Annotated in this window: 58 protein-coding genes (2 of these 58 running past the window's edge); 28 read left to right on the top strand and 30 right to left on the bottom strand. The window is 55.9% G+C overall.

Going from position 1 to position 57,142, the window contains the following annotated elements; all coding sequences use genetic code 11:
• On the top strand, positions 1–33 hold the end of the coding sequence (locus tag G516_RS0108065) for a CBS domain-containing protein (protein WP_051219067.1). Its footprint begins 387 nt before the window's first position; only the last 33 of its 420 coding nucleotides appear in the window; the start codon falls outside the window, past its left edge; it ends in the stop codon at positions 31–33.
• A 5-nt stretch (positions 34–38) separates the two neighbouring features.
• Here G516_RS0108065 and G516_RS0108060 read toward each other — a convergent pair whose 3' ends face one another.
• Positions 39–548, bottom strand: a complete 510-nt coding sequence (locus G516_RS0108060; protein ID WP_028293221.1) for a GAF domain-containing protein — start codon at positions 546–548, stop codon at positions 39–41.
• Positions 549–703: 155 nt separating this feature from the next.
• Between G516_RS0108060 and G516_RS0108055 the strand changes: the two genes are divergently transcribed.
• Positions 704–1,039 (top strand): TraR/DksA family transcriptional regulator, encoded by a 336-nt coding sequence (locus G516_RS0108055; RefSeq protein ID WP_028293220.1) that lies wholly within the window; start codon positions 704–706, stop codon positions 1,037–1,039.
• A 29-nt stretch (positions 1,040–1,068) separates the two neighbouring features.
• Here the strand turns inward: G516_RS0108055 and G516_RS0108050 are convergent, their stop codons facing one another.
• From G516_RS0108050 to G516_RS21585, 7 genes are all read right to left on the bottom strand, one after another.
• On the bottom strand, positions 1,069–1,515 hold the full coding sequence (locus G516_RS0108050) for an OsmC family protein (protein ID WP_036535282.1): 447 nt from the start codon (positions 1,513–1,515) through the stop codon (positions 1,069–1,071).
• A 26-nt stretch (positions 1,516–1,541) separates the two neighbouring features.
• On the bottom strand, positions 1,542–1,922 hold the full coding sequence (locus G516_RS0108045; RefSeq protein WP_028293218.1) for a rhodanese-like domain-containing protein: 381 nt from the start codon (positions 1,920–1,922) through the stop codon (positions 1,542–1,544).
• 154 nt (positions 1,923–2,076) lie between these two features.
• Positions 2,077–3,225 carry a M48 family metallopeptidase gene (locus G516_RS21590; RefSeq protein WP_051219065.1) on the bottom strand — a complete coding sequence of 383 codons (1,149 nt, stop codon included), beginning with the start codon at positions 3,223–3,225 and terminating at the stop codon, positions 2,077–2,079.
• Positions 3,225–4,313 carry a YjgN family protein gene (locus tag G516_RS0108035; RefSeq protein ID WP_028293217.1) on the bottom strand — a complete coding sequence of 363 codons (1,089 nt, stop codon included), beginning with the start codon at positions 4,311–4,313 and terminating at the stop codon, positions 3,225–3,227. The genes G516_RS21590 and G516_RS0108035 overlap by 1 nt, the downstream gene beginning before the upstream one ends.
• Before the next feature lie 175 nt (positions 4,314–4,488).
• Entirely contained in the window at positions 4,489–4,599 is a 111-nt protein-coding gene (gene cydX / locus G516_RS24325) for a cytochrome bd-I oxidase subunit CydX (protein WP_028293216.1), read from the bottom strand.
• A 63-nt stretch (positions 4,600–4,662) separates the two neighbouring features.
• Entirely contained in the window at positions 4,663–5,802 is a 1,140-nt protein-coding gene (gene cydB / locus G516_RS0108025) for a cytochrome d ubiquinol oxidase subunit II (protein ID WP_028293215.1), read from the bottom strand.
• 15 nt (positions 5,803–5,817) lie between these two features.
• Complete coding sequence (locus G516_RS21585; protein ID WP_051219064.1) at positions 5,818–7,443, bottom strand: cytochrome ubiquinol oxidase subunit I; 1,626 nt, start codon at positions 7,441–7,443, stop codon at positions 5,818–5,820.
• 468 nt (positions 7,444–7,911) lie between these two features.
• Between G516_RS21585 and G516_RS0108015 the strand changes: the two genes are divergently transcribed.
• From G516_RS0108015 to G516_RS0107995, 5 genes are all read left to right on the top strand, one after another.
• Entirely contained in the window at positions 7,912–9,315 is a 1,404-nt protein-coding gene (locus G516_RS0108015; protein WP_028293214.1) for a sigma-54 interaction domain-containing protein, read from the top strand.
• A gap of 342 nt (positions 9,316–9,657) precedes the next feature.
• Positions 9,658–10,491: a TRAP transporter TatT component family protein gene (locus G516_RS0108010; RefSeq protein WP_036535278.1), complete on the top strand. Its 834-nt coding sequence runs from the start codon at positions 9,658–9,660 to the stop codon at positions 10,489–10,491.
• Positions 10,492–10,521: 30 nt separating this feature from the next.
• Entirely contained in the window at positions 10,522–11,517 is a 996-nt protein-coding gene (locus G516_RS0108005; RefSeq protein WP_028293212.1) for a TRAP transporter substrate-binding protein, read from the top strand.
• A 68-nt stretch (positions 11,518–11,585) separates the two neighbouring features.
• Positions 11,586–12,116 (top strand): TRAP transporter small permease, encoded by a 531-nt coding sequence (locus G516_RS0108000; RefSeq protein WP_028293211.1) that lies wholly within the window; start codon positions 11,586–11,588, stop codon positions 12,114–12,116.
• Positions 12,113–13,402: a TRAP transporter large permease gene (locus G516_RS0107995; protein ID WP_028293210.1), complete on the top strand. Its 1,290-nt coding sequence runs from the start codon at positions 12,113–12,115 to the stop codon at positions 13,400–13,402. The genes G516_RS0108000 and G516_RS0107995 overlap by 4 nt, the downstream gene beginning before the upstream one ends.
• 83 nt (positions 13,403–13,485) lie before the next feature.
• Here the strand turns inward: G516_RS0107995 and G516_RS25145 are convergent, their stop codons facing one another.
• Positions 13,486–13,608 carry a hypothetical protein gene (locus tag G516_RS25145; protein ID WP_281168011.1) on the bottom strand — a complete coding sequence of 41 codons (123 nt, stop codon included), beginning with the start codon at positions 13,606–13,608 and terminating at the stop codon, positions 13,486–13,488.
• 765 nt (positions 13,609–14,373) lie between these two features.
• On the opposite strand from G516_RS25145, the gene katG reads away from it, so the two are divergent.
• Positions 14,374–16,569, top strand: coding sequence for a catalase/peroxidase HPI (katG, locus tag G516_RS0107985; RefSeq protein ID WP_028293209.1), 2,196 nt, complete (start codon positions 14,374–14,376; stop codon positions 16,567–16,569).
• Positions 16,570–16,740: 171 nt separating this feature from the next.
• Here katG and G516_RS23810 read toward each other — a convergent pair whose 3' ends face one another.
• Both G516_RS23810 and G516_RS0107975 read right to left on the bottom strand, forming a co-directional pair.
• A complete protein-coding gene (locus G516_RS23810) occupies positions 16,741–17,871 on the bottom strand; it encodes a lipase family protein (protein WP_051219061.1) in 1,131 nt (376 codons plus the stop codon).
• Between the two features lie 15 nt (positions 17,872–17,886).
• The gene (locus tag G516_RS0107975) at positions 17,887–18,297 is read right to left on the bottom strand and encodes a DUF6795 domain-containing protein (RefSeq protein ID WP_028293208.1); all 411 of its coding nucleotides are present in this window, start codon (positions 18,295–18,297) and stop codon (positions 17,887–17,889) included.
• A gap of 529 nt (positions 18,298–18,826) precedes the next feature.
• On the opposite strand from G516_RS0107975, the gene G516_RS0107970 reads away from it, so the two are divergent.
• From G516_RS0107970 to G516_RS0107955, 4 genes are all read left to right on the top strand, one after another.
• The gene (locus G516_RS0107970; protein ID WP_245582633.1) at positions 18,827–19,627 is read left to right on the top strand and encodes a TSUP family transporter; all 801 of its coding nucleotides are present in this window, start codon (positions 18,827–18,829) and stop codon (positions 19,625–19,627) included.
• Between the two features lie 277 nt (positions 19,628–19,904).
• Positions 19,905–21,137, top strand: a complete 1,233-nt coding sequence (locus G516_RS0107965; RefSeq protein ID WP_028293206.1) for a hypothetical protein — start codon at positions 19,905–19,907, stop codon at positions 21,135–21,137.
• Positions 21,138–21,434: 297 nt separating this feature from the next.
• Positions 21,435–23,450, top strand: a complete 2,016-nt coding sequence (locus G516_RS0107960; protein ID WP_169449510.1) for a TonB-dependent receptor — start codon at positions 21,435–21,437, stop codon at positions 23,448–23,450.
• Between the two features lie 150 nt (positions 23,451–23,600).
• Positions 23,601–23,969, top strand: coding sequence for a cupin domain-containing protein (locus tag G516_RS0107955; RefSeq protein ID WP_028293204.1), 369 nt, complete (start codon positions 23,601–23,603; stop codon positions 23,967–23,969).
• 136 nt (positions 23,970–24,105) lie between these two features.
• On the opposite strand, the gene G516_RS0107950 is transcribed toward G516_RS0107955, so the two are convergent.
• The 10 genes from G516_RS0107950 to G516_RS0107905 form a co-directional block, all read right to left on the bottom strand.
• Positions 24,106–24,441 (bottom strand): zinc ribbon domain-containing protein YjdM, encoded by a 336-nt coding sequence (locus G516_RS0107950; RefSeq protein WP_028293203.1) that lies wholly within the window; start codon positions 24,439–24,441, stop codon positions 24,106–24,108.
• A gap of 245 nt (positions 24,442–24,686) precedes the next feature.
• Positions 24,687–25,991: a histidinol dehydrogenase gene (hisD, locus tag G516_RS0107945; RefSeq protein WP_028293202.1), complete on the bottom strand. Its 1,305-nt coding sequence runs from the start codon at positions 25,989–25,991 to the stop codon at positions 24,687–24,689.
• A 12-nt stretch (positions 25,992–26,003) separates the two neighbouring features.
• Positions 26,004–26,651, bottom strand: a complete 648-nt coding sequence (gene hisG / locus G516_RS0107940; protein ID WP_028293201.1) for an ATP phosphoribosyltransferase — start codon at positions 26,649–26,651, stop codon at positions 26,004–26,006.
• A gap of 27 nt (positions 26,652–26,678) precedes the next feature.
• On the bottom strand, positions 26,679–27,941 hold the full coding sequence (murA, locus tag G516_RS0107935) for a UDP-N-acetylglucosamine 1-carboxyvinyltransferase (RefSeq protein ID WP_028293200.1): 1,263 nt from the start codon (positions 27,939–27,941) through the stop codon (positions 26,679–26,681).
• Positions 27,942–27,954: 13 nt separating this feature from the next.
• Complete coding sequence (locus tag G516_RS0107930) at positions 27,955–28,203, bottom strand: BolA family protein (RefSeq protein WP_028293199.1); 249 nt, start codon at positions 28,201–28,203, stop codon at positions 27,955–27,957.
• 125 nt (positions 28,204–28,328) lie between these two features.
• Entirely contained in the window at positions 28,329–28,637 is a 309-nt protein-coding gene (locus tag G516_RS21575) for an STAS domain-containing protein (protein WP_036535274.1), read from the bottom strand.
• Positions 28,638–28,639: 2 nt separating this feature from the next.
• Positions 28,640–29,317, bottom strand: coding sequence for an MlaC/ttg2D family ABC transporter substrate-binding protein (locus tag G516_RS0107920; protein WP_028293198.1), 678 nt, complete (start codon positions 29,315–29,317; stop codon positions 28,640–28,642).
• Between the two features lie 232 nt (positions 29,318–29,549).
• Positions 29,550–30,011 carry an outer membrane lipid asymmetry maintenance protein MlaD gene (gene mlaD / locus G516_RS0107915; protein WP_028293197.1) on the bottom strand — a complete coding sequence of 154 codons (462 nt, stop codon included), beginning with the start codon at positions 30,009–30,011 and terminating at the stop codon, positions 29,550–29,552.
• A gap of 2 nt (positions 30,012–30,013) precedes the next feature.
• The gene (gene mlaE, locus G516_RS0107910; protein WP_028293196.1) at positions 30,014–30,796 is read right to left on the bottom strand and encodes a lipid asymmetry maintenance ABC transporter permease subunit MlaE; all 783 of its coding nucleotides are present in this window, start codon (positions 30,794–30,796) and stop codon (positions 30,014–30,016) included.
• A complete protein-coding gene (locus G516_RS0107905; RefSeq protein ID WP_028293195.1) occupies positions 30,796–31,611 on the bottom strand; it encodes an ATP-binding cassette domain-containing protein in 816 nt (271 codons plus the stop codon). Before G516_RS0107905 ends, mlaE begins: the two co-directional genes overlap by 1 nt.
• 194 nt (positions 31,612–31,805) lie before the next feature.
• Between G516_RS0107905 and G516_RS0107900 the strand changes: the two genes are divergently transcribed.
• The 12 genes from G516_RS0107900 (at position 31,806) to yjgA (ending at position 41,353) form a co-directional block, all read left to right on the top strand.
• The gene (locus tag G516_RS0107900) at positions 31,806–32,771 is read left to right on the top strand and encodes a calcium/sodium antiporter (RefSeq protein WP_028293194.1); all 966 of its coding nucleotides are present in this window, start codon (positions 31,806–31,808) and stop codon (positions 32,769–32,771) included.
• 2 nt (positions 32,772–32,773) lie between these two features.
• Positions 32,774–33,745: a KpsF/GutQ family sugar-phosphate isomerase gene (locus G516_RS0107895; protein ID WP_036535267.1), complete on the top strand. Its 972-nt coding sequence runs from the start codon at positions 32,774–32,776 to the stop codon at positions 33,743–33,745.
• Positions 33,745–34,299, top strand: coding sequence for an LPS export ABC transporter periplasmic protein LptC (gene lptC, locus G516_RS0107890; protein ID WP_028293192.1), 555 nt, complete (start codon positions 33,745–33,747; stop codon positions 34,297–34,299). The genes G516_RS0107895 and lptC overlap by 1 nt, the downstream gene beginning before the upstream one ends.
• Positions 34,286–34,885, top strand: coding sequence for a lipopolysaccharide transport periplasmic protein LptA (gene lptA / locus G516_RS21570; RefSeq protein WP_051219060.1), 600 nt, complete (start codon positions 34,286–34,288; stop codon positions 34,883–34,885). Before lptC ends, lptA begins: the two co-directional genes overlap by 14 nt.
• A complete protein-coding gene (gene lptB / locus G516_RS0107880) occupies positions 34,882–35,607 on the top strand; it encodes an LPS export ABC transporter ATP-binding protein (RefSeq protein ID WP_028293191.1) in 726 nt (241 codons plus the stop codon). Before lptA ends, lptB begins: the two co-directional genes overlap by 4 nt.
• Positions 35,608–35,734: 127 nt before the next feature.
• Positions 35,735–37,222 (top strand): RNA polymerase factor sigma-54, encoded by a 1,488-nt coding sequence (locus tag G516_RS0107875; RefSeq protein ID WP_036535262.1) that lies wholly within the window; start codon positions 35,735–35,737, stop codon positions 37,220–37,222.
• Positions 37,223–37,275: 53 nt separating this feature from the next.
• Complete coding sequence (hpf, locus tag G516_RS0107870; protein WP_028293189.1) at positions 37,276–37,575, top strand: ribosome hibernation-promoting factor, HPF/YfiA family; 300 nt, start codon at positions 37,276–37,278, stop codon at positions 37,573–37,575.
• A gap of 3 nt (positions 37,576–37,578) precedes the next feature.
• Positions 37,579–38,031, top strand: coding sequence for a PTS IIA-like nitrogen regulatory protein PtsN (ptsN, locus tag G516_RS0107865; RefSeq protein ID WP_028293188.1), 453 nt, complete (start codon positions 37,579–37,581; stop codon positions 38,029–38,031).
• Between the two features lie 50 nt (positions 38,032–38,081).
• Positions 38,082–38,948 (top strand): RNase adapter RapZ, encoded by an 867-nt coding sequence (rapZ, locus tag G516_RS0107860; protein ID WP_028293187.1) that lies wholly within the window; start codon positions 38,082–38,084, stop codon positions 38,946–38,948.
• Between the two features lie 24 nt (positions 38,949–38,972).
• Positions 38,973–39,242 (top strand): HPr family phosphocarrier protein, encoded by a 270-nt coding sequence (locus G516_RS0107855; protein ID WP_028293186.1) that lies wholly within the window; start codon positions 38,973–38,975, stop codon positions 39,240–39,242.
• A gap of 155 nt (positions 39,243–39,397) precedes the next feature.
• On the top strand, positions 39,398–40,753 hold the full coding sequence (mgtE, locus tag G516_RS0107850; protein WP_028293185.1) for a magnesium transporter: 1,356 nt from the start codon (positions 39,398–39,400) through the stop codon (positions 40,751–40,753).
• A gap of 75 nt (positions 40,754–40,828) precedes the next feature.
• Positions 40,829–41,353, top strand: coding sequence for a ribosome biogenesis factor YjgA (yjgA, locus tag G516_RS0107845; protein WP_028293184.1), 525 nt, complete (start codon positions 40,829–40,831; stop codon positions 41,351–41,353).
• Between the two features lie 685 nt (positions 41,354–42,038).
• Here the strand turns inward: yjgA and G516_RS0107840 are convergent.
• Together G516_RS0107840 and G516_RS0107835 are read right to left on the bottom strand one after the other, a co-directional pair.
• A complete protein-coding gene (locus tag G516_RS0107840) occupies positions 42,039–42,884 on the bottom strand; it encodes a class III extradiol dioxygenase family protein (RefSeq protein WP_028293183.1) in 846 nt (281 codons plus the stop codon).
• Positions 42,877–43,278, bottom strand: coding sequence for a protocatechuate 3,4-dioxygenase (locus G516_RS0107835; RefSeq protein ID WP_028293182.1), 402 nt, complete (start codon positions 43,276–43,278; stop codon positions 42,877–42,879). The genes G516_RS0107840 and G516_RS0107835 overlap by 8 nt, the downstream gene beginning before the upstream one ends.
• A 169-nt stretch (positions 43,279–43,447) precedes the next feature.
• On the opposite strand from G516_RS0107835, the gene G516_RS0107830 reads away from it, so the two are divergent.
• The gene (locus G516_RS0107830) at positions 43,448–44,344 is read left to right on the top strand and encodes a helix-turn-helix domain-containing protein (protein WP_028293181.1); all 897 of its coding nucleotides are present in this window, start codon (positions 43,448–43,450) and stop codon (positions 44,342–44,344) included.
• A 122-nt stretch (positions 44,345–44,466) separates the two neighbouring features.
• Here the strand turns inward: G516_RS0107830 and G516_RS0107825 are convergent, their stop codons facing one another.
• The 7 genes from G516_RS0107825 to G516_RS0107795 all read right to left on the bottom strand — a co-directional run bounded on the left by G516_RS0107825 (position 44,467) and on the right by G516_RS0107795 (position 53,974).
• Complete coding sequence (locus tag G516_RS0107825; RefSeq protein WP_028293180.1) at positions 44,467–45,267, bottom strand: carbon-nitrogen hydrolase family protein; 801 nt, start codon at positions 45,265–45,267, stop codon at positions 44,467–44,469.
• Positions 45,264–49,358 (bottom strand): YhdP family protein, encoded by a 4,095-nt coding sequence (locus G516_RS0107820; protein WP_028293179.1) that lies wholly within the window; start codon positions 49,356–49,358, stop codon positions 45,264–45,266. Before G516_RS0107820 ends, G516_RS0107825 begins: the two co-directional genes overlap by 4 nt.
• A 9-nt stretch (positions 49,359–49,367) precedes the next feature.
• Positions 49,368–50,819 carry a ribonuclease G gene (gene rng, locus G516_RS0107815; protein WP_028293178.1) on the bottom strand — a complete coding sequence of 484 codons (1,452 nt, stop codon included), beginning with the start codon at positions 50,817–50,819 and terminating at the stop codon, positions 49,368–49,370.
• Positions 50,820–50,946: 127 nt separating this feature from the next.
• A complete protein-coding gene (locus G516_RS0107810) occupies positions 50,947–51,516 on the bottom strand; it encodes a Maf family protein (RefSeq protein WP_028293177.1) in 570 nt (189 codons plus the stop codon).
• A complete protein-coding gene (mreD, locus tag G516_RS0107805; RefSeq protein WP_028293176.1) occupies positions 51,513–51,989 on the bottom strand; it encodes a rod shape-determining protein MreD in 477 nt (158 codons plus the stop codon). Before mreD ends, G516_RS0107810 begins: the two co-directional genes overlap by 4 nt.
• On the bottom strand, positions 51,989–52,834 hold the full coding sequence (gene mreC, locus G516_RS21565; protein WP_036535254.1) for a rod shape-determining protein MreC: 846 nt from the start codon (positions 52,832–52,834) through the stop codon (positions 51,989–51,991). Before mreC ends, mreD begins: the two co-directional genes overlap by 1 nt.
• Positions 52,835–52,936: 102 nt before the next feature.
• Positions 52,937–53,974, bottom strand: coding sequence for a rod shape-determining protein (locus G516_RS0107795; RefSeq protein WP_028293175.1), 1,038 nt, complete (start codon positions 53,972–53,974; stop codon positions 52,937–52,939).
• Positions 53,975–54,104: 130 nt separating this feature from the next.
• On the opposite strand from G516_RS0107795, the gene gatC reads away from it, so the two are divergent.
• The 3 genes from gatC to gatB all read left to right on the top strand — a co-directional run.
• Entirely contained in the window at positions 54,105–54,392 is a 288-nt protein-coding gene (gene gatC / locus G516_RS0107790) for an Asp-tRNA(Asn)/Glu-tRNA(Gln) amidotransferase subunit GatC (protein WP_028293174.1), read from the top strand.
• Between the two features lie 182 nt (positions 54,393–54,574).
• Positions 54,575–56,029, top strand: coding sequence for an Asp-tRNA(Asn)/Glu-tRNA(Gln) amidotransferase subunit GatA (gatA, locus tag G516_RS0107785; RefSeq protein ID WP_028293173.1), 1,455 nt, complete (start codon positions 54,575–54,577; stop codon positions 56,027–56,029).
• Positions 56,030–56,040: 11 nt separating this feature from the next.
• Positions 56,041–57,142, top strand: partial view of an Asp-tRNA(Asn)/Glu-tRNA(Gln) amidotransferase subunit GatB gene (gatB, locus tag G516_RS0107780; RefSeq protein WP_028293172.1) — the 5' portion only. The gene runs 362 nt beyond the window's last position; only the first 1,102 of its 1,464 coding nucleotides appear in the window; it begins with the start codon at positions 56,041–56,043; the stop codon falls past the right edge of the window.

Here is a 57,142-nt window from a genome sequence, read left to right as displayed (position 1 = left end):
TTCGTCAAACTGGCCGCTGAACTGCTGGGCTAGATCACTCAGATCGGAATATCTTCACGAAAACGGGCCAGCACCTGCTCCACCAGGTGGCCCCACAACGAGCAATACACCACCATGGTGTCGTCGAAATAATCGATCTGATGGGAGTTCAGAAACAACACCCCCATCAGTTGCTCGTTTTCAAACAAGGGCATGGTGAAACTGGCCCGATACCCCTGCCCCAACAACTGTTCCGTGTGTTCACTGGAGTCAACCGAGCGGAAGTTTCGCATGTCGTTCACCACCCGAATGCCGCGCTCATCCACCAGTTCCTGCAACGACGGCACAGCCGCCAACGGTGCGCTGTAGCCCGCCAATACCTGACGGCTTTCGCCATCACAACTGAACGCTGACAACACGCCGTTGGCAGGGTCGTACAGAGCGATGGAAAAGCGATCCAGCCCGGAATATTGCAGTCGCAGCGCCCAATACAAATGTTGCAGTCGCTCGGTCATGGAGCCAGCAATGCCGGAATACTGGTCGCGGTAACGTTGTTCTGAGAGTTTCATAAGGCGTCTCCGGAGTCAGCTTGAGCGCAACGGCGTACCGCATCACTCTATCCGAGCCATGCAACCCGACGCCTGACGCACATCAAGATGCCCCGGCGCAAACAGGCAGATTCTGGAATCGACAACAACAGCGGTTAACGCTACAGGAGGCGATCATGGATCAGGATGTATTGCGCAAACGACTGGAATTGGAACTGTACGAGCTCACGGAGCGTTCACAGCGGGCAGAATCGCACGCCCTGCACACCGACGCTGCGGTGCCCGGAGACTTCGCCGAGCAAGCCACTGAACGGGAAAACGACGATGTCTTGCTGGAAATCAGCCACGAGGCGCAGACCAAAGCCCAACAGATTCGTCAGGCCATTCAGCGCATTGATCAGGGCGTCTACGGCGAATGTTTTGAATGCGGCGAAGCCATCAGCGATGCCCGGCTGGCAGCTGTGCCTTACGCCTTGCGTTGTTATCAGTGTGAGTCGATTCAGAAGGCTTGAAGCTGCACAGGTTCAAGCCACCTGACCGTCTAGAAAACCGGTTCCACCACCACGTCACAGAGAATGGAATTGGCAATAAAGCAGTGGTCATGGGCTTTGTGGTGCATGGCGACGACCGCTGCTTCGTCCGGCTGCTTATCGCCGCTGAACACCACTGCGGGTTGTAGCCGAATGGTCGCAACGGCAAACTTGCCGTCATCACGCTTGACCAGTTCAGCGACAGGCTGGTCATCATAGGACTCAACGACCAGGCGCTTTTTCGCCGCCAACGCCAGAAACGTCAGCATGTGACAGCTGGCCAGTGAGGCCGCCAACAGCTTTTCCGGGTCAGTGCCGATGTCGTTGTTGGCCGCCGCTGCCGGGATCACCACGTCATTACCGACGTCGAGCTGATGATCCTTGTTGTAACCTGTATGGCTGAAGTGGCCGTCGGAGCGCCAGCTCAAACGGGTGCTATGGGTTGATACGGTTTCCATCATCATCACCTGTGTTTGCGAGAACCTTACTGATACTGGCCCGGATCAATTTCGACCTGATGCACGTCCCCTTGCCAGCCATCAAAGCCCCCCACCAGCATGCGAACCTTGTCGAATCCCATCTGTTTCAGTGTGTGTGCCGCCAGCGTGCTGCGACCACCGTTCTTGCAGTACAGCAAGATCGGCTGCTGAGGGTCGGTCAATGCAGGATGAGCCCCCACCCGGAACTCGAGTACCCCACGCGGCACATTCACCGCCGTGGGCAAATGGCCCATGTCGAATTCGGCGGCCTCACGGACGTCCAGCACCACCACGCCCTGTTGTAGCCATTGTTCGGCCTCATCCCCCGTGATGGGAGTTACTGAGGCCTGCGCCTGTTGCAGCATGTCTTCTTTGGTTATTGCCATGTCACCTCTCCTGTCCGGGCCAGAGCCAACGGCCCCGCTGTACGATGAATCAACAGAATACAACACCAGATAAACATAAAGGAATATAGATTTTAAAAAACAGCCCGGGCGCAAGTAAAGTCAGGCCCGGGCTGTTTCTGCCTGCGCTACCAGCCTATTGAGCCTGCTGGTAACACTGTCGCCAACTGCCACCCTCTTGCTGACAATGGGCGATGCTCCTGGCCAGCTCGATGCGTTCATTGGTCATTGGATGGGTGCTGAGGTATTCCATCAGCTGCTGACGATTGGACTCTTCCAGCCAGCCGCTGTTGTCCGTGTCTTCCGAGGCAGCCGTTGCTTCCAGCTCACGGTTGTTCCCTTGCAACAACAGCATGGCGCGGGCTAAGTCATTGGCATCGCGGCCACTGTCGGCCAACTTGCGGAAGGCATACAAGTCGGCTTCGCGTTCCATATCCCGCGAAAAGCCGTTTTGCACCAGGCCCACACCGGCACCCAGCATCACGTCCGCAATCCCATCCACCGAGCCCAACATCATGGCAATGGCCAGCGACATAGTTGCACTCTGGGCCATCATTTCGATGCCGTGGCGATGATATACATGACCAACCTCATGCAGCAGCACCGCGTTCAGGGCATCAGGATCGTCCTGCATCAGGTGTACCAGCCGGTCGGTTAACACCAGCGTGCCGTCCGGCAAGGCAAAGGCATTGGCGACCGCATCGTCATCGCCCCACTGACGGAAGGTCAGCTGATAGCGTTGCGCTTCCAGCCCAGCCCGTTCTGCCAGTTGCAGCCATTGCTGATTCACAGCCAGGCGCTGTTGCTTGCTCAGAGTAGAGGGAGAAAACAGCGTTGCATCGAGGGTATCCAGCGTCCCGCTACTGCTGCTTTTGATGACCACCTCAGGAACGTGATCGGCCACCACCACCGACAGCATGGGAACCCCTTTCACCAGCGTCCAGGCGGTGACGAAAGGCACCAGCAAGGCTGCGGCAAGAATCGCCAGCCAATGGTTTTCCAACCACTCCAGCCAGCGCGAACGCAAGGCCGCCGATGGCCAGCGCCAGTTCGGATCATCGGGGATAAAACGCGAACCGTCGGCAAACAGCACTTCCTGCGGCAAACCGGGAATGGCAGCCGCCAGATCGAATTGCTCTGGGCTGGCGTAATGCAGACCGGCGTTGTCCTGCTGTTGCAGCACCTGAATCGCACCGGTGTCATCAGAACGCGCAACGGCGGCCGTTGAACGGGCCGCCGCTGCAAATTGAAACACGCCGCGAACGGCAGTCAGACCGTCGGACATTAGCCCAGCACTGCCGTACCAACGTCCAGCAGATCGGCGGCTTCTTCACCGAAGGCACTGTCACGGCTTTCAACGCGGTTTACCACGGCATCAGCAGCTACCGGATCGACGGCGATTTCAGTGTGCTGACTCAGCAAACGCGCCATGCGAATACGGGTTACCGGGAACGCCAAACCCAATGTAAAGACCAGCATCAGCAAGTTGGTCAGCATCATCAGTGCGGTGGCGCCAGCAGGCACATCGCTTTTGAAGCTTGCCACATGGCCAACCGTCAGGTTGTTCATTACGTGGTTGCGAATACGCGCTACCCAAATGCCACGAATCAGCTCCATGCCGGCAATGAACACCAGGTACACACCAATAGCACCCAGAATCACGCTGGCGCTTGGGGCATCGGCTACCGCGATGGCGAAGAATGCAGCGCCACCAGCGGCGAAGATCACCGCGTACAAGACCACCATAAACGCACCACAAATCAGGGCGGTGATGTAGTACTCACCAGTGCGGTTGTTCAGTTCAAACGCCTGATCACCCCACTTGACGTGGTTATGCAGGTAATTGTCGATTTCCCTGGTTACCCATGGCATTGCCAAGAACAGGGTGAATACGCTCAGCATCGGAAACACAAAGAAGCGCAGCAGCATGCCGCCATACGTGCCGGTGAAGTCAAAGCGAACATTGCGGTAAGAGGTCATACGCAGCGCAAAGCGGATGCCTTGCAGGATCAGCCATGGCAGCGTGCCGATAAACGCCAGCGAAATAACCAGTTGGATCGCTGGGTGAATGGCACCAATAAAACTCGCCACCACAATCACCGCCAACGCGATCAAACGGCCTTTCAGAATCTGAATAGGAGTTGCCAGAAAAGCAAAGCGATGGCTATCCACCGAGGTATGACCGTACAGGTATTGGGTGTTGCGCACTTTCGCCCACGGGCTGTACAGCCCCAGGGTAACCAGTGTCAGCAAGGCGTTCACAATCCACAGACGGAAATATTCGCCGCCTTTGCCGCTGAATTGAACGCGAGAAACCCGAGCGTTCGCCGGGGATGAAGACGCTGCCGCGGCAGCCGGTGAGTTCGCTTCCATACGATGCTCCAGGAAATCCGTTGAATGATGTTGAGGCTGTATTCAGCCAGTGCGAAGCGTTATAAGCAGCGCCGTTTTCCTGAACAAGCCGTCATCATTCTGTTTGAGAACCAGTGCCAGCTTCCTTGCTCACAATAGTTACTGGTTCTCGTTTTCAGATGGAACCAACGCCCAATCAGGCGTCGGCATCGCGGTCCATGTCTTCGTAAAATTCCAGCCACATGGCATTCATGATGCCAAATGAACAGGCCAGCAATACGCCAAGAATCCAGGCAAAGTACCACATCGTATTTTCCTCTATCGGGTGTCTTGCAGGCCCATCCAACCAGGCCTGCAAGACCAGTCAGTATCAGTAAGTGCTGTATTTGTTGGCTTCAATAAAGTCAGTGGTCAGACGGCCCCACATTTTGTAGTAGCCCCACACGGTGTAAGCCAGAATGATGGGTACAAACACCATCGCCACCCAGAACATAATGGTCAGCGTCATTTCGCTGGACACCACGTCCCACATGGTCAGGCTGTGGTTGGCGTTCAGACTGGATGGCATCAGGAATGGGAACATGGAGAAGCCCGCTGTCAGGATGATGCCAGCCACCGCCACAGAGCTGGAGATAAACGCCAGCGTGGACTTGTTGGACGCCGAGAACAAAGCTGTTGCTGCCAGCCCCAGAAAGCCCAGCAGCGGCGCTGCAATCATCCATGGGTAGAGGCCGTAATTATTCAGCCAGCCACCGGTTTCGGTGATCACGGTTTTATCCAGCGGTGTGATCACACCGGCAGTGTCTTTGGTGGTGGCCACAATGCTGTAACCGTCGATGCCCATCCAGATCCAGATGCCCGCCAGCGCAAACAGCGCTGCCACCAGCACCGCCAGAGCGGCACCCCAGCGACGGGCACGGTTATGCAACTCGCCCACGGTACGCATTTGCAGCCAGGTCGCTCCGTGCATCATCAGCATGCCCAGCGATACCAGTCCGCACACCAGCGCAAACGGGTTCAGCAGCGCCCAGAACGAACCGGTATAGAAAGAACGCATGTACTCATCAAAGTGGAACGGAACCCCCAACAGCAGGTTGCCAAACGCCACACCGAACACCAGCGAAGGCACCGCGCCGCCAATCGACAGGCCGGTATCCCACAGCAAGCGCCAGCGGTCGTCGTCGACCTTGGCGCGGTATTCAAAGCCTACCGGACGGAAAAACAGGCTGAACAACACCAGCAGCAAAGCCCAGTAAAAACCGGAAAACGCCACCGCGTAGACCACTGGCCAGGCGGCAAAGATCGCCCCACCGGCGGTGATAAACCACACCTGGTTACCGTCCCAGTGCGGGCCAACCGTGTTGAGCATGACCCGGCGCTCGTTGTCGGTGCGACCAATGATGCGCAGCAGGGCTGTGACGCCCATATCGAAGCCGTCAGTTACGGCGAAGCCAATCAGCAGCACGCCGACCAGCACCCACCAGATGACTTTCAGAATTTCGTAATCCATCGTCTGTTCTCCTGATCAGGCGTTGTCTTTGCGAGACAGCATGGGTTGAGTGGCGGGGGTTGCAGAACCGGCATGCTCAGCTCCCTCTTCTGCACCGCTTTCATGGTGGTAACGACCCGTGTGCAGGGCGGATGGCCCCAGACGGGCGTACTTGAACATCAGGTACACTTCGGCAATCAGGAAGCCGGTGTACAGCAACACAAAGAAGGCGATGCTCAGAATCAGATCCAGCTCGGAACGGGTAGACGCTGACAGGAAGGTTGGCAGGACTTCGCCAATCGACCACGGCTGACGGCCAAATTCCGCCACGAACCAGCCCATTTCACAGGCAATCCAGGGCACCGGAATCGCCCACAGCAGGGCTTTTTGCAGCCAGGTTTGCTGGTCGATGGTCTGGCGGGCGGAGTGCCAGAACGCCAGTGCCACCAGAATCAACATCAGGAAGCCCATCGCCACCATGATGCGGAAGGTAAAGAACATAGGCGCTACCGGTGGAATGGAGTCCCGTGCTGCCGCCTTGATTTGCTCGTCGGTAGCATCCACGACGTTGTCGGTGTAACGCTTCAGCAGCAGGCCGTAACCCAGGTCGTCCTTCACATCGTCAAAAGCAGCGATGTTAGCTTCTGATTTGTCTCCGGCTTTCAGGTCATTGAACAGTTGATAGGCATCCATACCATTGCGAATGCGGTCTTCGTGCTCCACCAGCAAATCGGAAATACCGGTCACTTCCTCGGTGGTCGAACGAGTAGCAATCAGGCCCAGCACGTAAGGAATCTTGATGGCGTAATCGGTCTCCATGGTGTCTTCATTTGGCAGACCAATCAGCGTAAACGCCGCCGGCGCCTCGTGGGTGTGCCACTCGGCTTCAATAGCTGCCAACTTGGTTTTCTGAACGTCGCCAATTTCATAGCCGGATTCGTCACCCAGCAGAATCACACTCAGAATCGCTGCCATACCAAAGCTGGATGCAATGGCAAACGAGCGACGGGCAAACGGCAGGTCACGCTTTTTCAGCATGTAGTACGAAGAAATCCCCAGCACAAACATGGCACCGGTGATGTAACCGGCCGACACGGTATGAACAAACTTCACCTGCGCCACCGGGTTAAACAGCACGTCGGCAAAGCTGGTCATTTCCATGCGCATGGTGTCGATGTTGAACTCGGCACCCACCGGGTTTTGCATCCAGCCGTTGGCAATCAGAATCCACAGCGCCGAAAAGTTGGAGCCCAGCGCCACCAGCCAGGTGGTCGCCAGATGCTGCAACTTGCTCATGCGGTCCCAGCCAAAGAAGAACAAACCCACAAAGGTGCTTTCCAGGAAGAACGCCATCAGACCTTCAATCGCCAGCGGCGCACCGAAGATGTCCCCGACATAGTGGGAGTAGTAAGCCCAGTTGGTACCAAACTGGAATTCCATGGTCAGACCGGTGGTAACGCCCAGCGCAAAGTTGATACCGAACAACTTGCCCCAGAACTTCACCATGTCCTTATAAACCTGCTTACCCGTCATCACGTAAGCAGATTCCATAATGGCCAGAATGAACGACAACCCCAGGGTCAGGGGTACAAACAGAAAGTGATACAGCGCAGTAATCGCAAACTGCCACCGCGACAGCTCCACCATGGTTTCACTGATCATGGCTATCCTCCAAAGGCAACGCCCCAGAACGTTGATGATTAAGATGTGAGTGAATGTCACTGAATAACCGGCGCGTCACTCGCCACGCCGGGTCTGAACGATGATCGATGGGTGCTCAGCTGCCGCCGCAGCTTACCCGCCGCCCCTCACAGGACCGATGCGACCGGAAGTCGCAGCCATGAGAGATGTCAACCAACGGGTCCCTGTTTCTGAGAGGAATAGCAAGCCGAGTGCCAGACTTTGAAATGGATCACAGGAAAGTGGTCAGTCCAATTTTTCATTGAGACACGTCAATAAGCCGACTGGATTTGGACATTACGAGCCAGATAAATCGACTCACAAAAGATAACTTTGAAGGAAAATTAACTGGCCAATAAAAGCTGGCCTAGAGGATTTGTGGAAAGCTACTTGCCAATATGGCAAACCTGTCGCACCATCAAGACAAATTTGTCATAAGCTTTGCCAAATATGTCAGACAATGCCTACCCAACTATTCCGGCCATTTCTTCCCTACTGGACGCTTTTGCCTCACCGGCGATTCTGATGGATCGCAACTACGTGATCCGGGCCGCCAACCGCGCCTACCGGGAAGCCTACTCTGGCAGCACGGCATTGCTGGGCCGGCACTGTTATGAAGTCTCCCATGGCTACGAAGCACCCTGCGACCGCGCTGGCGAAGACTGCCCGCTGCAAGGCTGTCTGCGCACCAATCAGCGCCAGCGGGTACTGCACATTCACAACACTCCCAATGGCAAAGAGCACATTGATGTCGAACTGACCCCGGTACACAACAGCGCTGGCGAGATCGAATACTTCGTAGAAATCATGCATCAGGTGCATGCCCCGGATCGGTTTGAGAAAAACCGCATGGTTGGCTTCAGCCCGGCCTTTAATCAGATGCTGGAATTATTAAGCCGCGCCGCACCGTCAGACATCAGTGTGTTGCTGCTGGGCGAATCCGGCACCGGCAAGGAACTGGCTGCCCAATACCTGCATGAACACAGCGACCGCGCCAAACGGCCGTTCGTTACCGTGGAATGCTCTGGCCTTAGCGAAAGCCTGTTTGAAAGCGAGCTATTCGGCCACGAAAAAGGCGCCTTTACCGGTGCCAGCCAGCGCAAACAAGGGCTGGTTTCGTCCGCCGAAGGCGGCACCCTGTTTCTTGACGAAGTCGGCGACATTCCACTGCCCATGCAGGTAAAACTGCTGCGCCTGATCGAAACCGGCACCTATCGCCCGGTAGGCAGCGTGACCGAACGCAAAGCCAACTTCCGACTGATTTGCGCCACCCACCGCAACCTGCTGGAAATGGTCGCCGAAGGCCGCTTCCGTCAGGACCTGTACTACCGCATATCGCCGTTCCCTATCTTGCTGCCGTCCCTCCACGAACGCCGTCAGGACATCGTGCCGATCGCCGAACGGATACTGAAACAGCTGAAATACGATCGTCCGATCCAGCTGTCCGACAGCGCCCGCCACTGGCTTGCCCAACAACACTTTGCCGGCAACATCCGCGAACTGCGCAACCGCATCGAGCGGGCAATTTTGCTGTGTGACAGCGACCGCATTGAACCGCAACACCTGCAGCTCCCCGCCATCCTAGCCTCAACTGGCCACAGCGCAATCCCGCTCGAAACACCGCTCAATGCAGCGGAGGCCTCGATGCAAAATGACATCGAAGACATGACAGACGCCTTTGCTGAAGCCTTTGCCGACCTCCCTGCTGTGCCGCTGGAACAACTGGAAATGCACTACCTGAACGGTCTGCTGGAAAGCTACAACGGCGACAACGCCGAACTGGCTGCCGCACTCAACATCAGCGAACGCACCCTCTATCGCAAACTCGCCAAAGCCAAACAGCCGCGGGGCTGAGGAGTCGGGAGTCGGGAGTCGGGAGTCGGGAGTCGGGAGTCGGGCAGAATTGTGGGAGAGAGCTTGCTCTCGATAGCAACGCTGACATTCCTGCATTCAAGCAGCAATTCTCGCCACACCGTCCACACTTCCTGATGGCTAACAACTCCCTGCAGCACAAGTGTCAATTACTGTCACCAGCAAAACAGTGATTTACAGCCCCTGCTGACGAACCGTCAGGGCCCTTGTGAGTCAGGGTCATTAAACGGCCGCATTAAGGTGTGTACAATGGCGCGCAATTTTGAGCATTCCTGTCCGGTTATAAAGTTAATCTCGATGAGAACGTGTGAAGCGAAGTCTGTGATGAAGAAACTGATTCTCTGCCTGGCGGCCCTGTCGCTGGCTGCCTGTTCGGTTGGCAACCTGCCGAAGAACCTGTCCCGTTCGATGATGAACAACCCCAACCCGGAAGTGGTTGCCGCCGGCGCGCCAGCCTACCTGCTGCTGCTGGATGCTCTGGTACTGACCTACCCGGAAAACGAAGACTTCCTGATCTCGGCCGCCAAGCTCTACGGCGCCTACTCTGGTGTGTTCTCAAAAGACCCACAGCAAGCCAAAAACATGGCCGACCGTGCACTGGAATACTCCACCCGCGCCTTGTGTGAATACGACGACGATGCCTGCGAAGCCGTCAAACAGCCACAGGACAAAATGCTGGCTGTGCTGAACGAAGACTTTGACGAAGATGACATTGAAGTCTTTTACGCCTACGCCACCGCCAAAGCCGGCTGGATTCAGGCCAACAGCGACGACTGGGGTGCCATTGCCGAACTGGGCAAAACCAAGGCCCTGATGCAATGGGTTGCGCAATACGATCCGGGTTACGACCACGGCACCTTGCAGGTGTACCTTGGCGTGATGGAAACCCAGCTGCCACCCTCACTGGGCGGCAAGCCAGAGGTTGGTAAAGCCCACTTTGAACAAGCGCAACAATACAGCAACGGCAAACACCTGATGGCCAAGGTACTGTACGCCAAGCAGTACGCCCGTCTGATGTTCGATCAGGAACTTCACGACCGCCTGCTGAACGAAGTCATCAATGCCGACCCCGAAGCCGAGGGTCTGACCCTGATTAATCGACTGGCCCAGGAAGAAGCCAAGGTGCTGCTGGCCGGTTCTGCTGAATATTTTGAATAACAATTTCAAGCAACTACTGAGAGTCCATTCATGAAGACCAAACTGATTGCCCTGGGTCTGATGTTGATCAGCTGCTGTAGCCTGACCCAGGCTGCGACCCTGAAAATCGCCACCCTGGCACCAGACGGCACCGGCTGGATGAAAGCCATGCGCGCAGCCGCCAGCCAGATCAAGACCGAAACCGACGGTCGCGTAAAAATGAAGTTCTTCCCGGGTGGCGTACAAGGCAGCGACAAAACCGTATTGCGTAAAATGCGCATTGGTCAGCTGAGTGGCGGTGCAGTCTCCGCCGGTGCCCTGACCGACGTTGCCAACGAAGTGCAGCTGTACAGCCTGCCATTCACCTTCCAGACACCAGAAGAACTGTCGCAAGTTCGCGCCGAGTTCGACCCGTTCATAATCAAAGCCGTTGAAGACAAGGGTTACGTGGTACTGGGCCTGACCGAAGGTGGCTTCGCCTACCTGATGGGCAACAAGCCGCTGCGCACCCAGGCTGACTTCAGCGGCACCAAGGTATGGGCCCCGGAAGGTGATGTGGTCAGCGCCACCGTGTTCCAGAACGCCGGTATCGACCCGATCCTGCTGCCGATCTCTGATGTGTACACCAGCCTGCAAACCGGCCTGATCGACACCGTTGGCGTCAACATGACCGCTTCCATTGCGCTGCAATGGCACACCAAACTGAGCCACACCACCGACCTGCCACTGCTGTCCTTGACGGGCATGATGGTGGTCAGCGAGAAAGCCTTCAAAAAGCTGTCCGCTGAAGACCAGGCCACCGTTCGCCGCATCATGAAAGACACCTACGCGGCCATGGACAAACAAAACGCCAAGGACGAAGCCGGTGCTCGCAAGGCACTGGAAAACAGCGGCATGACCTTCGTACAACTGACCGACGACGAAAAAGCCACCTGGCAGTCGCTGGCCGACCGCGCCCTGACGCAACTGGCCACCGAAGGTGTTTACCCGGTTGAACTGTACCAGCAACTGCAAGCCCGTCTGACCGAGCTGCGCAGCGCGCAATAATCGCTAAACCATCGGCTCCAACTGCGCCGTTCGCCGTTGGAGCCACGCCCTGATTTGAGTGATTCCCTGTGAATAAATCCCCCCTACAACGGCTGTTAGCCGCGATCCACACGCTGGAAGACAGCCTGCTGGTGATCGTGCTGGCGGTGATGGTGGTACTGGCCGCCACCGATATTCTGTCGCGCACCTTCTTTGGTGGCGGTGTGCTCTGGATCTCCCCGGCCTTGCGGGTGATGGTGCTGTGGTTGGGTCTGTTGGGCGGCATGGTGGCCACCCGCTCCCGTGAGCATATTTCGATCGATCTGGTAAACCGACTGGCTCCTGCCAAAGTCGCCCAGATGCTGTCCATTATCACCAACGCCTTTGCGGCGTTTATTTGTGCACTGGTCGCTTGGCACGCCAACGCCTACGTTGAAATGGCACAGGAATTTGGCGACATCGCCTTTGGCGATATTCCAGCCTGGCCTCTGCAGGCCATTATTCCGTTCAGCTTTGGCATCATGGCGCTGCGGTTTACCATTCAAACCCTGCAAGCCTTGTTCAATACCCTGACTGGCCGACTGCCTGACAGCGAGCACAAGCAGGAGGCCGACGCATGAGCATTCTGGTTCCACTGATTTTGTTGCTGCTGGCATTGTCCGGCACACCGCTGTTTGTGGTGATTGCCGCCTCTGCCATTTGGGGCTTCTACCAAACCGACGTCGACCTGATGGTGATGGCGGTAGAAATCTGGCGCATCGCCGAAATGCCAGTGCTGATTGCCATTCCACTATTCACCTTTGCCGGTTATCTGTTGGGTGAAAGCAAGGCCCCGCAGCGTCTGGTGCGCATTACGGATGCATTCCTCGGCTGGATGCCGGGCGGTCTGGCCATCGTGGCACTGGTGACCTGTGCGTTGTTCACAGCTTTCACTGGTGCATCCGGTGTAACCATTGTCGCACTGGGTGCGCTGCTGGTGCCGGCGCTGCAAAAGTCCGGTTACCCGGAACGCTTTAACCTCGGTCTGGTCACCACATCGGGTTCATTGGGCCTGCTGTTTGCGCCGTCGCTGCCGCTGATTCTGTATGGCGTCGTGGCCCAGCAAATGTCGCTGGATGTGCCTGTATCCATCGACGACCTGTTCATCGCCGGCTTGCTGCCGGGTGCGCTGATGCTGGTTGCCCTGTCGCTCTACAGCGGTTGGGTGTCCCGCAATGCCGAGCGCGACCACCAGCCATTCGACAAAGCCGAAGCCTGGGCTGCCCTGAAAGACGTGCGTTGGGAAATGCCACTGCCGTTTTTGGTCTTGGGCGGCATCTACGGCGGCTGGTTTGCGGTATCAGAAGCGGCGGCCATTACGGCGCTGTACGTGTTCGTGGTGAGCGTGCTGATTCGCCGTGAAATTCCATTCGGCCAGCTGTTTGGGGTGATGCGGGATTCCATGAAACTGGTGGGAGCGATTCTGCTGATTCTGGCAGTGTCCATGGCCTCCACCAACTACATGATTGATGCCGGTGTGCCAGAACAAATCTTCGGATTTATTCAGCAACACGTATCCGACGGCTTCACCTTCCTGCTGCTGCTGACCGTATTCCTGCTGATTCTGGGCATGATGCTGGATATCTTCTCCGCCATCGTCATCATGATTCCGATCATTCTGCCGATTGCGCTGGAATACGGCATTCACCCAATCCACCTGGGTATTCTGTTCCTGGCCAATATGCAGCTGGGCTACTTTACCCCGCCGGTGGGCATGAACCTGTTTATTGCCAGCTTCCGCTTCAATAAGCCGGTGATGGAACTGTACCGGGCAACCTTGCCGTTCTTCTTTATTCTGCTGGTGACCGTGCTGATCATCACCTTCTGGCCAGCACTGAGCCTGTGGTTGTTGGGGATTGAGTCCTGAGCGATGCAAAGGTATTCAGAGGAGCCCTGGCGTTTAACAACGCCGGGGCTTTTTTGATTTCGGGGGGGAAAGATTTCAGGAAATTACAGCTGCTCGTGCTTGCGGGCTTCTTCCTTGTCCGCACGATTGATGCGAATCGCATTGGCAGCCAGCCAGGCAACACTCATACAGCCTATACACGCCATAAACACCATATCAGCTTCCATCGCAGTTCCCTCCCTGATTACTGCTCTAGTGATAATTTTGTTATTTTTTGATCAATTAATAACCATCTTTGTAGCACTATAGAACACTGGGGACCCTCTGAACAACTCTGCACAGCTCTGCGCGTGTCCTGCAGTTTGTCAGAACAAGGCGGCGAATGCAGCGGAATGGCTTGCCCTTTCCAAATTCGCCAACGCCGTTCTGGCTGACTGCAGGCCGCGCCCAAAGGGGACGACAGGGCCTTGCTGATTCTGTGTCGCTGATTTTTGACTTGACCCGTCAGGCCTGCAAATCAGCTTCGTGACTCAGCTTCGCCCTGTCATCCAGAGCGGGCACCGGGTTATTCAGAGGGCCCCTGGACACAAGCTGCCGGATGATTTAGCGGAACCAACGCTCATTCCGCCCCTAACTGGCCGCTTTGCGACACAACATGCCAGCTACACAGTCCATTTACCCAAGCCAGCACCACATCAGAACCATCGTCTATACCTATAACCAGTGCGTAACACCCGGCTAGTACAACTTTCTCCGGGACCTCTGGTCGCACTATCCATGCACCTGCGGAAGCAGGAATCTAAAATAGCTATTAGAACCATAATTTTGATTATATTTATTTAATCAACCGTCTTTATTACAGTGAATTCATCGACGCACGGCTGCCAAGACAGCCAGCGGAGGGGATCATCGCGGCCAGATGAAGGAGCCGTGATTAGCATCGGAAAAGACCCTGTTGGGTCAGTCACTCGATAAAAATATGGGAGTAGACCATGTCGAACACCACACCATCTGCGGGCAAGTGCCCGGTTATGCACGGCAGTAACACCCAAGCCAACCAATCCGCTACCGACTGGTGGCCGAATGCCCTGAACCTCGACATTCTGCACCAGCACGATGCCAAGACTGACCCGATGGGCAACGACTTTGATTACCACGAAGCCCTCAAGCAACTGGATGTCGAAGCCCTGAAACAAGACCTGCGCGAACTGATGACCTCCAGCCAGGAATGGTGGCCAGCCGACTGGGGCAGCTATGTCGGCATGTTTGCCCGTGTGGCATGGCACGCAGCGGGTTCCTACCGCGTGCAGGACGGTCGTGGCGGCGGCGGCACCGGTAACCAGCGCTTTGCACCACTGAACAGCTGGCCAGACAACGTCAACACCGATAAGGGCCGTCGTTTGTTGTGGCCTATCAAGAAGAAGTACGGCAACAAGATTTCCTGGGCCGACCTGATCATCCTGTCTGGCACCATCGCCTATGAAGTGGCAGGCCTGAAAACCTTCGGCTTCGGCTTTGGCCGTAAAGACATCTGGCACCCGGAAAAAGACATCAACTGGGGCTCCGAGCGCGAATGGCTGGCAGCGTCTGACAACCGTTACGAAGAAGTGTCCAAGCCAGACACCATGGAAAACCCGCTGTCTGCGGTACAAATGGGCCTGATCTACGTGAACCCGGAAGGCGTCAACGGCAACCCGGACCCACAGCAGACCGCGTACCACATTCGTGAAACCTTCGCCCGCATGGCGATGAACGACGAAGAAACCGCCGCCCTGACTGCCGGTGGTCACACCATTGGTAAATCACATGGTAACGGCAACGCCGAAGACCTCAGCGCCGAACCAGAAGCGGCCGACATCGACGCCCAGGGCATGGGCTGGATGAACACCAAAGGCCGTGGCATTGGCCGCGACACCGTGGTGAGTGGTATTGAAGGTGCCTGGACCAAGAACCCAACCAAGTGGGACATGGGCTACTTCGAAATGCTGTTTGGCCACGAGTGGGAACTGACCAGTTCCCCTGCCGGTGCCCACCAGTACAAGCCAGTGGACATCAAAGAAGAGGACATGCCGGTTGACGTTGAAGACCCATCCATCCGCGTGATGCCGATGATGACCGACGCCGACATGGCCATGAAAGTCGACCCGATTTACAACGAGATCTGCCAGAAATTCATGGCAGACCCAGAGTACTTCAACGACTGCTTCGCTCGCGCCTGGTTCAAACTGACCCACCGCGATCTGGGACCAAAAGCGCGCTACATGGGCCCGGATGTACCGGCAGAAGACCTGATCTGGCAAGACCCGATTCCGGCTGGCAACACCCAGTACGACATCGGCGGCCTGAAGTCAGCCATTGCCCTTGCCGTTGAAAAAGGCGGCCTGACCATTGGTGAAATAATCGCGACCGCCTGGGACAGCGCCCGTACCTTCCGTGGCTCTGACAACCGTGGTGGTGCTAACGGTGCCCGTATCCGTCTGGCTCCTCAGAAGGATTGGGAAGGCAACGAACCAGAACGCCTGGCCAAGGTACTCAGCGTACTGGAACCACTGGCTGAAAAAGCCGGTGCCTCCATCGCCGACGCCATCGTACTGGCCGGTAACGTGGGTATCGAACTGGCCGCCAAAGCCGGTGGCGTAGACGTCACGGTTCCATTCACGCCAGGTCGCGGCGACGCTACCGACGAAATGACCGATGCCGAATCGTTCGACGTACTGGAACCGATCGCAGATGGTTTCCGCAACTTCATGAAAGGCGGTTACGTCAACGCCTCTGAAGACATGCTGCTCGACCGCGCTCAACTGCTGGGCCTCACCGCCCCGGAAATGACCGTATTGATCGGTGGTATGCGAACGCTTGGTACCAACTACGATGACGGCGAAAAGAACAGCAAACACGGTGTATTCACCGAACAGGCAGGCGTACTGAACAACGCCTTCTTCGATGTTCTGACCGACATGAAGTACAAGTGGGAACCGGCCAGCAAGAAGCACTACAACATTGTTGACCGCACCACCGGCGAGACCAAATACACCGCCACCCGCGTGGACCTGGTATTTGGCTCCAACTCCATCCTGCGCTCATACGCCGAGGTGTACGCACAGGACGACAACAACGCTAAGTTCGTTAACGACTTCGTCAAAGCCTGGGTGAAAGTCATGGACGCCGACCGCTTTGATGTGAAGTAAAAGTCGGGAGCGTCAGACGTCTGAAGACGGACACTTTCCGGGAGCGCGGGCCGCTGGCCCGCAATTTTGACCTAAAAAGCAGCTTCGGCTGCTTTTTTGTTGCTTATAAAACAGGCTACAACGCTCTATGGAGAGGAACGCCTCACTCCAGGAGAAAACACCAGTAGACCATCAAGCAGCCATAGCAATCGCCTGCTTAACGGTAATTTCAAGCATATCGGCAACCCGGTTTAACAAAGATGATATCACCGAGCGAGTAAGATTTTTCTCCTCATTTGGAATATCAAATCCAACAACCCTTGCAATTTTCCGCAAAAATTTAATCACCCACTCTGATGCTGAATTTGCCAGACTGATACCTTTTGCCAAAACAACTGAAAGATAATCCGCAATGGACATGCCGGACATAAGCTGAACATTTGTAGATTCATTAATAGATCGAATCAGATAGTAAGTAGCGAAGTTAACCCAGATCCAGAACTTAGCCGACCCTGTAAATTCATTATCCTTACTATCAAGCCAAATTTTAATCATATCAAATGAAGGAACTGGCTCCCGAGCTTTCAGCTCCTCCCAGCTTCTCGCCCTAGACACCGAATTGATATAATTATCCATTTTGTGTGCACTAAGACGTATTCCATTCCCATCATTTATGTAGCAAGAAATTCCATTTAATGGAGCATGCCCGAACGGGTAAAGTGGAACATAGGTAACAGGGTCCTGACTGTTAGCAACACGATGAATATTTTTCGCATCAAGTGAAATCGTCAAATTTCCCGGAAACCCATGAGGTCCTACACCAACCCTGGGCGCACCAAATGTATATAGAGATACCTCAGAGGCTGTTCTCTTGCGTTTAATCCATTCAGCTGCAAGGTTTGCCAAAGCTCCCCCCAGGCTGTGACCAACGCAGTGAATAGTATTAGCGTCCTTGTGTTGGTCCAGGTATTCGATCAGCTGACCTTTCAAGCTATTGAATGCGTCCTGAAAGCCGGAGTGCACAAGATCTCCAGTATCATTAGCCACTGCGGATGCCCTCAAGTCCGTTTTAATATCGTGTGGGCTACTCATTCGGGTTCCACGGAACACTAGAAATAAGTGATCTTTGTAATTACCCGATCCCCTCGCGAAAAAGCCAAAATCGGATGTTGTACGGAATGATTTTTCTGAACCGGTTGTAGCATAAAAACCTTTACCAGAGCTCAAGAAATCAATTTCTGACAATAAGCCCTGAGTAATAAAGTCGTCTGTTGTTAAATAAGCTGTTTGAGCGAGATCAGCAAACTCCTTTGGGGACGGCATAGGTTTAAAATCCTTTTAATTAAACGTACAAATTGAAATTACAATACCATTGGTCTTTACGGAAGATTTCATTGGTTTAGCTTCATCGTTCACATCACATATTGCGTCCTCTACTTTGTAACCAACCTCCGAGAACTCTTGTGGTTCAAGCTTTCCTCCTCGCCAAACCAATATCTCTTTTTCGCCAACCATAGCTGTAATATATTGGTGAACCACAAACTGATCGATATCATCCACCAGAGGACGAGCCCACATGCTTTCAAATCTGAAGTAACCATCTTCATCGGTAATAACGCTGTCTTCATAAAGCTTTTCCCGGTATTCAGCTTTACGATGAAGCTCCACATTACTGATAGGTGATCCCTTGTCTACCAGCCTTCCCGAAACGCCAGAGAAAAGGCATTTCTTTTCAAGAAAGAAACCCATACTTTTATCCTTACTGTAGCAAACGCCAGATGTGCATAACGTCAATCCCCAAAAAAACATAAAGATGAATCTGGCTCTTTCGTTACACACGGCATGTCCTTAATTTCTAGTCGAACCAATGTTAAAACAGGACAGCATTCTCTCAGTGCAGGGGATTGTAAAATTGAGAGATAAGTTTCGTTAAATCAGAAAAGAATGATGTTTATTTGAAGTTGAACACACAAGTTCAGAGAGCCATCTGCTCGAGGGCTCCTTGGCAGCTTTGATCACAATCAAGATGCTCGGAGAATTGACTTAAGGCCTGATACATTGTGAACCGAGCGCCGATAAACCAAATGTCCCGAATGCCGATCCATTCAAACCACCAGCGCCCCTACTCACCCAACAGCTCACTGTAATTACTTGACGATTACCGTGTATGGCAGTGCAATACGTGGCTTTTGACAACCTTGTTAGCGCCGGTGTCTATGGCTCCCTTGTCATGCCAGTAACTTCACCTAATGCACTGCTTTAGCTTGCCGGAGTCCTTTTGGATCTTTTCAGTTTTTTGCCCGATCTCGCTGCTTCCAGCCAATTCCCGGCAGACGTCCTCGCCTTTCTATTTGTTACAGCACTGGTCGCCGGTTTGCTCGATACCCTCGCCGGTGGCGGTGGTTTGATTGTGGTACCCGCGTTGATGATGAGCGGTGTGCCACCGCTGGCGGCGCTGGGTACCAATAAGCTGCAAGGCAGTGTTGGCACGGCAACGTCGTCGTTGATGATGCTGCGTAAAAAGCGGGTGCAATGGCCAGAGATAAAACCGCTGATGGCGGCGGCGTTTGCCGGTTCAGTCGGCGGTACTATTGTGGTTCAGTTTATCGATACCGACGCGCTGGCATTTGTGATTCCGGTCGTGCTGCTGATGATTGCGGTGTACTTTCTGATTTCACCAACGCCAGTTGCCAGCAGTGAAGCTCGGGTATCAGCCGCCAATTATCGGCGTTATATCGTCCCGGGTATTGGCTGTTACGACGGCATGTTTGGTCCCGGCACCGGCTCGTTTTTCACACTGGCCGGAGTGTCGTGCAAGGGACTGGAGATGATTGCTGCCACCGCCATGGCCAAGCCGCTGAATTTTGCCACCAACATTGCTTCCTTGATGGTGTTTTTGTTGGCAGGTCATGTGGTGTGGTCAATCGGCTTGTTGATGATGCTTGGCCAGGCCATCGGTGCCTGGTGTGGCGCGCACTGTCTTGTTCGAATTAACCCTGCCTGGCTACGTGGCATTGTGGTGATTATGTCGCTGGGAATGTTACTGAAGTACGCCAGCTCGATGGGTTGGATTGGTTAGCAACCAGTCCGACTCAGGGTCATCCCGCTTACCATTACTCACACGAAAATTAATTTTTTGTGACAGCAGTCTTCTTCTGCATTTTGAAGTGAGCACACGCTTACTTTATAGCCCTTTTCACCTCTAGAACTAAGCTCATCCCATTCCGCATAGCCAGAATTCCAGACCTATTCCTGCCCTATGCCTTTTCTGACAAACACTTGCCTTACCCCCGGGTAGTTATGATACAACATTACAATTGTTACGTAATAACAAACCTGACTCCCGGATTGCCACCATGCCAAAACATCTTCACTTGCTTCTGCTCGCCGCTGCTGTTTCTTCCCTCACCGCCTGTGGTGGTTCCAGCAGTGATTCATCTGACGACACCACTGAAGAAGAACACGAGCACGCTCAGCGCTTCTTGTATTCCGATAACAACGCATCTGACCTGATGGTGTTCGACCATGCCGAAGAAGCCTTTGAATTGGTGGGCCAGGCCAGTGAAGTTGCCACTCAACTGATCAAGTCTGACGATGGCCTGACCGCGGCGGTCATCTGCAGCACGGGCATCCAGTTTGTGGATGGTGGTGTGGAAGAGCACGATGAATCCGAAACAACCACTGAAGAAGAGCACGAAGAAGCCAGCCTGCTGGATCTCGCCATCACTCGCGACAACCCACAGGTCGTGATGACCGCCAACCACTACGCGGTACTGAACAACGGCAATACCGACTTTTACCCGGCCAGCACCTTGGCCGACGCCACAGCTGCCGAGGAAGACATCAGCATCGAGGGTTACACCCAAACTGCCCCGGCCCTGATTTTGGATGAAGAACACGGTTTGTACGCGCTGTTCGATGGCGATTCCGTAGACGTATACGAAGGCAGCGAAGCGACGGACGTGAGCTTCAACTGCGCCGATTTGGGCACTGTGGTGCACTCCGGCAGCCTGGCGCTGATTCAATGTGGTAGCACCGTGAACTACCTGCTGTTGCAAGAAGACGAGACCAGCGAAGAAGCGGTAGTAAACTATGGCGACAGCGGTATCACTGGTACGGTTCTGGGCATGCAAGCCGCTGGCGGTCTGGGTCTGGTCTACACCAGCGAGATGGCTTATGTCGTTCATGGTCACGACGACCACGTTCATGCGGAAGATTCTGGTCTGAGCCTGGAAGACGGCCAACAAATTTGTCTGGCAAGCATGAACCCAACTGGCGGTTACCTGCTGGCCATTCGTGACGATGCCACTGGTGCCGTGATTGATCTGGCTGAAGAAGACGCAACCGCGACCGTCAGCATCACCCTGACCGACGCCACCGCCAACTTCAGCTGCAACAACCTGACCGTGGGTGCAGCCGACGAAGCCTTTATGGTTGCCGATAGCGACAGCGGTAGTCTGTATGTTATCGACGCTCACGAAGGCGGCGCCTTCCACCTGCACGGTGTTGAAGCACTGCCGGACAATACCAACATCAGCAGTGCTGTTTTGTTGTCGGCATCGGAAGCCGAAACTGATCACGTTCACTGATTGAACGCGAGACTGAAAGGCCGCACAGGATGCGGCCTTTTGCCGTTTTGAATCTCCGCCATTTATGGCCCTGAATGCCGATGCCAACGTATGAATAACCTGACACCCGTTACCCGTCCCTCCAAGCGACAGCCAGTTCATCTGAAGTCCTTGCAACTGAAGCCTTTGTTCATACAGACACTGTTGCTTCTGCCACTGGTTGCCGTTTCTGCTCATGCTGAAGACGCTGGGCACAGCCATACACATAACCATGCAGAAACTCATTCAGCCGATAGCGAACAGCCGTTAGAAGAGGTCGTGGTCAAGCAAGCGGCGCCTTCGTCTTCAGAGCTGACCAGTGAATGGATGGGTGCCGAAGAGCTGGCTGGCAACCGCAATAAGGCATTGGGCGAAGTAATGGAAGCCATTCCCGGTGTCAGTAACGCCTCGTTTGGTCAGGGTGTCGCCCGCCCAATGGTACGGGGACTGTCGGGTAACCGGGTGGAAATTCTGAATGGTGGTTCCGATGCTGCGGATTTGTCGTCCCTGAGTGCCGACCACGCGCCGATGGTCGATCTGGCCGCTGCCGACGGCGTGGAGTTACTGCGCGGCCCGCTGGCGCTTCGACAAGGCAACTCCAGTCTGGGCGGTGTGGTCAATGTGCTGAGCGGTCGCATTCACGACGTCGAATTTGATGGCGTGTCTGGCTCAGCAACCGCAGGCTACAGCAGCAACAACAACGGCAAAACCCTGATCGCCCGGATGGATGCAGGTAACGGCCGCAACGTGCTGCACATCGACGGTTTTACCCGCACCACTGACAACTATCACGCCGGTACGGGCGGAGCTCGTTCTGGCGAAGTGATCAACAGCGACGCAGATGCTGCGGGCGCTGCCATCGCCTACAGCCATATTTTTAACTACACCGACTACGTTGGTATCAGCGCCAGCCGCCTGACCAGCGACTACGCCATTCCCAATGAAGACAACGACGATCTTCGGGTAAAACCAGAGCAAAACCGCTACGAAGTTAAAGGCAATATCGGCCTTAACGGCGGGCTGTTCGCTGATATTTTCACAGACTTCAGCTGGCATGCCAGCTACGCCGATTACGAACATGGCGAACTGGAAGGCGACACCGTCGCAGGTTTGTTCCTGCAAGACTTTGCCGACCTGCAAACCGAACTGGCCTGGAGCGGTCTGGCTGGCTGGTTAAGCGGCTGGGAAGGCCATCTTGGGCTGGGCGCCAACTGGCGTGAATTACAGCTGTGCCACGACCACTCCGGCTGTAGCGACGTACCGGACTTCAGCGATGCTGAATGGGATGGCACCGAGGGCAGCGACTTCTACAGCTACGAAGGCGGCTCCTTTGCCCACGACACGCCAATGCCAATTACCCAATCGCGGGACATCATTGCTTACGTAACCGCCTCTGGCGAACTCGAATTGAACGGCAGTTATATTGGCCAGTTGGATCTGGCAGCCCGATATCAGCCTCGCCACATTGAAGCTGACCCAACCAATATTCGGGTGAACTACCGTCGCGCCGCCAGTTACTACGACGACCGCGATTTTCATCCGCTAACCCTGTCTGCTGCGCTGACCACGGATGTGAACGACAGCAGCACGCTGACCACCACACTGTCGCGAGTCCAGCGAGCCCCCGTCGCCGATGAGATTTACTGGAATGGCGACCACCATGCGATTTTTGCGTTTCAGCTGGATAACCCAAACCTGAAAACCGAAACCGCCTACGCCATCGACCTCAGCTGGCAAGGCCAGACCGACCGCAGCGACTGGCGCATTGCTACCTACCTGTACGAATACGACGGCTATATCTACAACGAACTGCAAAGCTATCGTGACCCATTCCATGGCCGCCATGTATACAAACACATGCAAGCAGATGCTCGCCTGGCCGGTGTAGAAGCCAGCTGGCTCTATCAGCTGTCAGATAACTGGGAAACACACCTGAAAGCGGCGACCAGCCGCGGCTGGCTGACCGACGGTGGAGACCCATTGCCACGCCTGCCAGCAGATAATGTCAGCCAGTCTGTTCAATACCGTTACGATGGCGGCTCATTGAATGCCGAGTGGCAGCTGCATCTGCGTCAAACCCGATTGGCCGATGCCGAGACCGAAACCCCGTCCTGGTATCAGTTGAATCTGAGCTGGAGCCAACAATTGGGCAGCGACCTGGACGCACCACAATTGATGCTGAAAGCCACCAACATCACCGACCAGTACGGCATGCAGCACACCACCACGCTGAAAGACTACGCCCCGGTGATGGGCCGAAATGTCTCGCTGGAGCTGACCGTACCCTTTGGCTAAGACCTTCCCCCAACATCTGCTGGAGCAGGCTTGCCTGCGATGTTCAACAGGGAGCAGCAGACGGAATAGATACCCACCGCTGGGTATCTATTCCTTGCTCAAAGCTCACTAGACTGGTGTGGATTATTTACTGCAGCAGCGGATTTTCTCATGAGCAAAAACCTCTCCGACCTGATCAACTTCGCCACCAACAACGCCGAACGTGAAACCTACCCCACGCCGCCCGACCGTCTGGTAAAAGGCCAGCCACAACAAAACAACCAACTGCACTATGCCGCCGAAGATCGCTTTTTTGCTGGTGAATGGGGCGCAGAGGTTGGCTGCTGGAAGGTCGAATACACCGAGCATGAGTACTTCCACATTCTCAGTGGCAAGTCGATTATCCGTGATACCGAAGGCAACGAACTGGAGCTGAACCCTGGCGACAAGGTATGCGTACCGGCAGGTTTCAAGGGCGAGTGGGAAGTGATCGAACCGACGCAGAAAATCTACGTGGTGTATGAAGAGCCACAGGGCTGATTGTCAGATTCCGGCACTGAGATAGCCCGGACGGTGCGCAGTGCACACCCTACTTACACAAAATAACTATAGGAGCTGGCTTGCCTGCGATAAACAGACAAGCATTGCTCCTATATCATTTGGCTAAAGCGCCAAATCAAGCTTTCTTGACGAACGCCGCGGTTACCATCATTTCGCCGTAGCCATCAACTTTGCAGTCCAGCTCGTGGTCTTTGGCATCCACAATACGACGAATGGTCGCCTTGGTGCCGACCTTGATCACGGTAGAGCTGCCTTTCACCTTCAGGTCCTTGGCGGCGGTTACCTTGTCGCCAGCCACCAGCTTGGTGCCGTTGGCGTCTTTGGCGGTTGGCTCGTCGTCTTCAACCACTTCGTTCGGGTTCCACTCGTGGGCACATTCCGGGCAGATCAACAGCGCCTGATCTTCGTAAACGTATTCAGAGTTGCACTGTGGGCATGGAGGCAAGGACATGGTCACTCTCTCGTCGTGGTTGAAAACTGAGGCGCGGATAGTAGTCGGTATGGCGGGATTTGGCGAGAGTTGGCTTACAAAATGTGTGGGATTTCTGACAAGAACGTCGTGATGAATGCCGGGCAGGAACCGGGTAAGCCAACACTACAACTAACCACCCACAAAAAAGCAGCCCGAAGGCTGCTTTCTGTGTCACTGCTAACGCGTGTTTCAAGAACCGAGGAATCAGTCCTTGATGCGACTGCTTAGTCCTTGATGCGGTATTCGGCAGAACGGGCGTGCGCGGTCAGGAATTCACCACGAGCCAGTGTCGACGCGGTTTTGCCCAATTCAGAAGCACCGTCAGCAGAGCACATGATCAGTGAAGAACGCTTCTGGAAGTCGTATACGCCCAGCGGTGACGAGAAACGCGCAGTGCCGGACGTTGGCAGTACGTGGTTCGGTCCGGCACAGTAGTCACCCAATGCTTCGGCGGTGTAGCGACCCATAAAGATGGCACCAGCGTGGCGTACGTTTGGCAGCCATGCTTCCGGATCTTCAACCGACAGCTCCAGGTGCTCTGGTGCAATGCGGTTGATGATGGCGATGGCGTCTTCGTCGGAGCTGGCGTGAATCAGCGCGCCACGATCGGTCAGTGACGTCTTGATGATGTCCTGACGTTCCATGGTTGGCAGCAGCTTGTTGATGCTGGCTTCAACCTGATCAAGGAAGTCGCTGTCGGTGGATACCAGAATCGACTGGGCGTCTTCGTCGTGCTCGGCCTGGGAGAACAGGTCCATAGCAATCCAGTCCGGATCAGTCTTGCCGTCGCATACCACCAGAATTTCAGATGGGCCAGCGATCATGTCGATACCAACCTGACCGAACACCATACGCTTGGCGGTAGCAACGAAGATGTTGCCCGGACCAACGATTTTATCCACACCCGGTACGGTATCCGTGCCGTAAGCCAGAGCAGCAACAGCTTGTGCGCCACCGATGGTTAATACACGGCTAACACCCGCTGCAGCGGCGGCAGCCAATACCAGCTGGTTCAATTCACCACCCGGGGTTGGAACTACCATGATGATTTCCTGCACACCCGCCACGTGGGCCGGAATCGCGTTCATCAGCACGGAAGACGGATACGCCGCTTTACCACCCGGTACGTAAATACCAACGCGGTCCATCGGGGTAATTTTCTGACCCAGTACGGTGCCGTCGGCTTCGGTGTAGCGCCAGGAATCCTGAGTCTGGTGTTCGTGGTAGGCACGCACACGGTCAGCGGCCTTGATCAGGGCTTCTCGCTGGGTTTCCGGCAACGTGTCCAATGCTTCCTGCAGCTGCTGCTGGTTCAGTTCCAGCTCAGCCATGGACTCAACGGACATGCGGTCGAACTTGTTGGTGTATTCGATCACCGCGGCATCACCACGGCTACGCACGTTGTTAACGATGTCGGTTACCGCTTGCTGTACGCCAGCGTCAGACACGGCTTCCCATGCCAGCAGAGTATCCATCTGGCTGGCGAAGTCGTCCTGGGCAGAACTGAATCGACGAATGCTGATAGTCATATCCACGTCCCCTTATTTGGCTTGTTGCTGACGCTCAACCGCGGCAGCAATCTGATCGATGATGGGCTGAATCTGGGCGTGCTTCACCTTCATGGAAGCGCGGCTGGCCACCAGACGGGAGCTGATGTCGCCAATGTGCTCCAGCGGCTCAAGACCGTTGGCCTTGAGGGTATTACCGGTATCAACGATATCCACAATCAGGTCAGCCAGACCCATGATCGGCGCCAGTTCCATACCGCCGTACAGCTTGATGATGTCGACCTGACGGCCTTGTTCAGCAAAGTACTGCTTGGCGACGTTGACGAATTTGGTGGCGACCTTCAGACGGCCTTCCGGCAGCTGATAGCCTTTTACACCAGCGGTCATCAGGCGACAGGTGGCAATCTTGAGGTCCAATGGCTCGCACAGGTTGCTGCTGTTGTATTCCATCAGCACGTCCTTGCCAGACACACCCAGATCCGCTGCACCGTACTCTACGTAGGTCGGCACGTCGGTCGCACGAATCACGACCAGCTTGATATGCTCATGGTTGGTATCAAAAATCAGCTTGCGGCTTTTCTTGATATCTTCCGCCGGATGGATGCCCGCTTCCGCCAGCAATGGCAGGGTGTCATCCAGAATGCGGCCCTTGGATAGAGCAATAGTCAACGGTTGGGTCATGGTGTCCTCAATATTCCAGGGTGCCCGTCAGGAGATCCGACGAATGTTGGCACCCAGCTGCTGAAATTTTTCTTCAATGCATTCGTAACCACGGTCGATGTGGTAAATGCGGTTCACGTCGGTGGTGCCTTCGGCGACCATGGCGGCAATCACCAGCGACGCCGAAGCGCGCAGGTCCGTCGCCATCACAGGAGCACCGTTCAGTTTTGAACGGCCGGTAACAATGGCGGTGTTGCCTTCAACGTGAATGTCAGCGCCCATGCGCACCAGTTCCTGGGCGTGCATAAAGCGGTTTTCAAATACGGTTTCGATCACTGTACCAACGCCTTCGGCCACCGCATTCAGAACCACAAACTGGGCCTGCATATCGGTCGGGAATGCCGGGTGCGGTGCGGTGCGGATGTTCACGGCCTTCGGACGACGGCCGGTCATATCCAGCTCAATCCAGTCGTCACCACAGGTGATTTCAGCACCGGCTTCACGCAGTTTTACCAGCACGGCGTCCATGATCTCTGGGTCGGTATCACGACAGCGTACCTTGCCACCGGTTACCGCAGCGGCCACCAGATAGGTTCCGGTTTCGATGCGGTCTGGCAGTACTTCGTAAGAGCAGCCGTGCAGTTCTTCAACGCCTTCCACAGTGAGGGTGTCGGAACCAATGCCGGAGATGTTTGCACCCATGGCGTTCAGACAGTTGGCCAGATCCACCACTTCCGGTTCACGGGCAGCGTTTTCAATCACACTGGTGCCGTCGGCCAATGCCGCCGCCATCAGGATGTTTTCGGTGCCGGTTACGGTCGGTGTATCCAGGAAAATACGCGCACCTTTCAGACGGCCACCCGGCACATGAGCCTTGATGTAACCTTCCAGTACTTCTACTTCGGCACCCATGGCTTCCATACCGCGCAAGTGCAGATCCACCGGGCGGGAGCCAATGGCGCAACCGCCAGGCAGGGATACTTCGGCTTCGCCGTAGCGAGCCAGCAACGGGCCCAGTACCAGAATCGAAGCGCGCATGGTGCGCACCAAATCGTACGGGGCAACGCAGCTGTTGACGTTGCGGCAGTCGGTTTCAACCGCCATGTCTTCGGTAATAGCAACTTCAACACCCATGCAGCCAAGCAGTTCGAGCATGGTGGTGATGTCGTGCAAGTGCGGCAGGTTGCCCACTCGCATCACGCCTTTGGCCAGCAGGGTGGCCGCCAGAATCGGCAAGGCAGAGTTTTTTGCGCCCGAGATACGAACATCGCCGGCCAGACGATTACCGCCGACAATCTGTAGCTTTTCCATTAAAGGGTCCTGATCAGAGGGCAGCGAATTCTGCTTCGGTGTAGGTTTTGATGGTAATCGCGTGCAGGGAGCCGCTGGCAATCATCGGGTTCAGCACCTTGTATACCGCTTGCTGACGCTTGACGGCGTTAAGGCCGTCGAACATGTCGCCAACACCCTGCACCTGATATTGATAACCGTCGCCACCGACAGTCCATGTTACGTCAGGCAGTTCGGATTCCAGCAGAGTCTGGATTTCGCTTGTAGAAGGGGGTGTGGTCATGTAGCTCCACCGGGTTGGAAAATTTTGGAGCTACGAATGATACCGGAATTAATGAAACAGAATAAGTATGGATCTGATTGAGTGATGTAATAGTGAACCCGTTTTGAGCCACTGAGCACTGCTTGTTAGCTTTTAAGCAACACACCAGCAAACACCGGCTCCAGTTCACTGACCTGAATGATTGGCAATAGCGACTCGGGCACGTTGCTCACGGTCATCGCCACATCAGCAGCCTGAGCCGCTCGCAGCCACTCCAATAACAGCGCAACAGCGGCACTGGAAACCTGTTCAACGGCCGCCATATCGAGGTTCCAGTTACTGCCAGCGTTGGCAATCAACTGTTTACCTTCATCCACCAGAGCCACCACCGAGATGGCATTGAGGGTGCCGTTAAGGGCGGCGTTTTGTGCCGACAGGGATTCCAGTGACGTCACGTTCAGGTTCCTTGAATCACAGCCCGCTGGCGCAGTTCGCGTCCCTGCTCTTGCAGGTTTTCGATCCACTGTTCAATGGCGGCACCAATGTTGCCGTCGTTGTCGTTCACCAGCTGGGCGAATTGTTCGTTAAATAGTTGGCCCACGTTAATGCCGTTGACCACCACGTTCTGGGCTTTCCAGGAGTAGGACGACAGATCGTAGTACATGCTCTGGGTAATCGGGAATACCTTGCCGCTGGGGGTAATCACTTCCAGATCGACCAGGGTGTTACTGGACGTGTGCTCGAAATCATCACGCGGCGGCAACATCCGTACTTCGTAGTCGGTGAATTCAATCAGGCCGGTGGCGTACGAACTCAGCAAGCTGCGTTTGAAAGCGCGAGCAAAGCGAATGCGCTGCTGCTTGGTGGCCTTGAAGTAGTGCTTGCCCATGATCTTGCGGGTCAGGCGACGGAAGTCGACCATCGGGCCCAATACGTCTTCCAGCTCCCAGTAAAACCGAGCCTTGTCGCTTTCGTACAGGTGACGATTATTGTCGATGCGCTCCATCACCTGCGTCGTCACACGACGTACGACTTCATGGGCGTGTTCGCCCAATTCATCCGATTCGAGGGCCTGACTGACAGGGGCCAACAACGACAGCATCAGTGCCATCGCCAATGTGATAATCCGGATCATCATGTCTCCTTGTTGTTAATGGCGCGGTTGCTTGCAGGGACACACGTCCCACCACAAGCTCCCCCAGGCACACGTTGACGAATGCCTCGGTCCATGCGCGCTTTGCCTATTCCGATGAGTAAAGGAATGTAGGCAAAGTTTATTACAAAAAGATACAAACTGCGTAATCTGACAATAGCAATGGCGCCAGATTTCGCCTAAGGAATCAGAAGTAGTCCGTTCAGGGTAAAGCTTAGCCTTCTTCCGCCTTATTGAACAGGAAGCGACCAATCAACTCTTCCAGCACGATGGCAGACTGGGTGTCTTCAATCCAGTCGCCGTCCTTGAGGAAGTCGGTTTCTGCCCCCACCGTCAGGCCAATGTATTTTTCGCCCAACAGGCCTGCAGTCAGGATCGCGGCGGAGGTATCGATCGACAGGTTGTCGACGTCCTTGTTGATTTCCATTTCAACCACAGCGCTGTACCAGTCCTTGTCGAGGTAAATATTGGTCACCCGACCAATGGTGACGCCCGCCATCGACACCTTGGCACGATCATTCAGACCACCAAGGTTTTCAAAATGCGCTTTCACGGTGTAGGTATCACCGGCATCACTGACCGACAGCCCGCTGACGCGGAATGCCATCAGCACCAAAGCCACAATCCCCATGACCATAAAGATACCAACGGTAAATTCCAACGAACGCTTTTGCATAATCACACGCCTCCAAACATGACTGCAGTCAGTACAAAATCCAGCCCCAGAACCGCCAGTGATGCAATCACAACGGTTTGGGTGGTTGCCTTGCCAATGCCTTCCGAAGTCGGCATGGAGGCGTATCCCTGATAAACAGCAATCCAGGTAACCACCCACCCGAATGCCAATGATTTGATGATGCCTTTCACAACATCGTTATAAAAAGTGACCGATGCCTGCATGTTGCCCCAGTAGGCACCATCATCAATACCCAGCATATCAACGGCCACAAACGCGCCGCCCCAGATGCCGACGGTGCTGAAAATCAGCGCCAGAATGGGCATCGAAATCATGCCTGCCCACAGTCGTGGCGTAATCACCCGTTTTAGAGGGTCAACGCCCATCATTTCCATCGCTGACAGTTGCTCGGTGGCTTTCATCAGGCCAATTTCAGCCGTCAGCGCCGACCCTGCCCGACCGGCAAACAGCAAGGCGGTCACTACCGGGCCCAGCTCACGCAGCAGCGTTAAAGATACCAGCGTGCCAAGGGCCGCCTCGGAGCCAAAATCGACCAGAATGGTGTAACCCTGCAAACCCAGCACCATGCCGACGAAGAAACCGGCAACCGTAATAATGCTGAGTGAGCGCACGCCAACCGAAAACAGTTGTTTGACCAGATCGCCAAACCCGGCGCTGCCAGGGCCGCCCCACATCAGCGAGTTCCACAGCAGCATGCTGGAGGCACCCAGCGACTCGATCATGCCAATGCCAGTGCGGCCGAGGGTGCGAATACGATCCATCATCAGCCCTCTCCTCCGGCCAGAATGTCATTACGGTAGTCGTCTGCCGGGTAATGGAACGGCACAGGACCGTCCGGCTCGCCACGCAGAAACTGGCGTACCTCGTCGTTGCCGTCGTGCATCAATTCGTTGGGGGTACCAAAACCGATCACCTTGCCGCCGGACACCAGACAGAGGTAATCCGCAATGGAACAGGATTCCTCCACATCGTGGGACACCAGCAAGCTGGTCAGCCCCAGCGCCTTGTTAAGGCAGCGAATCAGCTTGACGATCATACCCATGGAAATCGGGTCGAGGCCGGTAAACGGCTCGTCGTACATGATCAGTTCCGGGTCCATCGCAATCGAGCGAGCCAGTGCAACCCGCCGCGCCATGCCACCGGACAATTCGGCCGGATTCAGATCGCGGGCACCGCGTAAGCCAACGGCTTCAAGTTTCATCAGCACCAGATCACGGATCATGGATTCCGGCAGGTCGGTGTGAGTTCGCAATGGAAAGGCAACGTTGTCGAAAACGTTGAGGTCGGTAAACAGGGCACCGGTCTGGAACAGCATGCCCATTTTCTGCTTGCGCAGTTCAAACAGTTGCTGGCGTTTGAGCTTGGGAACTTCCTGACCCGCCACCACGATGGAGCCGGAATCCGGCAGCAGTTGTCCACCAATCAGGCGCAGCAGCGTTGTTTTACCTGTACCACTGGGGCCCATGATGGCGGTGATTTTTCCTTTCGGAAAATCCACCGACAGGCCGTCGTAAATCAGGCGTTCACCGCGTGAGAATGTCAGGTCGCGAATCGACACATAGGCTTGTTCAGCCGCCATGGAAGGTTCCTTTCCTGGGCGTTTGGGAATGGTCGACAGAATAGCGGATTGTTTTGGCTTAACCAACGGCGCTGACGCGCCCTTACGGAACTGTCACAAAACGCTTTATTCCAATTGCTTGTGCCTACCCCTTCGGTACAATGCTGCGTCTTCAATTCTGCCGCAGATTTTTCTGACTTTTCGACAGGAGTTCTATGATTCTTCCTCTTATAGCCGTTGTGATTGGCCTGGTAGTACTGGTCTGGAGTGCAGACAAGTTCGTACTGGGTGCTGCGGCGACTGCCCGCCGTCTGGGCATGTCTCCTTTGCTGGTTGGCTTAACGATCGTTTCCATCGGCACATCTGCGCCTGAATTATTCGTTTCTGCGGTAGCGACCCTCGACGGTGTCGGCAACCTTGCCATTGGTAACGCCATTGGCTCCAACATTGCCAATATTGGTCTGGTGCTGGGTATTACCGCACTGGTCAGCCCGATTGCCCTGCGCAAAAAACTGCTCAAGAAAGAGCTGCCGCTGTTGTTACTGGTCAGCATTCTGGCCGGCCTGACGCTGGTTAACCTGGAGTTGGGACTGATCGACTCACTGCTGTTGCTGGCTGGCCTGGTGGTGGCCATGTACATCATGTTCCAGGACTCCGATGACGCTGGCGAATCGCTGGTCGACGACGAAGAAGCCGAAGCGATTGAGTCCATCTCAACCAAAATGGCGGTGTTCTGGCTGGTGACCGGTCTGGTTGCGCTGATGGCCAGCTCCAAGTCGCTGGTGTGGGGCGCGTCTGAAATTGCGATGTCGTTTGGCGTCAGCGAGCTGGTGATTGGTCTGACCATCGTTGCCATCGGCACCAGCTTGCCAGAACTAGCCGCCTCGGTTGCCAGTGCCCTCAAAGGTCACCACGACATTGCCATTGGTAACGTCATTGGCTCCAACATTTTCAATTTGCTGGCGGTCATGCCAGTACCAGGCCTGATCGCCAAGGTGGCCGTTGAGCCAGATGCGCTCTACCGCGATCTGCCGGTGATGCTGGGCCTAACTTTCGCACTGCTGGTGCTGTTCCTGATCAACCGCAAAAGCGGTGTGATGGGTCGCTTCAGCGGCATTGCGCTGACACTCAGCTACCTTGGGTATATGGGTGTCCTGTTTGCTACGGGTACGAATGGATAACAATGAATACTGAATTTAATTACCTCGAATCTGCCAAGCGTTCTATTGGACTGGAACGCGACGCCATCAACGATCTGATCGGCCGCCTGACTGACGATTTCAGCAAGGCCTGCCGCCTGATCATGGACTGCAAGGGCCGTGTTGTGATCACCGGCATGGGCAAGTCCGGTCATATCGGTAACAAGCTGGCCGCCACACTGGCCAGTACAGGTACCCCTGCGTTTTTCGTTCACCCGGGCGAAGCCAGCCATGGCGACATGGGCATGATCACCCGCGAAGACGTGGTGATTGCCCTGAGTAACTCCGGCGAAACTTCCGAAGTCACCAGCCTGCTGCCACTGCTGAAGCGTCTGTCTGTGCCACTGATCAGCATGACCGGCAATGCCGCATCAACGCTGTCCTCTGCCGCCGACGCCCACCTCGACACAGGTGTTGAACAGGAGGCCTGTCCGCTCAACCTGGCGCCAACCTCTTCCACCACCACAGCACTGGTGATGGGCGACGCGCTGGCCATTGCCCTGCTGGAAGCCCGCGGCTTCACCGCTGAAGATTTTGCCTTCTCCCACCCGGGTGGCAGCCTCGGCCGCCGCCTGCTGTTGAAAGTGGAAGACATCATGCACAAGGGTGACGAAATCCCGGTGGTTGCACCGGCCGATAGCGTCTCTCGTTCTTTGCTGCAAATGACCTCCAAGGGCATGGGCATGACCACCATTCAGGACGCCAACGGCGAACTACTGGGCATCTTCACCGACGGTGACTTGCGCCGTGCCATCGACCAGGGTGTTAACATCCAGACCGCCACCATTTCCGACGTGATGACCCGCAACGCCAAGAGCGTACCGGCCAACATGCTAGCGGCCGAAGCCCTGAAAATCATGGAAGACGTGAAAATCAGTGCATTGGTTGTGGCTGAAGAAGGCAAGATTCTGGGTGTACTGACCACTCACGACATGCTGCGCGCCGGAGTTATCTGATGCGTAAGCGTTACCTGCTGCTGGTTCTGGCCGTCTTTTTTGGCATGTCGTTGCTGGCAGTGGAACGCTATACCAACGAACTGGTGACGGAAGACGTTCACCAGTCCGTTGATGAACCTGATTACTACGGTGAAAACCTGCGTCACCGTCGCTTCAACGAAGCCGGTGAACTGGAACAATCACTGCGAGCGGAAGCCTCACGTCACTTCGACCAGAGCGGCGAAAGCATTCTCGACCAGCCGGTGGTGGAAACCACCGATGCCAATCAGCAACGCTGGCAGGCCTCTGCCGACCGCGGCCTGATTGCCGACTCCGATGCCGAAATCCGCCTGCAAGGCAATGTGTTGCTGGAATCCCGCGACCAAAGCAAGCTGATGACCATCACCACCGAATCCCTGATCTACAATCCGGATCAATCCCGGGCGTCGACCGACGACTGGGTTATCATCACCGACGGCACAAGTGAAACACGCTCCCAGGGTCTGAGCGTGGATACCAACCGCCAACGAATAGAACTCAAGCAACACGTGAGTACCCGTTATGTTCAAGAATAAGCTGGCCATGCTGTTAATGGCAGTGAGCCTGTTGCCGTTGACCGCCCAAGCCCTCGAAAGCGACTGGCAGCAGGAAATGGTCATCCAGTCCGACCGCGCCGAGCTTGACCGCAAAACCGGCATGGTGGTGTACGAAGGTGACGTTGAGCTGACCCAGGGCACCCTCAAAATACAATCCGACCGTCTGGTGCTGATTCTGGAAGGCAAAAGCCTCAAGCAAGCCATTGCCGAAGGCGAACCAGCCCGCTACGAGCAGCAAGTCAGTGCCGACAAGCCAGTGACCAACGCCAGCGCTGAACGCATCGACTATTTTGCTGCCGACAAGTTGATCAACTTCAGCGGCAACGCCGAACTGACCCAGGAAAACAACAGCTTCAGTGGCCAGCAGATTCGTTACGACATCACCGCCGAAACCGTCTCTGCCAGTGGTCAAACGCCCGCCTCCGACCAGTCGGACGCCAGCGGCGAGTCCGATAACCAGCGTATTCGCGTGATCATCCAGCCGCAGCAAACCGGCCAGGCTGACAGCGCAAACAACAACGTGCTGGACACTGACGCGGAGACAGCTGCGGAGACCGGCGAATGAAGACCCTCAAGGCGCAGCACCTGGCCAAAAGCTACGGCGGCCGGGAAGTGGTAAAGGACGTATCGCTGGCGGTTTCCAGCGGTCAAATCGTCGGTTTGCTGGGCCCCAACGGCGCCGGCAAAACCACCTGTTTCTACATGATTGTGAACCTGGTGCAGGCCGACAAGGGCCGTGTCAGCATCGACGATGAAGACATCTCCCACTTGCCGATGCACGGCCGCGCCAAGAAAGGCATTGGCTACCTGCCACAGGAAGCCTCGATCTTCCGCAAGCTCAGCGTTGAAGACAACATTCTGGCCATTCTGGAAACCCGCGACGACCTCAACAAGGCCGGCAGACAGCAGCAACTGGAACAATTGTTGGACGAATTTCACATCCAGCACATTCGCAAAAGTGCCGGTATGGCCCTCTCAGGGGGCGAGCGCCGACGGGTCGAAATTGCCCGCGCGCTGGCCGCTGAACCGTCCTTTGTGTTGCTCGATGAGCCTTTCGCAGGGGTTGACCCGATTTCTGTCGCTGACATCATGGACATCATTCGCCAGCTCAAAAACCGCGGTATCGGTGTGTTGATTACCGACCATAACGTGCGGGAAACATTGGCAATTTGCGAAAAAGCCTACATTGTAGGCGGCGGCCACATCATTGCCGAAGGCACCGCCGACGAAGTGTTGGCCAACGAACAGGTACGGGCTGTGTATCTGGGACAGGATTTCCGTCTCTGATCAGCAGCGCTGCCAGAGATTCCGGTATTTCGCTGTTTGCAAAGCGAAACCATACAGGCATAGGCAGGGCGCAAAGCTTGCGTATAATGCACAGAACATGCCGATCATTGATGAACAGTAGCGCAGTATGAAAGCATCGCTTCAGTTAAAAATGGGTCAGTCGCTGACCATGACGCCACAGCTGCAACAGGCCATCCGCTTGCTGCAACTGTCGACTCTGGATCTGCAACAGGAAATCCAGGAAGCCCTGGACTCCAACCCCATGCTGGAACACGACGAGTCCGAGAACGAAGACTTCTCCTCCGAAGCCAGCAGCAACAACGACAATAACGAAACCGAAGTCACTGCCAGCACGCCGGAACCGGAAACCCAGGAACTGGGCGACCAATGGTCTGACGACAAAATGCCGGACGACCTGCCGGTCGACAGCGACTGGGACGACACCTTCCAGACCACCGCCAGCATTGCCGCAGGCCCAGGTCCTTCCGGTGACGATGATTTCGACTACGACTCCCGTCATGCCACCACCGACGACCTGCAAGGTCATCTGGAATGGCAGCTGAACCTGACACCCATGAGCGACGTCGACCGCGAAATTGCCACCATGCTGATCGACGGTGTCGACGAAGACGGCTACCTGCACACCACCATCGAAGACGTGGTCGAAGCCATGGACCCGGAATCCGAGGTGGAACAGGAAGAAGTCGTTGCGGTATTGAAACGCCTGCAACAGTTCGACCCAGCCGGGGTGTTCGCCCGCGACCTGCGCGAATGCCTGTTGCTGCAACTGGCGCAACTGCCAAAAGAAACCCCCTGGTTGGCCGAAGCGCAGCTGGTGATCAGCGACTTCATCAATCTGCTGGGCAGCCGTGACTACCCGACCCTGATGCGCAAAACCAAATTGAAGGAAGACAACCTCAAGGCGGTGCTGCGACTGATCAAGGAACTCAACCCGAAACCGGGTGCGGGCATCAGCGGCGAACAATCCGAATACGTTGTCCCCGACGTCATCGTGCGCAACATCCGCGATGAATGGCGCGTCGAACTGAACCCCGACATCGCGCCGAAACTGCGCGTCAACGCCGACTACGCCTCGCTGGTGCGCCGCTCTGACAGCAGTTCCGACAACACCTTCCTGAAAGACCACCTGCAAGAAGCCCGCTGGTTCATCAAGAGCCTGCAAAGCCGCAACGACACCTTGCTGAAAGTGGCGACCAAAATTGTTGAATACCAGATCGAATTCTTCGAAGAAGGCGAAGAAAAGATGAAACCACTGGTATTGCACGACATTGCCGAAGCCGTTGGCATGCATGAATCCACCATTTCACGGGTCACCACCCAGAAATTCATGCACACCCCACGAGGCATTTTCGAGCTCAAGTATTTCTTCTCCAGCCACGTCAGCACCGACACCGGCGGAGAGTGCTCCTCGACCGCTATTCGCGCCATGATCAAGAAACTGATCAGCGAAGAAAACGCGCGTAAGCCACTGAGTGACAACAAGATTGCCACCATGCTGAGCGAAAAAGGCATTCAGGTGGCGCGACGGACCGTCGCCAAATACCGTGAAGCCATGATGATTCCACCATCAAACGAACGTAAACAGTTGATCTGATGTCAACAACAGGTCTAGTCTCAATATTGGATCTGTTAAGGAGGAGCCGTTTTATGAGCATCACTATTAGTGGCCAACACGTTGGAGTAACGGAAGCCATGGAAGCCTATGTGAAAGAAAAACTGGTGCGCCTGGAGCGCCACGCCGACATCACGTCGGGTCAGTTTATTCTCAAGCTCGAGAAGGATCGCAAGATTGCCGAAGGTACCCTGCACTTAGCAGGTGCCGACATCAACGCAACGGCGACTCACGACGACATGTACGCAGCCATCGACCTGATGGCCGACAAACTGGATCGTCAGGTGCTTAAACACAAAGAGAAACTGGTTGCACGACAGCACGGACAAGGCTAACGCATGACCCTCCAAATCGCCGATATCCTGACCCCGGAACGCACCATCAATGACGTGACGGTTTCAAGCAAAAAGAAGTTGCTGGAGTTCATCTCCAGTCTGGTTGCGGAAGAACTGAGCGATAGCTCATCGGATGAAGTGTTCGAACGACTGCTAGGGCGCGAGCGCCTTGGCAGTACAGGTATCGGCGAGGGCATCGCTATCCCCCACTGCCGTTTGCCGCAATGTAACGAAGCCGTTGGCGTGCTGTTGCACCTGAACGACGCCATCGACTTCGACTCGATCGACCGCCAGCCGGTCGATCTGGTGTTTGCCCTGTTGGTGCCGGAAGAAGCCACCGACGAACACCTGCAAATTCTGGCCACGCTGGCGCAAAACTTCAGCCAGGCCGATTACCGTCAGAAGCTGCGAGACGCCTCTGGCAACCGCACCCTGTTCGACGCTGCCCTGTCCTGACGGGTAGCCGAACCAGTCACTCAGCCACCGACAACCACTGGAGACAGGTTATGCGTCTGGTCGTCATTAGCGGTCGCTCCGGTTCCGGTAAATCCAGCGCCCTGGCCGTGCTGGAAGACCTGGGTTTCTACTGCATCGACAACCTCCCCGTCGACCTGCTGCCAGCCCTGGCAGAACTTCCCTGCAGCGCCGAAAAGCGTTCATCCGTCGCGGTCAGCGTGGACGTTCGTAACCTGCCGGACGACATTGAGCACCTCACCGAGGTACTGACCGAGCTGCCACAGCACTATCGTCAGCTCGACATCGTCTTCCTCGACGCCACCGAAGAAGTGCTGTTGCAGCGCTTCAGCTCGACCCGTCGTAAACACCCACTAACAGACAACAACATTTCGCTGGCCGAAGCCATCGACCGCGAAACCGAACTGTTGGGCCCCGTGGCCAACATGGCCGATCTGACGCTGGATACCACCAGCATGTCGGTGCATGACCTGCGCGGGCTGATCAAAATGCGCGTTGCCGGCAAAAGCACACCGGACATGGCGGTACTGTTCCAGTCGTTTGGCTTCAAGCAAGGCATCCCGCTGGACGCCGATTTTGTGTTCGACGTACGCTGCCTGCCGAACCCATACTGGCAACCGGAACTGCGGCCGTTTACCGGCCAGGATGAACAGATTCGCACCTTTCTGTCCGGCAAGGACGAGGTCAACGAAATGTTCACCGACATCGAAAGTTATCTGCTACGCTGGCTGCCACGATTCGAACAGAACAACCGTAGCTACCTCACCGTCGCCATTGGCTGTACCGGTGGTCAACACCGCTCGGTATACCTGTCCGAACGCCTGACCGAAGCCTTCCGTGAACGCTTCAGTAACGTTCAGGTTCGCCACCGCGAACTGAACCGCCTCGGTCACAGCTAACCCGCACTATCAGGAGTTTCATGGATGGTCTCGACCACGATCACCATTATTAACCGCCTTGGCCTGCACGCCCGTGCTGCTGCCAAACTGGTGTCCACCGCCGCCGCTTACGGCAGCACCGTGAAAGTGGGCTACCCCGACCGCATGGTGGATGCCAAAAGCATCATGGCCGTCATGATGCTGGCAGCCAGCAAAGGCACCGATGTCCAGATCATCGCTGAAGGCGATGACGAGCAAGCCGCACTGGATGCTCTGTGCGATCTGATCAACCGCAAATTCGATGAGGGCGAGTGAACTTTCGCCCTTTTTCCGCTCTAACTCTCTTCTGAAATAATTCTTTTATTTCAATCTGATAGCGACTATTTCGGTAGTAATTTCCAACTCTTGTACATGGCAAGGTCTGAGCTTTCAGGCTAAAATCATGCCATCCCTACTGGCGGTGAATCCTCATGGCAGAACTCAGCGAAAAGGCAAAAGCAAAACTCCATAGCCTTAATGAAGCGCTGGAATCCGGTGCCATGGCCAAGGTGCGTCGAATCATCAACTCTGGCCTTGCGCCGGTCGACGTAGCCCATCTGATCGAATCCTCTCCACCGAAGGCCCGTGCGGTCATCTGGGAGATGGTCGACAAGGAGATCGAAGGTGATGTAATCCAGCATCTGTCGATCGACATCCAGAGCCAATTCCTCAGCGACATGAGCGCCGAAGAGGTTGTTGACGTTACGTCCGACCTCGAAACGGATGATGTTGCCGACATTCTGCAGCAGCTGCCTGAGCGTGTGACTCAGGAAGTGCTGGACTCCATGGACCACCAGGACCGCGCCCGGGTAGAAGCCATTCTTGGCTATCCGGAAGACAGCGCCGGTGGTCTGATGAACACGGATACCATCACCATCCGTGCCGATATTACCCTCGACGTGGTACTGCGCTACCTGCGCCGTCACCAGTCGCTGCCGGACATGACCGACAACCTGTTGGTGGTTAACCGTCAGAACGAATACATCGGCATGCTGCCAATCCGCAAACTGCTGGTCAGCGACCCGCAGCAAACCGTGCGGGAAGTAATGTCCACCGGTGGCCACGTGATTCAGGCCACCCAGCATGAAACCGAAGTGGCGAAACTGTTTGAACGCCACGACCTGGTATCCGCCCCGGTAGTGGACTCCAACGGCATGCTGCTCGGCCGTATCACCATCGATGACGTGGTTGACGTAATCCGTGAAACCGCCGACCACTCGTTGATGAGTATGGCCGGTCTGGACGACGAGGAAGATACCTTTGCGCCGGTGATGAAAACCACCAAGCGCCGGGCCGTGTGGCTGGGTATCAACCTGATTACCGCCTTTATTGCGTCCGCTGTGATCGGCCTGTTCGACAAAACCATCGAAGCCGTAGTAGCACTGGCCGTCTTGATGCCAATCGTTGCCAGCATGGGTGGTATCGCTGGCAGCCAGGTGCTGACGCTGGTGATTCGAGGCCAGGCCACGGGTCACCTGAGCGGTGCCAACTTCAAATGGCTGTTTAACCGCGAACTGGCGGTTGCCGGTCTTAACGGCGTGCTGTGGGCGGTGGTGATTGCCTTGCTGGCCTACGTCTGGTTCCGCGATGCCGGTATCTCGGTAATTATGGCAGCTGCCATCCTCATCAACCTGCTGGCCGCGGCCATGAGTGGTGCAGCGCTGCCGATGATCCTCAAGGCCCGCGGCATCGATCCGGCCCTTGCTGGTGGTGTTATTCTGACCACAGTGACAGATGTGGTAGGATTCATGTCTTTCCTGGGTCTGGCGACCCTCTTCTATCTTTAATACCGTCAAACCCGACTGTGGTTTTTCGAGGTGCAGCCATCGCTGCACCAGCCCCTATGACCTTGCGAGACCTGTATGAGCGACTTTGATTACGATGCCTTTGACGAACAGCCAGAAGAATACGAGCTGGTCAGCAAATCGGAAATGAAGCGTGAAATGGAGCGCTGGCAGGCACTGGGCGAAAAGCTGACCCAACTGCCGGAGTCGCTCTGGAAGCAGCTGCCGATCAGCGACACCTTGCTGGCCGCCCTCAACGAAAGCAAACGCATCAAACAGTTTGGTGCCCGTAAACGTCACCTGAACTACATCGGCAAAGTCATGCGTGACGAAGACGTCGACGCCATTCAGCAGTTTGTTGATATGCAAGACCCATCCAGCGAAGCCTATGGCCGCCGTCAGGGCCAACTGGAAATGTGGCGTAACCGCCTGCTGGCTGACGGCAAGGCGCTGAATGAATTCATCGAGCAATACCCACAGGTCGACCGCCAGCAACTGCGCAACCTGGTCCGTAACGCCCAGAAAGAAGTGCAGGGCGAAAACGGCAAACCGGGTAAAAGCTACAAGGCGCTGTTCCAGCTGATCAAATCCGAGACGGAATAATTCAGTCTGAAGTCAGTTGTCAGTTGTCAGTTGTCAGTTGTCAGTTGTCAGTTGTCAGTTGTCAGTTGTCAGTTGTCTGGTGTCTGGGGTCTAGGCGGGGCGCGCAGCCTCTGGGGTCTGGACAATAGTGTGAGAGAGAGCTTGCTCTCGATAAACCATCGGCAGCAAGCTGCCTCCTACAAAAGAATAGGATGGGCACTCGTGCCCATCACCATCAAAGACACACCAAGCGTAGGCTGGGCCCCGCCAAGCAGCGGTTGGGCATGGCCCAACCTACGAGTCTGAGATCTAGGCGGGGCGCACAGCCTCTGGGGTCTGGACAATAGTGTGGGAGAGAGCTTGTTCTCGATAAACCATCGGTAGCAAGCTGCCTCCTACAAAAGAATAGGATGGGCACTCGTGCCCATCACCATCAAAGACACACCAAGCGTAGGCTGGGCCCCGCCCAGCAGCGGTTGGGCATGGTCCAACCTAAGATCTTGCATTATTGCAAGAGCGAATCGCGGCACGCAGTATTATTCGCGATAACCATCATCGGGAATAAATTCCCTCCTACACGTCAGCTTGTAGGCTGAAGGCTCGCCCAGCCTACGAGACTCCAAGCAATAAAAACCCGCGAATGCCTTTGTGGAAACCACAGCAACAAACGCGGGTTTGAGCCCAAACACTTATCTCCCAACGGGAATCAATCTTCCTGTGGCGTCAGCAACAACACCCCGGCACCGGTATTGGAGATCGGTGCATGGTAGTGCTTGTGCAGCACATTCACGTTCTCTGGCAGCGCGCCGCGCATCACCATCCACATGATCACTTCAATGCCTTCGGTACCGGCTTTTTCCATGATTTCGCTGTTGGACTGATTACACAGCCACTCCGGGTTTTCGATCACGGAGTTGATGCACTCAATGTCGTATTCAACGTCAATCAGACCTGAGCGCTCACCCTGCAGCTGGTGCGACAAGCCACCGGTGCCGATAATCACCACCTTCATGTCTTCCGGGTAGCTTTCGACCGCTGTCCGCAACGCCTGCCCCACTTCATAACAGCGACGAGCGCTTGGCAGCGGATGCTGAACGGTATTCACTGCAAACGGCAGGGTTTTCAGCGGGTAATCGCCGTGGTGACGCCAGAACAGCTGCATCGGTACGGTAAAGCCATGATCGACTTTCATCTCCTGGCAGGTGCACATATCCACACCCTGGTTGATCAGCTTTTCCGCCACATGCCATGAAAAAGCCGCATCGCCCTGAAATGGCTTCAGTACCGGAATACCCCAGCCTTCATCGGCGTTCTGGTACTGGTCAGCACAGCCCATTGCAAAGGTTGGTACCTGGTTGAGGAAGAAATTCAGGCCATGGTCGTTGTACACCACGATGGCCAGGTCCGGCTTCACCTCATCCAGCCACTTTTTAACCGGCTCATAGCCGTCGAAAAAGCGCTTCCAGTATTCGTCCTGCTCCAGCCCACCGGCAATGGCGTTGCCAATGGCCGGGATATGAGATGTGGTCAAACCCGCAATGATCTTAGCCATGCCAGAATCCTCCTTCCTGCTTCAACTTGTCTTCAAAACCTTCGGCGTTGTTGGCCAGCATCTGAATAAACTGGTCGCGGGTAATGCCATGAAACGCAGCACCAGCATCCTGTACGCTCAGGCCATGGAAAACGGCGATTTTGGCGAGGTAATACACATTGCCGCCGAGGTGCATCAGCTTGAGGAAATCCCCGGCCAGCACCGCTTCGCGCTGCTCGTCACTGAGCTGGTACTTGCGGCAGTAAGCATCCATATCCGCTTCAAATTCGTCGCGGTTGTGCTTGTGGATAAAGGAATACGCCATGCGATTGAGGTTGTAGCCTGAGTGGGAACGTTGGCCGTCAAAGACGTAAGTCCCCGGAATACTGTCGTAATCGTGCTCTTGCCAGCTCATGGATTACCTCCGGTCAGTTTCTTATTCGTGGTGGTCATTGCTCGATATCAGGATTGCAGTTTTCATCATAAAACCGCCTAAAAACATGGATCTTTCGATGCCATATTTGTACATTTCGAATATCCATAATCAGGCCAACGGCAAAAACTGACGTGTATCAAGGTTCGATATGACAGCTCCCGAGATCACCCCTGCGATCCAGATCCCCGTCGTTCACTACTACGGCGAAGCCGCCAGTGGCTTTTCCGCCGACCTGATGCATTGCGAACCGCTCAGCATTCGCAGCCGTGAACACCAGTTCACCATCAAGCCTCACCGCCACCACGGCCTGACTCAATTGTTCTGCCTGACCCGTGGCAGCGGCGATGCCAATATCGATGGCGAAAGTCTGGAAATCAGCGCTCCGGCGGTGATGGTGATTACCGAATTGTGTGTGCACGACTTCCTGTGGAGCCACGACGTCGAAGGCTATGTGCTGTCACTCAGCCACTCGCTGCTGGCGCAACTGGACGATCAGCAACGGGTTTTGCAACACACGCAGATTATTGAAGACGAACCCGGCTGCCTGCTGCTCGCCGGTTACTTTCAGGGCTTGTGTGAGGAGTACCAGAACACCGCCGATCCTCAGCGGGCGCTGGCGTTGGGAAGTTGGTTAAACCTGCTGCTACTGACACTGCAGCGCCAGCAGCACCTCCACCAGCAGCAACACAGCGGCGCGCACAGCCAGCCACAGCAGTACCGCGCCAGCCAATATCTGCAACGGTTTAACCAATTGGTGAATCGGGATTATGCCCGCCAACGGACGGTGGAAAGTTACGCCAACGAGCTTGGGGTCAGCGCCCCACATTTGAACAGTCTCTGTAAACAGCAGTTGGGGAAAAATGCGCTGGCGCTGGTACATGAACGGCTGACGCTGGAAGCCAGCCGACGGCTGAGCTACACCATTCAGCCCATCAGCGTGATTGCCGATCAACTGGGGTTTGCCGACCCGGCCTATTTCACGCGTTTTTTCAAGCGCCAGACAGGGCTATCGCCGAAGCAATTCCGGCAGCAATCCGAGGCGTGAACCCGGGTTCAAACAATCACTGTGGGAGAGAGCTTGCTCTCGATAGCCTAAGATAGCTACACGTGCTTGATTAACTGTTTCGGCAGCAAGCTGCCTCCCACAAAGCGATGCAAGCTACAGGCTCAAACCCGCCGATGGCCAAGCACCGGCATGCTGTCACGGACGGTCTGGATTTGATCGTGGTTGATGTCCACCACCACCACACCGGGTTCGTGTTCGAGGCTCTGCTGCACCTTGCCCCAGGCATCAATCACGCAGGAATGCCCCCAGGTTTGGCGTTTGTCGTCGTGCCAGCCACATTGGTTGGCGGCAACAACGTAAACCTGTTCTTCAATGGCACGGGCGCGCAGTAACGGCTCCCAGTGGGCTTCGCCGGTCTTGTAGGTGAACGCCGCAGGCACCGAGATAATATCAGCGCCTTTTTCACGCAATTGGCGGTGCAGTTCCGGAAAGCGTAGGTCGTAACAAATGGTCAGGCCGAGTTTGCCGACCGGGGTATCGACCACCACGACCTCATCGCCGGGACAGAAGCGTTCAGACTCGCGGTAGCTGCCCTGGGCATCGCCGACAGCGACGTCGAACAGGTGAATCTTGTCGTATCGCGCCACCAGTTCACCCTGGTCATCAAACACCAGTGAGGCTGAGCGTACCCGGGTTTCCGCCGGGTCAGGGTCACGTTGCGGTACAGCACCGGCAACAATCCACATCCCCAGCTCCTTGGCGGTATTGCCCAACGTGTCGAGCCAGGCCAGGTCACCGGCCAGTTCCTGATAACACTTGCCGTCCATCGACAGAAACATTTCCGGCAGCAGCGCAAGCTCAGCACCCTGTTCTTTGGCTTGCTTCAGTAGCGTCAGCGCCTGCTCGAAGTTCTGTTGTGGGTCTGACTGACTGCTCATCTGAATGGCAGCAACACGGCTCATTTTGATTCCTCCAGTCCGAAGATGCTCAGGAAACGATCCTTGAATGAGCGCACTCGCTTGCCTTCAACCTCGTTATCGAAGGCTTCACGAATTTTCATATTCGGCTTGCCCCAGGTGCCGGTCACATCGTAACTGGCACTGGTGAAGCGTTCCAGCTCATCACCGATCAGCTTTTCCGTCACGTAGATGGCACCGGCCACCGGGGCGGCAAAGCCCGCCAATACGGCAACCAATGGTAGTGATCCTGTGACAGGAAAGGTCACCGCCAGTTTCATATCCAGCGTCTCAGTGCTGAGATTGGAGGAGCCCGACGCCAGCACCTTGGCACCAGGGCCGTCGACCACCAGTGGCTCGGTGAAGGTCATCATGCCGTTCTCGACCTTGGCCTTGGCCTTGGTCACGTCAAAGGCAATACCGGACTGGTACAGGTCGGAGAAATCCAGCTGCAGGCGCCGTGAAATGGAATTCACGTTCAGTGCGCCAAAGGCTTTCAACGCCCCTGCGCCTTCGGTTTTCCAGCTGCCGTCTTCAATCCGTACAGAGACCAGGCCGTTAAGGCTTTGTGGATTAAACGCCATCGGCGAGCCACGCCAACTGAGGCTGGCGGTGGACTTCAGACGCTTGCCTTCAATCATCGGGTCCTGTCGGAAGGCCCGCTGAATCTTGCCAATGTCGCTGCCGTTTATTTGCATCAGATCGAGACTGGTCAGATGTCCGTTGGCATCCACCAGCCAGCGGGCATCACCAGTGATGTGCAGCCCCTTGAGGTTGGAGTCATTAACGGTAATGGCCGCGCCCTGATCAATCGGACGGCTACTGAGGTTCCAGGAACCAAAATTCCAGCCCCCCAGCATGATCTCTTTCAGATCAATGTCCATTGGCAGCAAGTCGGACGGCAGCAAATCCTTAAGGGTATCGTCAGCCAGCACTTGCGCCAGCGGCACGACCTGTTTGGGCTTACCAGCATCCTTATTTGCTTGTGCCGAGCTGCTGACATCCACGTCTTGCTCGGACTGGGGAATATGGATGTAGTCCATGGCAATTTGCACCGGGCTGTCATCGGCAGGCATAACCACAGTGCCCTTGCCCAGTTTGCTGTCGATGCTGACGTTCCACTCGCCCCATTGCTGGGTAGCGACCAGATGGGCGTTGCCGGTTGGCAGCGTCCAGGCGTCGATGTTGTTGAACTGCAAGTCCACCAATCGCAGCGGATTTTCAGAATGCGCCGCTTGACGGGCTTCTGCGCTACCCTGATCCGGGTTTGTTGCGGATGAATCAGACGTATCAGGCGAAGTTGCCGGGGCACTTTGGCTCGATTCCGCTTCCGCCAATGGCAACAGACGCTGCCACATGGCCCACCAGTCTTCGGCAACCACCGGCTTGTCGATCTGACCCCGAACCTCAATGCCGCTGTCGCTCGGCAGGAACGGCTTGCTGCCACCCAGATATACCTGACCGCGATCCACCCCGTCATCGTCGAGGGCAAACACCCCGCGAATGCGGTTGTCGTAGTTCAGCGAGATACGTGTTTCCCGCCCCGGCCGTACTTCAACATTGAGGCTGTGGTCAGCATCGTCGGCAGCCTTGCCCAGCGGTGCGGGGTAATCAATTTGAGTACCCGCCAGATTGCTGTCGAGGCGGAATACCACATCGCCAGAGCCGGTGTTGATGTTCAGGTCGGCCTCGTAGTTCAGGGTGCCTGACAGCGGGTCGAGCAGAAACATCGGCATCCATTGCTTGAAGGCCGCCACGCTGGCATCACCGCGGCCGTGCAAGTTGGCCTTGAAGGCACCGTCGGCACCGGTCATTGTCGATTCCAGTCGCGCATACACATCGCCGCCCATCACCGAGGCGGTGAATTCCGGCGACTGAATACCGCTGTTGGAGTCGTACTCAAACGGCCCGGTCACCCGGGTCAGCGTCAGGTTCAGATCGTTGAGCGCAATGCGGTTGTTTTCCAGCTCGGCTTCCAGATGCACATCCGGTGCGGCATCTTCTGACCCCAATGGCATATCCAGCTGCAGCGAAGCCGTCAGTGGACCTTGTGCCTGCCACTCGTCGAAGGTGTGGTTCAGCATTTGCTGTAACGGTGTGTCGGTGAAATAACGAATGGCTTCGCTGCTGTCGCCTGCCAGCTTGCCAGCAACTTTCAATTGGGTTGGCTGCCCAGTTTGATTACGAATACGAATACGGGTGCTGTTGGGCTGCAAATTACCGCCCAGCGTTCGGCCACGCTCAACCCAGGCATCCACCGATGGCGCATTCACCAGCACCCGGCCCTTGAGGTTGTAGATGATTGGCCAGTCTTGCAGGTATTCCAGCTCGCCGTGGTCAACATCAACGTACAGTTGCGTAGTGAGGCTATTGGCCGGACGATCGGCTTCCAGCTCGCCGTTCAATACCAGTGAACCGTTCTTCAAATCCCCCGCCAGCAAGGCGGTGCCAAGCCAGTTGCTCAGTTCGGGTTCCAGCAAATCCGGCAACAAGCGGCTGCGGTCGTGAATGCTGGCGTCCGGCAAGCCCAACAGCAGGCTCAGGGTTTGCGGCTTGCCAGAGGCCCGCGACGGCAGGAACAGGCTCAGTTCGCTGCGCAGGTGCAAATGATTCCAGCGGGCTTTGATGTCGCTGAGCCAAACCTTGGAAGCATCCGGCTCAATTTGCCAACTGAACACCCCGGAGAGGTCATCCATATCCCAAGGCTGGTCGTATACACCCTTGAGGTCGACCACTACGTCTTCGTCGTTAAAGCGAATCTTGCCGCGGCGGGGCTGCAAATGCAGGCTGCCGTTCAGCCCCTGTATTCCGGGAATGCCACGGTAGCTAAGGCCATGTACATCACGAATCTCTGCACGAACATCCAGTTGCTCCAGCTCGCCGGGCAGCACCGACACCCGAATGTCCTGCGCCACACCGCCGGGTTGAATATTGCCCAGATACTGGTCGAACGGTGCTGGCAGAAGTCCGTGGTCAAGCAGGTAATCGACCGCGTCGCCCAGTTGCAGCTCAGCCAGTCCCAACTGCCAGCCACGCTGGTGTGAAGAGGATTCATCCAGCTGAATCAGACTGATGGTGAAGTCGTCCAGCGGCACGGAATCGCCCAATTGGGGCTTAACCCGCATGTGCCAGTCGTTGCCATCCAGTTCGCCGCCAATCTGAATGCGACCACTGTCGAGCTCCAGCGGCTCTTCGTTGGTCACCAGATTCAGGTGGCTTAACGCCAGGTCGGCGTACACTTTCTGTAAGACACCGTCACGCACGGTCAGCCACACTTCGGCACCAGCATCCAGTTCCTTGAACTGCAATCCCATGGGTAAGTCGTCCGGAATCCAACGAGTCCAGCTTTGTGGTTCAACGTAGGCAACCACTTCGCCGTTTTGCGACTGCCACGGCCAAACCTGCCCGGTAAGCGCAGCATTGATGGAAATATCCGCCAGTTCCTGACGGCCCCAGGAAATATGGCCACGCACCGACTGGCTATTGCCCTGATGCCGCCACAGCCACTGATTGATGTTCAGGTGATCGAGTTTGCCGTCGGGATTGGTGACGCTGATCTGCCAGTTTTCCAGCTCCACCATTTGCTGCAATTCCAGCAATCTGGCCCACAGCGGACGGCTGTCAGGCCTGGCTTCGGCGGAGCTGCGGCTGTCGCGAGGAACGCTATCCTGAGTATTGCCTTCAGGCAGCGGCAGCAACTGCCAGTCGCCGGAAAACCATTGATGATCGTCGGTGCGGCGGACGTCGGCTTGCAGGCCATCCACCTCAATGCGCTTGAAGACCGGTAGCTGATAGAAGGCTGAAGCACTGACGTCGAGCTCGGCTTCCAGACGTTGAAGCCGCAGCGGGTGATCCAGCGGGCCAACTTCAATGTCCGTTACCCGGATCACCGGCGATAAATAGCGCCAGTCGCCTTCCAGCTGACCGATGGACACAGGTTGTCCCAACAGCTGTGACAGCTGTTGCTCAACGTCCGGCCGCCAGGTTTCTACCAGCGGGATCAACTGGCGACCAATGCTGGTGTACAGAGCCAGTAATACCAGCCCGACCACCAGCGTGATCCAGATTTGCGTCCAAACGGCCGCCAGAAACCTCATTACCGGGTCCTATTGAAGGATGATGTCGTAGTAGTCCTGGGCGTACAGGCCTTCGACCTGCAACTTGATGCTTTTGCCGATAAAGGCTTCCAGATCGGCAAGACCATCACTGTCTTCTTCCTGAAGGCGGTCCACCACCAGCTGACTGGCCAATACCAGATAGTTGCCAGCACCGTAGGCCCGATCCTCCCGCAGGATTTCACGGAAGATTTCGTAGCACACGGTTTCCGGGGTTTTCACCGAGCCGCGGCCATCACAGGCCTTGCACGGCTCCATCAGCATTTGCTCAAGGGATTCGCGGGTACGCTTACGGGTCATTTCCACCAACCCAAGTTCCGACACACCGCTGATCTTGGTTTTGGCGTGGTCTTTTTCCAGCACCTTTTCCAGCATGCGGTGGACCTGACGCTGGTGTTCGGTGTCCATCATGTCGATGAAATCGAGAATGATGATGCCGCCCAGATTGCGCAAGCGCAGCTGACGACCAATGGCCGTGGCCGCTTCCAGGTTGGTTTTGAAGATGGTTTCTTCCAGATTACGACGACCAACAAAACCACCGGTGTTGACATCGATGGTGGTCATGGCTTCGGTCTGGTCAATCACCAGATAACCACCGCTTTTCAGCGGTACCTTGCGCTCCAGTGCGCGTTGGATTTCATCTTCAACACTGTACAGCTCGAAAATAGGACGCGGGCCCGGGTAGTACCCCAAACGCTCTTCCACTTCCGGCACGTACTGATGAGCAAACTGCTGGATTTTTTCGAAGGTTTCGCGGGAGTCGACCAGAATCTTGTCGACCTCCGGACGGGCGTAATCCCGCAGGGTACGCAATGGCAGCGGCAGCTCGTCGTAGATAACCGATGGTGGTGTGAACTCCTTGATGCGCTCTTCCAGCTTGCGCCACAAACGACGCAGGTAGCGGGTGTCGGCCAGAATTTCCTCTTCGCCAACGCCGTCTGCGGCGGTGCGCAGAATAAACCCGGCTTCGCCAGTCAGGCCTTCCGCTTCCATGCAGTTTTGCACCATCTGCTTCAGGCGATCGCGTTCCTCGTCATCGTCGATGCGCTGGGAAACCCCGACGTGGTCGGCCCCCGGCATGTACACCAGATAACGGGAAGGAATGGTCAGTTGGGTTGTCAGACGTGCACCCTTGGTGCCAATCGGGTCCTTGGTGACCTGCACCACCAGCGACTGGCCTTCGTGCAACAGCTGGTTGATGGGCGTTTGCGGATCGTGTGAACCCAGTTCCGCAGCGTGGATAAACGCCGCGCGCTCCAGGCCAATATCCACAAACGCGGCTTGCATGCCTGGCAGCACCCGCACCACTTTGCCCTTGTAGATATTGCCGACCAAACCACGATGGTTGGTACGTTCAATGATGATTTCTTGCAGTACACCGTTTTCGACCACCCCCACGCGGGTTTCGGTGGGGGTCACGTTCATCAGAATTTCTGCGTTCACAGCGAGGTCCCTTTAATTCTTAATATGGGGGCACTGCCATCCTCAGCGCGTGTAACAAGCACGCGGAGTGTGCACGGGCACAGGCGCTGACATCCGGGTCTCTGCCTGACAACAGGCTCAGAGCCGCTCAGGACTGCCAGTAGGCGATGCCATGTTGTTCCAACAAGCTGGCGGTTTCGGCCAGCGGCAAGCCCACCACATTGGTGTAGCTGCCTGAAATTTTCTCGACCAGCACGGCGCCACGGCCCTGAATGCCATAGCCACCAGCCTTGTCGTCACCTTCTCCGGTAGCAACATAGCGGTCAATCAGTTCGTCATCCAATTGGCGAAAGGTCACATCCGTAACCACCAATTCACAACTTTCCCGTTCAGCAGATACCACGGCCACGGCGGTCAATACCTGCTGAGTATGCCCTGATAACTGCTGCAACATAAGCGTGTGATGGGCACGATCTTGCGGTTTACCAAGAATCGCATCGTTGATGATCACGCTGGTATCCGATGCCAGCACCACATCGTCCGGGTTCATCGCCAATACCGTGCGAGCCTTGGTCAGCGCCATGCGTACGACGTAATCGGACGGCCGCTCGCCAGGCTCAGGGGTCTCATCAATGTCGGCCGGTTGAATACGGTGAGGGACACCAATCTGATCCAGCAGCTCACGCCGACGGGGAGATTGGGAAGCAAGAATCATCATCGGCCAAACCTGTGCATCAACAAGCGGGTCAGGGCAAACAACCACGGCCATACAAACGCCGAACTCAGCGCCGGGCCCCAGATGTCCACCGGATGGGCGAAATCAAACAACACCTGCGCCAGCCAGAAGCGCAATAACTGATGCAGCAACGCCAACACCAGCACCACCGCCAACTGCTGAAACACATTGAAGATTTCCATGCGGCGGAAAAACAGCTGCACCAGAAAAATATGAATGGCGAGGGTAAACACATGCGTACCCAGCAAGGTGCCCTGCTCGGCGTCCATCAGCAGTCCCAGTGGTACGGCCAACCACAAACCAAAGGTGCTGGGTGCCTGAAACACCAGCAAGGTAATGATCACCAACACCCACAACGGCTGGAACCAGACAATCAGGTCCGGCACCGGCAGGTGCTCCATCACAAAGCCGAAGAAAATGGCCACCAGGCCGATCAATAAGGCTGCAACCGACATCAGCGCGGAATCCTCCAAAGGTCTTCTGGTGGAACCTGCCCGGCACCCTGACTGAAAATCAGCAACAGCATACGGCTGCGATCCAGATGCGCACTTGGGGTTGCCGTCACCGTGGCAAACATTTCACCGGCGTTATGTTCGACCTTGTCGACCACTGCGACCGGGTAACCCCGTGGGTAGCGACCGCCCAGGCCAGAACTCACCAGCAGGTCGCCTTCCTGAATATCGGCGGTGTTCGGCACGTAAATCAGCTCCAGTCGATCCAGCGAGCCGGTGCCTGTGGCAATGGCGCGCACACCGTTTCGGTTAATCTGCACCGGCATGGCATGGTTGGAGTCGGCAATCATCATCACCCGCGAGGTATGCGGCAGCACATCCACTACCTGCCCCAGCAGGCCGTAGGCATCCAGCACCGGCTGACCAATAAAGACGCCGTCTTCGCCACCCTTGTTGATCAGGATTTGCTTGGTGAAGGGGTCCGGGTCAACCGCCACCACGGTGGTGACCAGTACCTTGTCGTCGACTTGCTCGGACGCACTGAGCAGCTCGCGCAGCTCGATGTTTTCGGCTTCCAGCGACGCCAGCCGCTGGGCTTTCAGTTCCAGCACCAGATTACGGGCCGACAGCTGTTTGTTTTCGTCCAACAGGTCGCGACGGGACGTGGTCGACTCGCCCATCCATTCCGCCAAAGACGACGGCAACAGCGACAACTGCTGGGCAGGGTACAGGACATAACCGGACAGGTAGCGGAGTGACTGAACAAAAGGATAGCGTTGGTCAGCCCACATCAGGGCCAACGCCAACAGGCAGATCAGCAAGGTTCGCTGACCCTGATAGGGAGGCATCTGAAATTGCGGTTTGATAACCCAACTCCCACGTTACAGAAGGCAGAGATTAAAAACAGAAAAGCCCTGCCTCGGCAGAAGCAGGGCTGAATACAGTAGGTGTTATTCCTGAGCCAGGATTTCCAGCGATTTTTCAGAAGCTGTTTCGAGGAACTTACCACCACCACGAGCCACACAGGTCAGCGGATCTTCAGCAACCAATACCGGCAAACCGGTTTCTTCGCTCAGCAGCTTGTCGAGGTCACGCAGCAGTGCGCCACCACCGGTCAGAACCATACCGCGCTCGGCAACGTCGGAGGCCAGTTCAGGCGGGGATTGCTCCAGCGCGCTCTTAACCGCCTGAACAATCGCCGCCAGAGACTCTTGCAGGGCTTCCAGAATCTCGTTGGAGTTCAGAGTAAAGCTGCGTGGAATACCTTCCGCCAGGTTACGACCACGGACGTCGATCTCGCGAACTTCAGCACCCGGATACGCGGTACCGATTTCCTGCTTGATGCGTTCTGCAGTGGATTCACCGATCAGGCTGCCGTAGTGACGACGAACGTAGGCAACGATGGCCTCGTCGAAACGGTCACCACCGACCTTGATGGATTCGGCGTATACCACACCGCTGAGAGAGATAATGGCGATTTCAGTGGTACCACCACCGATGTCCACCACCATGGAACCACGGGCTTCATCGACTGGCAGGCCAGCACCGATGGCCGCCGCCATTGGCTCATGAATCAGGTACGCCTTGCTGGCACCCGCGCCCAGTACGGAATCACGAATGGCCTTACGCTCCACCTTGGTGGCCTGATACGGCACACATACCACCACGCGTGGGCTTGGCGTCAGGAAGCTGGATTCGTGAACCCGCTTGATGAATTCCTGCAACATTTTTTCGGTGACTTCGAAGTCGGCAATCACACCGTCTTTCATTGGGCGGATGGCCTGGATGTTGGCCGGAGTACGACCCAACATACGCTTGGCTTCCATACCAACGGCGGCAACGCTGCGCTGATGTCCCTGAAGTCGAATAGCAACCACCGAAGGCTCGTTGAGGACGATACCCTTTTCTTTCATATAGACCAGGGTATTTGCGGTTCCCAGGTCGATCGATAAATCGCTGGAGAACATGCCTCGAAGTGCTTTGAACATCCTGCCGTATCCTGTGTATATCTGGCGCAAAAAATTGCGCTAACTCTAGCAATGGCAGGGATTTAGAGCAAGGCGCATTTGTGCTAGGCTCGGCTGCTTTGCAACCAAGTCAAAACACTGGAGAACCTGCATGGCTCTGGATCAAGATCAGGTACGGAACATCGCCGAACTGTGCCGTCTGCAAATCGACGAAACCCAAATCGCCGACTATCAGAAGAACCTCAGCAGCATCCTGGATCTGGTCGATCAGCTGTCTGCCGCCGACACCGACGGCGTTGAACCCATGGCTCACCCGCTGGACGCCGTTCAGCGTCTGCGTGCCGATGTGGTTACCGAAGAGAATCAGCGCGAGCATTTCCAGCAGATCGCCCCTGCCACCGACCGCGGCCACTATCTGGTTCCGAGAGTGGTCGAATAAGGCCGGACTGTTAGCGCAGCTAACATTACCAGCGAAAAACAACTGGTGAGCTTATTGGGTTAGCGGCACAGGCAAGAGTTCCCGCCTGTGTAAAGATTTTCACAAAGCGTCCAATTAGCCCCGAATTACTACAGGATTCACGTTGTGATCGCCGCGCGACACAACGAACAGGACTGGCTCCCATGCACAACAAAACCATTGCCGAAATTTCGAGCGATCTGGCTGCTGGCAAATACACCAGCGTTGAGATCACCGAATACCTGCTCGACCGCATCGAACAACTCGATAGCACCTACAACAGCTTCATCACCGTGACCCGTGACGAAGCACTGGCACAAGCCAAAGCCGCCGACGAAGCCCGCGCTGCTGGCAACGCAGGCCCTTGGACTGGCGTGCCAATCGCCCACAAAGACGTGTTCTGCACCAACGGCGTGCTGACCACCTGTGGCTCGAAAATGCTCAGCAACTTCGTTGCCCCATACGACTCCACCGTTGCCGCCAACTTCAAGGCCGCCGGTGCAGTATCACTGGGCAAGCTGAACATGGACGAATTCGCCATGGGTTCTTCCAACGAAAAATCCTTCTACGGTCCGGTGAAAAACCCGTGGTCGCAAGACCGCGTACCGGGTGGCTCTTCCGGTGGTTCAGCCGCAGCGGTAGCCGCGCGTCTGGTACCGGGCGCGACCGGTACTGATACCGGTGGCTCTATCCGTCAGCCAGCCTCTTTCTGTGGTGTGACCGGCATCAAGCCGACCTACGGCCGTGTATCCCGTTGGGGCATGATTGCCTACGCCTCCTCGCTGGATCAGGGTGGCCCGATCGCCAAAACCGCCGAAGACGCCGCCATGATGCTGAACGTGATGGCCAGCTTCGACGCCAAGGACTCCACCTGCGTTGACCACGAAATCCCGGACTACACCGCCACGCTGAACAACTCCGTTGAAGGCCTGACCATCGGTCTGCCAAAAGAGTACTTCCGTGACGACCTCAGCGCCGAGATGAAAGACCAGATTCGTGCGGCCGTGGCCGAATACGAAAAAATGGGCGCCACAGTTAAAGAGATCAGCCTGCCGAACACCCATTTGGCGATCCCTTCCTACTACGTGATTGCCCCGGCCGAATGTTCCGCCAACCTGTCCCGCATGGACGGCGTGCGTTTTGGCTACCGTTGTGAAGACCCTGAAGACGTGGCCGACCTGTTCAAGCGCTCCCGTGGCGAAGGCTTCGGTGAAGAAGTGAAGCGCCGCATCATGGTCGGTGCCTACACCTTGTCTGCCGGTTTCTACGACGCCTACTACAAGCAAGCCCAGCAAGTGCGCCGTCTGGTGAAAAACGACTTCGTTGAAGCCTTCAAGGAAGTTGACGTCATCATGGGCCCAACCGCCCCGACTCCAGCCTTCAAGGCCGGTGAAAAGACCGACGACCCGGTGGCCATGTACCTCGAAGACATCTTCACCATCGCCCTGAACCTGGCCGGTTTGCCGGGCATGTCCATCCCATGTGGCCAGATCGACGGCCTGCCGGTTGGTCTGCAAATCATCGGCAACTACTTCGACGAAGCCCGTCTGTTGAACCTGGGCCATAAATTCCAACAAGTAACCGACTGGCACCAGCAAACGCCAGCGGATCTGGCATAAGGAGCACCCTGATGGAATGGGAAGTTGTTATTGGCCTTGAGATTCACGCTCAGCTGGCCACCAAATCCAAGATTTTCTCCGGTGCCTCCACCCAATACGGTGCCGACGCCAACACCCAGGCCTGCGCTGTAGACCTGGGTCTGCCGGGCGTACTGCCGGTGTTTAACGAAGAAGCCCTGCGCATGGCGGTCAAATTCGGCCTCGCCATCGATGCCGAAATTGGCAAGCGCAGCGTGTTCGACCGCAAGAACTACTTCTACCCGGATTCACCAAAAGGCTACCAGACCACCCAGCTGCACTACCCGACCGTTGGTATGGGTCACATCGACATCGAGCTGGACAACGGTGAAACCAAGCGCATCAACGTTACCCGTGCGCACCTGGAAGAAGACGCCGGTAAATCCGTTCACGAAGGTTTTGACGGCATGTCCGGCATCGACCTGAACCGTGCCGGTACGCCGCTGGTAGAAATCGTCTCCGAACCGGAACTGCGTACCGCCAAGGAAGCCGCCGCCTACTTCAAGAAGATGCACAGCATTGTGACTTATTTGGGCATTTGTGACGGCGACCTGTCCCAGGGCTCCATGCGCTGCGACTGTAACGTTTCCCTGCGTCCGAAAGGTCAGCAAGAATTCGGTACCCGTACCGAAATCAAGAACGTGAACTCCTTCCGTAACGTTGAGCGTGCCATCGAATCCGAAATCGAGCGTCAGATGGACATCCTCGAAGACGGCGGCAAAATCACTCAGGAAACCCGCCTGTACGACGCCGACAAAAACGAAACCCGCTCCATGCGCTCCAAGGAAGTAGAAAACGACTACCGCTACTTCCCGTGCCCGGACCTGCTGCCAGTGATCATCGACGACGACTACATTGAAGCCGTACGTCAGACCCTGCCAGAACTGCCGGACGCCAAGCGCGCTCGTTTTGTCGCCGACCACGGCCTCAGCGCCGTTGACGCGGGCGTACTGTCTGCCGACCGCGCCCTGGCCGACTACTTCGAAACCGCCGCCAAACTGGCAGGCGACTACAAGCTGGCCGCCAACTGGGTACAAGGCGACGTCTCCGCCACCCTCAACCGCCTGGAAATCAGCATCGCTGAGCTGCCAGTGA

Source organism: Oceanobacter kriegii DSM 6294 (assembly GCF_000422845.1).
In the GTDB taxonomy this organism is placed as follows: domain Bacteria; phylum Pseudomonadota; class Gammaproteobacteria; order Pseudomonadales; family Oceanobacteraceae; genus Oceanobacter; species Oceanobacter kriegii.
This window is presented reverse-complemented; position numbering and strand designations above follow the sequence as displayed.

What these genes read in the sequence shown, in the direction of transcription:
- G516_RS0108060 (WP_028293221.1), bottom strand. Translation starts at nt 548, where the DNA reads ATGAAACTCTCAGAACAACGTTACCGCGACCAGTATTCCGGCATTGCT.
- G516_RS0108055 (WP_028293220.1), top strand. Translation starts at nt 704, where the DNA reads ATGGATCAGGATGTATTGCGCAAACGACTGGAATTGGAACTGTACGAG.
- G516_RS0108050 (WP_036535282.1), bottom strand. Translation starts at nt 1,515, where the DNA reads ATGGAAACCGTATCAACCCATAGCACCCGTTTGAGCTGGCGCTCCGAC.
- G516_RS0108045 (WP_028293218.1), bottom strand. Translation starts at nt 1,922, where the DNA reads ATGGCAATAACCAAAGAAGACATGCTGCAACAGGCGCAGGCCTCAGTA.
- G516_RS21590 (WP_051219065.1), bottom strand. Translation starts at nt 3,225, where the DNA reads ATGTCCGACGGTCTGACTGCCGTTCGCGGCGTGTTTCAATTTGCAGCG.
- G516_RS0108035 (WP_028293217.1), bottom strand. Translation starts at nt 4,313, where the DNA reads ATGGAAGCGAACTCACCGGCTGCCGCGGCAGCGTCTTCATCCCCGGCG.
- cydX (WP_028293216.1), bottom strand. Translation starts at nt 4,599, where the DNA reads ATGTGGTACTTTGCCTGGATTCTTGGCGTATTGCTGGCCTGTTCATTT.
- cydB (WP_028293215.1), bottom strand. Translation starts at nt 5,802, where the DNA reads ATGGATTACGAAATTCTGAAAGTCATCTGGTGGGTGCTGGTCGGCGTG.
- G516_RS21585 (WP_051219064.1), bottom strand. Translation starts at nt 7,443, where the DNA reads ATGATCAGTGAAACCATGGTGGAGCTGTCGCGGTGGCAGTTTGCGATT.
- G516_RS0108015 (WP_028293214.1), top strand. Translation starts at nt 7,912, where the DNA reads ATGTCAGACAATGCCTACCCAACTATTCCGGCCATTTCTTCCCTACTG.
- G516_RS0108010 (WP_036535278.1), top strand. Translation starts at nt 9,658, where the DNA reads ATGAAGAAACTGATTCTCTGCCTGGCGGCCCTGTCGCTGGCTGCCTGT.
- G516_RS0108005 (WP_028293212.1), top strand. Translation starts at nt 10,522, where the DNA reads ATGAAGACCAAACTGATTGCCCTGGGTCTGATGTTGATCAGCTGCTGT.
- G516_RS0107995 (WP_028293210.1), top strand. Translation starts at nt 12,113, where the DNA reads ATGAGCATTCTGGTTCCACTGATTTTGTTGCTGCTGGCATTGTCCGGC.
- G516_RS25145 (WP_281168011.1), bottom strand. Translation starts at nt 13,608, where the DNA reads ATGGAAGCTGATATGGTGTTTATGGCGTGTATAGGCTGTATGAGTGTT.
- katG (WP_028293209.1), top strand. Translation starts at nt 14,374, where the DNA reads ATGTCGAACACCACACCATCTGCGGGCAAGTGCCCGGTTATGCACGGC.
- G516_RS23810 (WP_051219061.1), bottom strand. Translation starts at nt 17,871, where the DNA reads ATGCCGTCCCCAAAGGAGTTTGCTGATCTCGCTCAAACAGCTTATTTA.
- G516_RS0107975 (WP_028293208.1), bottom strand. Translation starts at nt 18,297, where the DNA reads ATGGGTTTCTTTCTTGAAAAGAAATGCCTTTTCTCTGGCGTTTCGGGA.
- G516_RS0107965 (WP_028293206.1), top strand. Translation starts at nt 19,905, where the DNA reads ATGCCAAAACATCTTCACTTGCTTCTGCTCGCCGCTGCTGTTTCTTCC.
- G516_RS0107955 (WP_028293204.1), top strand. Translation starts at nt 23,601, where the DNA reads ATGAGCAAAAACCTCTCCGACCTGATCAACTTCGCCACCAACAACGCC.
- G516_RS0107950 (WP_028293203.1), bottom strand. Translation starts at nt 24,441, where the DNA reads ATGTCCTTGCCTCCATGCCCACAGTGCAACTCTGAATACGTTTACGAA.
- hisD (WP_028293202.1), bottom strand. Translation starts at nt 25,991, where the DNA reads ATGACTATCAGCATTCGTCGATTCAGTTCTGCCCAGGACGACTTCGCC.
- hisG (WP_028293201.1), bottom strand. Translation starts at nt 26,651, where the DNA reads ATGACCCAACCGTTGACTATTGCTCTATCCAAGGGCCGCATTCTGGAT.
- murA (WP_028293200.1), bottom strand. Translation starts at nt 27,941, where the DNA reads ATGGAAAAGCTACAGATTGTCGGCGGTAATCGTCTGGCCGGCGATGTT.
- G516_RS0107930 (WP_028293199.1), bottom strand. Translation starts at nt 28,203, where the DNA reads ATGACCACACCCCCTTCTACAAGCGAAATCCAGACTCTGCTGGAATCC.
- G516_RS0107920 (WP_028293198.1), bottom strand. Translation starts at nt 29,317, where the DNA reads ATGATCCGGATTATCACATTGGCGATGGCACTGATGCTGTCGTTGTTG.
- mlaD (WP_028293197.1), bottom strand. Translation starts at nt 30,011, where the DNA reads ATGCAAAAGCGTTCGTTGGAATTTACCGTTGGTATCTTTATGGTCATG.
- mlaE (WP_028293196.1), bottom strand. Translation starts at nt 30,796, where the DNA reads ATGATGGATCGTATTCGCACCCTCGGCCGCACTGGCATTGGCATGATC.
- G516_RS0107905 (WP_028293195.1), bottom strand. Translation starts at nt 31,611, where the DNA reads ATGGCGGCTGAACAAGCCTATGTGTCGATTCGCGACCTGACATTCTCA.
- G516_RS0107900 (WP_028293194.1), top strand. Translation starts at nt 31,806, where the DNA reads ATGATTCTTCCTCTTATAGCCGTTGTGATTGGCCTGGTAGTACTGGTC.
- G516_RS0107895 (WP_036535267.1), top strand. Translation starts at nt 32,774, where the DNA reads ATGAATACTGAATTTAATTACCTCGAATCTGCCAAGCGTTCTATTGGA.
- lptC (WP_028293192.1), top strand. Translation starts at nt 33,745, where the DNA reads ATGCGTAAGCGTTACCTGCTGCTGGTTCTGGCCGTCTTTTTTGGCATG.
- lptA (WP_051219060.1), top strand. Translation starts at nt 34,286, where the DNA reads ATGTTCAAGAATAAGCTGGCCATGCTGTTAATGGCAGTGAGCCTGTTG.
- lptB (WP_028293191.1), top strand. Translation starts at nt 34,882, where the DNA reads ATGAAGACCCTCAAGGCGCAGCACCTGGCCAAAAGCTACGGCGGCCGG.
- G516_RS0107875 (WP_036535262.1), top strand. Translation starts at nt 35,735, where the DNA reads ATGAAAGCATCGCTTCAGTTAAAAATGGGTCAGTCGCTGACCATGACG.
- hpf (WP_028293189.1), top strand. Translation starts at nt 37,276, where the DNA reads ATGAGCATCACTATTAGTGGCCAACACGTTGGAGTAACGGAAGCCATG.
- ptsN (WP_028293188.1), top strand. Translation starts at nt 37,579, where the DNA reads ATGACCCTCCAAATCGCCGATATCCTGACCCCGGAACGCACCATCAAT.
- rapZ (WP_028293187.1), top strand. Translation starts at nt 38,082, where the DNA reads ATGCGTCTGGTCGTCATTAGCGGTCGCTCCGGTTCCGGTAAATCCAGC.
- G516_RS0107855 (WP_028293186.1), top strand. Translation starts at nt 38,973, where the DNA reads ATGGTCTCGACCACGATCACCATTATTAACCGCCTTGGCCTGCACGCC.
- mgtE (WP_028293185.1), top strand. Translation starts at nt 39,398, where the DNA reads ATGGCAGAACTCAGCGAAAAGGCAAAAGCAAAACTCCATAGCCTTAAT.
- yjgA (WP_028293184.1), top strand. Translation starts at nt 40,829, where the DNA reads ATGAGCGACTTTGATTACGATGCCTTTGACGAACAGCCAGAAGAATAC.
- G516_RS0107840 (WP_028293183.1), bottom strand. Translation starts at nt 42,884, where the DNA reads ATGGCTAAGATCATTGCGGGTTTGACCACATCTCATATCCCGGCCATT.
- G516_RS0107835 (WP_028293182.1), bottom strand. Translation starts at nt 43,278, where the DNA reads ATGAGCTGGCAAGAGCACGATTACGACAGTATTCCGGGGACTTACGTC.
- G516_RS0107830 (WP_028293181.1), top strand. Translation starts at nt 43,448, where the DNA reads ATGACAGCTCCCGAGATCACCCCTGCGATCCAGATCCCCGTCGTTCAC.
- G516_RS0107825 (WP_028293180.1), bottom strand. Translation starts at nt 45,267, where the DNA reads ATGAGCCGTGTTGCTGCCATTCAGATGAGCAGTCAGTCAGACCCACAA.
- G516_RS0107820 (WP_028293179.1), bottom strand. Translation starts at nt 49,358, where the DNA reads ATGAGGTTTCTGGCGGCCGTTTGGACGCAAATCTGGATCACGCTGGTG.
- G516_RS0107810 (WP_028293177.1), bottom strand. Translation starts at nt 51,516, where the DNA reads ATGATGATTCTTGCTTCCCAATCTCCCCGTCGGCGTGAGCTGCTGGAT.
- mreD (WP_028293176.1), bottom strand. Translation starts at nt 51,989, where the DNA reads ATGTCGGTTGCAGCCTTATTGATCGGCCTGGTGGCCATTTTCTTCGGC.
- mreC (WP_036535254.1), bottom strand. Translation starts at nt 52,834, where the DNA reads ATGCCTCCCTATCAGGGTCAGCGAACCTTGCTGATCTGCCTGTTGGCG.
- G516_RS0107795 (WP_028293175.1), bottom strand. Translation starts at nt 53,974, where the DNA reads ATGTTCAAAGCACTTCGAGGCATGTTCTCCAGCGATTTATCGATCGAC.
- gatC (WP_028293174.1), top strand. Translation starts at nt 54,105, where the DNA reads ATGGCTCTGGATCAAGATCAGGTACGGAACATCGCCGAACTGTGCCGT.
- gatA (WP_028293173.1), top strand. Translation starts at nt 54,575, where the DNA reads ATGCACAACAAAACCATTGCCGAAATTTCGAGCGATCTGGCTGCTGGC.